We start from the raw sequence: 55,656 nt of genomic DNA on the forward strand, positions 1-55,656 counted from the left end.
TACGGCGGCTTCGCGGGCGTACCCGGCCTGGAACACCTCGTCGTCCTCGGCCACTACGGCGCCGAACGCTGGGACGCGGCCACCGGCGAGCTCACCGCACCGCCCCCGCACCCCGGCATCGCCGCCGTCCGCGCCGAACTCCCCGCCCTCCTCGACCACGTCGGCGCCTCGCAGGGCACCTGGATCGAGGAGAAGGGCCGGGCGATCGCGGTCCACACCCGCCGCGCCCCCGACCCGCAGGCCACCTTCGAAACCCTCCGCGCTCCCCTGACCGACCTCGCCACCCGCCACGCCCTGATCGTCGAACCGGGTCGCCTGGTCCTGGAACTCCGCCCCCCGGGCATGGACAAGGGCGTGGCGCTGCGCGAGTACGCACGGCACATCAACGCCGGCGCGATCCTCTACGCCGGCGACGACCTGGGCGACATCCCCGCCTTCGCCACCGTGGAGAAACTCCGCGAGGAGGGCGTCCCGGGCCTGCTGGTATGCAGCGGCAGCGAGGAGGTCACGGAGTTGGCGGACCGGTCCGACCTGGTGGTGGAAGGTCCGGAAGGGGTGGTACGCCTGCTGAGAAGCCTGGCAGCTCTGAGCGCCCCGTAGGGGGCGCTGGGGGTCCCCCCCCGGCCGAAGGCTGGGGGAGGAACTGCGCGACCAGCCCCCACCGGCCCGCAGCCGAATCTCCACCGGGGCTACCCGCCCAGCGCCCCGAGCTGCTCGAGAAACCACCGCGCCGGCGGCAACGCCGTCGCCGCCTCGGCCAACCGTTTGCACCGCTCCGCCCGCTCCTCCACCGGCATGGCCAACGCCAGTGCCAACGCGTCGGCCGTCCCCCCGATGTCGTACGGGTTCACGACCACCGCGTCCTCGCCCAGCTCCTCGTACGCCCCCGCCTCCCGCGACAGCACGAGCACGCACCCTTCGTCGGACACCACCGGGATCTCCTTCGCCACCAGGTTCATGCCGTCCCGGATCGGGTTCACCAGCGCCACGTCGGCCAGCCGGTACGCCGCCAGCGACCGTGCGAAGTCGTCCTTGACGTGCAGCACCACCGGCGTCCAACCCGCCGTCCCGTAGGTCGAGTTGATCTCGTCCGCGACCCGTTGCACCTCCGCCGTGTAGTCGCGGTACACCGACAGGTCCTGCCGCGACGGATACGCGAACGCGACATGCACCACCCGCTCCCGCCACTCGGGGTGGTCGTCGAGCAGCTGCCGGTACGCCAGCAGCCCCCGCACGATGTTCTTCGACAGCTCCGTCCGGTCGACCCGGACGATCGTCCTGCGCCCCTCGCCGCCGATCTCCTCCCGCAGCGCCCGCATCCGCTCGTCCACGTCCGGCTCGTGCGACCGCTTCCGCAGGAAGTCCGCGTCGGCGCCCAGCCCGTGCACCCCGATCCTGGTGTCCGAGGAGGGGATCCCCGGCCCCAGCACCGCATGACAGCAGTCCACGAACGCGTCCGCCCACCGCCGGGTCAGGAACGCCGCGTGATCGGCGCCGAGGATCCCGCTCAGCAGCTCGGCCGCGATGTCGTCGGGGAGGAGCCGGAAGTAGTCCGGCGGCGCCCAGGGGGTGTGGGAGAAGTGGCCGATCCGCAGGTCCGGGCGGAGCTGCCGCAGCATCCGGGGCGCGAGCGCCAGGTGGTAGTCCTGGATGACCACCACCGCCCCCTGGCCCGCCTCCTGCGCCAGCGCCTGTGCGAAGGCGCGGTTGTAGGCCTGGTAGGACCCCCACTGCCGCCGGAACTCCGCGTCGAAGACCGGTTCCAGCGGGGTCTGGTAGAGCATGTGGTGGACGAACCAGAGGACCGAGTTCGCGATGCCGTTGTACGCGTCGGCGAACACGTCCGCGTCGATGTCGAGCATCCGGACCTGCTGCCCGCCGGTGTCCCCGGCCGGCAGCCGGCCGCCCGCGGCCCGCCGTACCGCCTCCCGGTCGCCGTCGCCGAGCGCGGCGCACACCCAGACCGCGTTCGCGTCCGGCCCGATCGCCGACAGACCCGAGACCAGCCCGCCCCCGCCCCGTTTGGCGTGCAGCGCGCCGCTCGCGTCGTCGGGGCGTACCTCGTACGAAACCGGGCCGCGATTGGACGCGACCAGCACCTCAGCACCGCCGGTGGAAGCCATGGGGGAAGCCATACGCCTCAACCTAGCCCGGCCCGTAAACGCTCAAACGTACGGCCGCACCCGACGCGCCGCCGTATACGGCCGTACGGCGAACTCACGCCACCTTGCGTTCGGCGTACTCCGTGATCTCCACCATCGGCGGGCGTTCCTCGGTGTCCACGGAGTACGTGCGCGGTTCGAAGCCGTCCTCGCCCCGCTCGAACTGGGTGAGGGAGGGCCGGATCAGGTGGCCGCGGGCCAGCCGGAGCTGGGCCGTGCGGTAGATCGCGGCGGACATCCGGCCGAGGGCCTGGCCGTCCTGGTGGCGGTGCTTGCGGACGCCGACGTCGACCTGGGCGAGGGCGTCCAGGCCGGCCAGGTGCAGGGCGTCGACCAGCATGCCCAGTTCCACGCCGTAGCCGACCGGGAAGGGGAGCTGTTCGAGGAGCGAGCGGCGGGCCGCGTACTCGCCGCCGAGCGGCTGGACGAAGCCGGCCAGCTGCGGCCAGTGCATGTTCAGCAGCGGGCGGGCCATCAGCTCGGTGACCCGGCCGCCCTGCCCGGCGGCGCCGCCGAGCGGACGGTCGTACATCGCCTTGACGAGGTCCACGCCGGGGTCGGTGAGGAGCGGGCCGACGATGCCGGTGACGAAGTCGGAGGAGAACTCCCGCAGGTCGGCGTCGACGAAGCAGACGATGTCCCCGGTGGTGACCAGGAGGGAGCGCCACAGGACCTCGCCCTTGCCGGGGACGGCGGGGATGCGGGGCAGGATCGCGTCGCGGTGCACGACGCGGGCGCCGGCCGCGGCGGCCACGGCCGCCGTGCGGTCGGTGGAGCCGGAGTCGACGACCACGATCTCGTCGACGAGCGGCACCTGCTGCATCAGGTCGTGGCGGATGATCGCGACGATGTCGCCGACGGTCTCCTCCTCGTTGAGCGCGGGCAGCACGACGCTGACCGTCTGCCCGGAGGACCGTTTGGCGGCCATGACGCGGTGCAGGGGGCGATCGGTTACGGACCAGGAGCGGGTGGCCAGCCAGCGCTCGACTTCTTCCAGCACGGTCAGCGGCTCCTCACTGTCACGGCCACACGACGACGTGTGATCCATCTCGCGGTACGGACGACTCTCTCAACTGTCCTGGCCTTCGGTTACAGTCTTGAACAACGCCGATGACCATCGCATGTCCTGGGGTCACCCGGCGTTGACAACCGCATACCGCTCATCCAGAGGGGCAGAGGGAAACGGCCCGTTGAAGCCCCGGCAACCCTCCAGTCGGTACTCGTAGATCACTGTCGATCAGCGCGAGGCTCCCGGCTAGGGAAGGTGCCAAATCCGTCTCACGACGAGATGCGTCGTGAGGAAGATGAGGAGAAAGGGCCTCGCCTCACATGGCTGTGCAGACTGTTGCAAGCACCACGGATTCCACCGTCGACCTCGGTCCCGCCGCCGCCCTGAGCTGCCGCGAGTGCGGTCACCGGGTACCGCTCGGCCCGGTGTTCGCCTGCGAGGAGTGTTTCGGCCCGCTGGAGATCGCGTACGACTTCTCGGCCTACGACGCCGAGGAACTCCGCAAGACGATCGAAGCGGGTCCCGCGAACATCTGGCGCTACGCGCCGCTGCTGCCCGTCCCCGCGGACGTGGCGACGAAGCCGAACATCAACCCCGGCTGGACCAAGCTCGTCCAGGCCGACAACCTGGCCAGGGAGCTGGGCGTCACCGGCGGCCTGTACGTGAAGGACGACTCCGGCAACCCGACGCACTCCTTCAAGGACCGCGTCGTCGCCCAGGCCGTCGAGGCCGCCCGCGCCTTCGGCTACACCACCCTCTCCTGCTCCTCCACCGGCAACCTGGCCGGCGCGGTCGGTGCCGCCGCCGCCCGGGCCGGCTTCCGCTCCTGCGTGTTCATCCCGCACGACCTGGAGCAGGGCAAGGTCGTCATGGCCGCGATCTACGGCGGCGAACTCGTCGGCATCGAGGGCAACTACGACGACGTGAACCGTTTCTGCTCCGAGCTGATCGGCGACCCGGCCGGCGAGGGCTGGGGCTTCGTCAACGTCAACCTGCGGCCGTACTACGCGGAGGGCTCCAAGACCCTGGCGTACGAGATCTGCGAGCAGCTCGGCTGGCGGATCCCGGACCAGCTCGTCATCCCGATCGCCTCCGGCTCGCAGCTGACGAAGATCGACAAGGGTCTGCAGGAGCTGATCAGGCTCGGGCTCGTCGAGGACAGGCCGTACAAGATCTTCGGTGCCCAGGCCGAGGGCTGCTCGCCGGTGTCGGTGGCGTACAAGGAGGGCCACGACGTGGTCCGGCCGCAGAAGCCGAACACCATCGCCAAGTCGCTCGCCATCGGCAACCCGGCCGACGGGCCGTACGTCCTCGACATCGCACGGCGCACCGGCGGTGCCGTCGAGGACGTCACCGACGAGCAGGTCGTCGACGCCATCAAGCTGCTCGCGCGGACCGAGGGAATCTTCGCGGAAACCGCCGGCGGAGTGACGGTTGGAGTCACCAAAAAGCTCATTGAGAATGGGTTGATTGATCCGGCGAAGTCGGTCGTTGTACTGAACACCGGTGACGGACTGAAGACGCTGGACGCGGTGGCGGGGACCGGACTCACCGCGACCATCCGCCCGAATCTGGAGTCTTTCCGCGAGGCCGGGCTCGCCTGAGTCCCCCGAGAAATAGGGCGGCGCCCGGAGGTGCCGCCCGGACCGGAGGTAAAAACGTGAGCGTCACCGTTCGCATCCCCACCATCCTGCGCACCTACACCGGTGGTCAGGCCGAAGTCGCCGCCGAAGGGGCCACTCTCGGCGAGGTCATCTCGGACCTCGAGAAGAACCACACCGGGATCTCCGCGCGGGTTCTGGACGACCAGGGCAAGCTGCGCCGGTTCGTCAACGTGTACGTCAACGACGACGACGTCCGCTTCGAGCAGGGCCTGGAGACCGCCACCCCGGACGGCGCAGGCGTCTCCATCATCCCGGCCGTCGCCGGCGGCTGACCTGCGGCCCCGCTTGACAGGCTGATCGAATGACCGAACATTACCTTCGGTAACGCCGGTCACCGACTGTTCATCCGATTGCCCCCTCCGTGAGAGAAGCGGAGGGGGCAATTCTGTGTGGTTGAGCGCGGTACAGTTGGGGAACACGGTCCCGATCTCCAGGTCGGGGGCCCCGTATTCGATACCGCGAGCCCGACAAGAAGTAGCCAAAGTGCGCGGGTTATATGCGGCTTTTGTGGCCTTTATGGGGCCCGACTTGCCCTGAATTCGGCCGAATTCTTGCTACATTCCGGACCCCTTCCGTCCAGAATTCTCGTCCGATTGACCTGTTGCAGACGGCAGTTGGACAGATACATTCAGCCGCGGTCGACGCGTTCCGGCGCACGCCCCCAACCAATGGGGGGTGAGGTCTGACCCGGATCCGCGAAGTGTGGATCTGTGCAAGGGCCAGTAATAGGGGAGTTAGGCATGGCTCAGGGCACCGTCAAGTGGTTCAACGCGGAGAAGGGGTACGGCTTCATCGCGGTCGACGGTGGTGCGGATGTATTCGTCCACTACAGCGCGATTCAGATGGACGGCTACCGCACCCTGGAGGAAGGTCAGCGGGTCGATTTCGAGATCTCGCAGGGCCAGAAGGGGCCGCAGGCGGACATGGTCCGGCTGGCGACCAGCTGAAGCACGCGCCGACTGACAGCGACGTTCTTCTGTACTTCTTCGAAGGGCTCGTGCCTCCCGGGGCACGAGCCCTTCGGCATGCCCGGGCGCGAGCCCTTCGGCATGCCCGGGGAGGGCCGGCCTCCGGGGCCGATCCCCGGGAGGCGCTTGCTCCCGCCCGCCACCCGACCGCCACCCCTCAACGAGCACTCGCTTCGCGAGCGCGCCTTGCACTCTCGATGGGCGAGTGCTAATCATTGGCGTTAGCACTCTGAAGGTGAGAGTGACAAAGAAGGACCGGGTCGGTGAGGCCCGCAGACCGGGTGGGGCAAGGAACCCACGGGTCGGCGAGCCGTCCGTCGCGGGCGCGGGCGCGGTCCGAAGACTCACCCCCAGTCCTGGAGGGACCACTTCACATGGCCAAGATCATCGCGTTCGACGAGGAGGCGCGGCGCGGCCTTGAGCGCGGTATGAACCAGCTCGCCGACGCCGTCAAGGTCACCCTCGGCCCCAAGGGCCGCAACGTCGTCCTTGAGAAGAAGTGGGGCGCCCCCACGATCACCAACGATGGTGTGTCCATCGCCAAGGAGATCGAGCTGGAGGACCCGTACGAGAAGATCGGCGCCGAGCTGGTCAAGGAAGTCGCCAAGAAGACGGACGACGTCGCCGGTGACGGTACGACCACCGCGACCGTGCTCGCCCAGGCCCTGGTCCGCGAGGGCCTGCGCAACGTGGCCGCCGGTGCCAACCCGATGGCCCTGAAGCGCGGTATCGAGAAGGCCGTCGAGGCCGTCTCCGGTGCCCTGCTCGAGCAGGCGAAGGACGTCGAGACCAAGGAGCAGATCGCCTCCACGGCCTCCATCTCCGCCGCCGACACCCAGATCGGCGAGCTCATCGCCGAGGCCATGGACAAGGTCGGCAAGGAAGGCGTCATCACCGTCGAGGAGTCCCAGACTTTCGGTCTGGAGCTGGAGCTCACCGAGGGTATGCGCTTCGACAAGGGCTACATCTCGGCGTACTTCGCCACCGACATGGAGCGTATGGAGGCGTCCCTCGACGACCCGTACATCCTGATCGCCAACTCGAAGATCGGCTCCGTCAAGGACCTGCTCCCGCTCCTGGAGAAGGTCATGCAGTCGGGCAAGCCGCTGCTGATCATCGCCGAGGACGTCGAGGGCGAGGCCCTGTCGACCCTGGTCGTCAACAAGATCCGCGGCACCTTCAAGTCCGTCGCCGTCAAGGCCCCGGGCTTCGGCGACCGCCGCAAGGCGATGCTGAACGACATCGCCATCCTCACCGGTGGCGAGGTCATCTCCGAGGAGGTCGGTCTCAAGCTGGAGAACACGACCCTCGACCTGCTGGGCCGCGCCCGCAAGGTGGTCATCACCAAGGACGAGACCACCATCGTCGACGGTGCCGGCTCCACCGAGCAGGTCCAGGGCCGGGTCAACCAGATCCGCGCCGAGATCGAGCAGTCCGACTCGGACTACGACCGCGAGAAGCTCCAGGAGCGCCTGGCCAAGCTCGCCGGTGGCGTCGCCGTCATCAAGGCCGGTGCCGCGACCGAGGTCGAGCTCAAGGAGCGCAAGCACCGCATCGAGGACGCCGTTCGCAACGCGAAGGCGGCCGTCGAGGAGGGCATCGTCGCCGGTGGCGGCGTGGCCCTGCTCCAGGCCTCCCAGGTGTTCGAGAAGCTGGAGCTCGAAGGTGACGAGGCGACCGGCGCCCAGGCCGTGAAGCTCGCCCTGGAGGCCCCGCTGAAGCAGATCGCCGTCAACGCCGGCCTCGAAGGCGGCGTCGTGGTGGAGAAGGTCCGCAACCTCACCCCGGGTCACGGCCTCAACGCCGCGACCGGTGAGTACGTCGACCTGGTCGCCGAGGGCATCATCGACCCGGCGAAGGTGACCCGCTCTGCCCTGCAGAACGCCGCCTCCATCGCCGCGCTGTTCCTCACCACCGAGGCCGTCATCGCCGACAAGCCGGAGAAGGCCGCCGCGGCCGCTCCGGGCGGCATGCCGGGCGGTGACATGGACTTCTGAGCCTGACGGCTCGGCAGCTCCTACGCAGCACCGAGGGCGGCACCCCCTGTTCGACGGGGGGTGCCGCCCTTCGGCGTCTCCGCGGCTGAACCCGGGTTTCGCCGGCACGGAAGTGGGTTGGCTCAAGCGGGAGTTGTCGGCCGGCCGGGATGCCGGGGCTCGTGTCCTGGGTCACCCGGCCGCCCGCGCGGGAGCGGGAATGGGTGCGACCGGGCAGGCCGTTGTGCACACACGTACACTCGATGCGCGTGCACATACCGGCCGGTAAGACCAATTCATGAGGAGCCCTCACATGACCGTCACCACGCCCCCCGCCTCCCGCGCGGCAGAGATCCTCGCCCGTCCCATCGCCCTGAACGGGCTCACGGTCCCCAACCGGATCGTGATGGCGCCGATGACCCGCCAGTTCAGCCCCGGCGGCGTCCCCGGCGAGGACGTGGTCTCGTACTACGCGCGCCGGGCCGCCGCCGGTGTCGGCCTGATCGTCACCGAGGGGACGTACGTCGGTCACGACTCGGCCGGGCAGAGCACCCGTGTCCCGCGGTTCCACGGCGAGGAGCAGCTGGCGGGCTGGGCGAAGGTCGCCGAGGGCGTGCACGCGGCCGGCGGCACGATCGTCCCGCAGCTGTGGCACGTCGGCATGGTCCGCAAGCAGGGCCAGCCGCCGGTCGCGGACGCCCCCGCCGTCGGCCCCTCCGGCATCCGCCTGGACGGCACCGAGGGCGAGGGCAGGGCGATGACCCGGCAGGACCTGGACGACGTCATCCGCGCGTTCGCCGAGGCCGCGGCCGCCGCCGAGCGCATCGGCTTCGACGGCGTCGAGCTGCACGGCGCCCACGGCTACCTGCTCGACCAGTTCCTGTGGGCGGGCACCAACCGCCGCACCGACGCCTACGGCGGCGACCCGGTCGCCCGGACGAAGTTCGCCGCGGAGATCGTGGCCGCGGTACGCGACTCGGTCTCCCCGGAGTTCCCGGTCGTCTTCCGCTACTCCCAGTGGAAGTCCGACAACTACGACGCCCGCCTCGCCCAAACCCCGGAGGAGCTGGAGGCGATCCTCACGCCACTGGCCGCCGCCGGTGTCGACGTCTTCCACGCCTCCACCCGCCGCTACTGGGTGCCCGAGTTCGATGGCTCCGACCTCAACCTGGCCGGCTGGACCAAGAAGCTCACCGGCAGGCCCACCATCACCGTCGGCTCCGTCGGCCTCGACGGCGACTTCATCAAGGCCTTCGCGGGCGAGGGCTCCCGGACCAGGGGCATCGACGACCTCCTCGACAGCCTGGAGCGCGACGAGTACGACATGGTCGCCGTCGGCCGCGCCCTCCTCCAGGACCCCGAGTGGGCGGCGAAGGTCCTGGCCGGCCGCACGGACGAGCTCACGTCCTATGAAGCGGCGGCGCTCAAGACGCTCAGCTGACTCCGTCCCTTCGCGCTCCGGCCCTGGCCGTGATACCCGGAGGAGACGAGCAGACGGCTGTGGAAGGGGTACGAGTTCGGCCCGTCCTCGCTGCCCGGCTGACGGCCCGGGGCCGAGGAGGGCCGGCGGGGAGACACCCCCGGATCACCGGTGCCGCGCGCTCCTGTTCCCCGCGTGACAGGAGGCGAGGGCATATCCACGGCAAGGCCGGACGGACGGGTCGAACGGGGGAACCGGACACGGCGCCTGGTGCTGGACCGGACCGTCGCGATCGCGTCCGTCGAGGGGCTGGACGCGTCGTCCGGACCGCTGGAGGAGACGCTGCGGCTGCCGGGGAGGGAGCCGGAGCGCCGGCCGGTGCGCCGGTGAGGGCCCCGGCCACGGGGTCCGGCCCGGTCGTCACCCCGGTGACGGTGCGGTGATCGGCTTCTCGAACCAGTGGTGGGCGTACGGCTCGTCGTTGAAGGCCGGGACCTCCTGGAAGCCGTAGGAGTGGTAGAGGTTGATCGCGGAACCGAGCGTCTTGTTGGTGTCCAGGCGCAGGGTGTCGTAGCCGTGCCGGGCGGCCTGTGCCTCCAGTTCGGTCAGGAACCGGCGGGCCAGGCCGAGTCTGCGGGCCTGTGGGGCGACCCACATGCGTTTGATCTCGGCCGGTGCCCCGGTCGGCATCTTCACCCCCGCACAGCCGATGGGCTCGCCGTGCAGCCGGGCGACCAGGAACAGGCCGCGCGGGGGGCGGAGTTCACCCGCGTCGGGCAGCAGGCTGCGCGCGGGGTCGAAGCCGGTGTCGAAGCGCTCCTGCAGCTCGGCGAAGTAGGCCAGCAGGCAGTGCCGGGCGTCGGGGTGGTCCGGGTCGACGACGTCGAGGGTGACCGTTCCGGCGGTCAGCAGCCGGTCGACCTCGGCCATGGCGGCGACCAGCCGGGCGCGCTGTTCGGCGTTGAGCGGCTGGAGCATCGAACCCGCCAGGTCGTCGCTGCGGTCGTCGAGCAGGGCGCGCTCCGCCCGCCCCTTCGCGGTCAGCCGCACGGTACGCACCCGCCTGTCCTGGGGCTGCGGCTCCACCGCCACCAGGCCGTCCGCCTCCAGGGAGCGCAGCAGCCGGCTGACGTACCCGGAGTCGAGCCCGAGCCGCTCCCGCAGCCGCCGCACGTCATCGCCCCGGTCGCCGATCTCCCAGAGCAGCCGGGCCTCGCCGATCGGCCGGTCCCGGCCCAGATAGCGGTCGTGGAGCACGCCCACGCGTTCGGTGACGGTGCGGTTGAACCGCCGTACCTGGTCGATCTGTGCAGCATCCATTCTCTGACCTTAGTCAGAGAATCCCGGAGGGGTCAGAGGCGTCCGCCTGCCGGGACGGGTCACGGCAGGATCGAGTCGACGTAGCCGCCGTCCACCCGGAGGGCGCCGCCGGTGGTGGCCGAGGCCTGTTCGGAACTGAGGTACACGACCATGTTCGCGATCTCCTCCGGTTCGATCAGGCGCTGCAGCAGCGACTGCGGGCGGTGCTCGCGCATGAAGACGCGCTGGGCCTCGTCCCAGGGCAGGTCGCGGTCGACGAGCTGGTGGACGAAGTCCTCGACGCCTGCGGTGTGGGTGGGGCCGGCGATCACGGAGTTCACCGTGACGCCCGTGCCGGCGGCCTGTTTGGCGAAGCCGCGGCCCACCGCGAGCAGCGCGGTCTTCGACATGCCGTAGTGGATCATCTCCGCCGGGATGACGACCGCCGAGTCGCTGGCGATGTACTGGACGCGCCCCCAGCCGCGTTCGGTCATGCCGGGCAGGAAGAGGCGGGTCAGCCGCACCGCGGCCAGGACGTTCACCTCGAAGTAGCGCCGCCACTCGGCGTCGGTGATCCGCAGCGGGTCCTCGGCGCCGAAGATCCCCAGGTTGTTGACGAGGATGTCCACCTGGGGCAGCGCCTCCGCCGCCCGCCGGGCCCCCTCCTCTCTGGTCACGTCCGCGGCGACCGGCACGAGATCGGCCCCGGGCGCCTGCTCCGCCAGCCGGGCCACGCTCTCCTCGACGCGTTTCGCGTCCCGGCCGTTGACCCCCACCCGGGCCCCGGCCCGGGCCAGGCCGACGGCGATGGCCGCGCCGATGCCCTGCGTGGAGCCGGTGACCAGTGCCGTGCGCCCCGTCAGATCGATCCTCATCCCGCCGAACCCCTTCCGCGTGTGTGTCTTCGCTCAGGTACCCGGGCGGGCGCTCCGGCACCGGGGGTTCGCGCGTTCAGCGCCTGGATGGCGGCACCGGCCGCTACAGATTGCCCAGCGGCTCGATGTCCACGTGCACGGGAGTGCCCCAGACCCGGAGCACCTCGTAGTCGGTGAACTCGTGCACCAGTCGGTAGGCCATCGCGGGACGGGACCCGCGCCGCTGGGCGGCGAGATACAGCTCCGCCTCGCGCCGGTCGCGCCGGGGGGTGCCGCACAGCTCCCACTCCCGGCCGTTCCACGCCTCCGGCAGCCAGCGCTGCTGCGGCTGCGGCCGGTCGGCGCGCACGCCGTACCGGGACATGGCGGGCCCGGTGGCCTCCTCCGGCACGGGCCGGGGTCCGCCCGCGAACTCCGACCGCCGCGCGGCCCGCCGCCGCGTCTCGCACAGCAGGCACAGATCGGGGGCGCTCTCGTCCACGGGCCCCTGTGGATGCTCGGCGCACCGGGTGGTCGGCGCGGCACGGCTGACGCTCTCCTCCAGCAGGTCGAGCGCCCGCCGCAGGTCGTCCTTCACCTCGTGCAACCTGGCATCGGTCGTCTCGCCCGTCAGGGCCTCCCCGTGCTCACCGAGCAGACGAAGAGCCCGGCCCAGGGCGGTGAGCTGGGAGTGGTTCATGGGGACCAGCGTGGCACACGGCGCTGACAATCCGTCGGCGAGATCAGTCGGCGTGGTCCTTGAGTTCCTCGGTGTCCAGGGTGAGGCCGAGGGGGTCGGGGTCGAGGCCCTTCACCCGTTCCCTGGGAAGAGGGCTCGGGGCTGGTGGTTCGAGTCTCGGGGCACTGCGCAGGGCCGCGAATTTCTCGGTGTCGTCGGTTTCGGGGGCGGGCGCGTAGACGACGATGCGGAGGTCGGAGCCGGGGACCGTGAGGACGTCGAGGTCGAGGGTGAGGTCGCCGACCAGGGGGTGTTCGACGGTCTTGCGGTCGCCGGTGTGGACGCCCGCGGTGCCGTTGGACCACAGCCGGGCGAAACGGGGGCTGGTGTGCAGGAGACGGTCGACGAGTAAGGCGAGGCGGGCGTCGTCGGGGTGGGCCACCGCCGTGACCCGCAGGTCGGCCACCAGGGACTCCTCCTCGGCCTCGTCGCCCGCCCAGGACCGTACCGGCCAGGCGGCGATGGAATCGATGCGGTGGCCGCCGTCGGAGCGGAACATCCCGGCGACGAGATTGCCCTGGTCCCAGCCGTACGTACGGGGGTCCCCGATGGCGGCGGCCCACATCCGGTTCCAGCTCAGCAGCGTCCAGTCGGCGGCGTAGACCGCGACCGGCGTGTCGCCCAGTTGCCGGACGAGTCGGTGGACCCTCGGCGGAACCTGCCGTGGCACGTCACCGGCGGCGGGCGGGGTGAGCCGGGCGCAGCGGAACAGGTGGTCGCGCTCCGTGGCATCCAGGCGCAGGGCCCTGGACAGGGCGCCGACGACCTGGGCCGAGGGGTTGCGGGCGCGGCCCTGTTCGAGCCGCACCACATAGTCGACGGACAGCCCGGCCAGGCGGGCCAGTTCCTCGCGGCGCAGACCGGGGATGCGCCGGTCCGCGGCGGATGCCGGCTCGCCCGGCAGGGGTGAACGGCGCTCCCGCCAGCCGCGCAGGGCGATGCCGAAGTTGTTCGTCGTTGCCATGCGGGCATCATCGTTCGCGATTGTTCGGATGGGCCGCGCACAGTGGAACGCTTGTGCCACATCTGGGTAAAGGCCTGCTTGTGGCAGCGGTCAGCGGCTGAGCGCGGCCTCGGCGGAGGTCCGGGCGGCCGCCCAGTGGGCCCGGGTGAAGGCGGCGGCGGAGTTCAGCGCCTCGTCGGCCTCTTCGAGCATGACGGCGAACGACTGGAAGACGTGCGGGACGTGGGGCCAGACCTGGAGGTCGACGCGGACGTCGTCGGCGGCGGCGCGGGCGGCCAGCCGGACGGCGTCGTCCAGCAGGATCTCGTGCGAGCCCACCTGGACGAGCAGCGGCGGCAGCCCCGTCAGGTCGGCGAAGACCGGGCTGGCCAGCGGCTCGGTGCCGGGCGTCGTCGGACCGAGGTAGTCGCGGGCCCGGGTGCGCAAGGCCTGCGGGGTGAGTGCCGGGTCCAGGTCGGCCTTGGCGGTCGCGCCGGCTCCGGACACCGTGAGGTCGGCCCAGGGTGAGAACACCGCGGCCGAGGACGGCTGGGGCAGCCCCGCCGCCTTGAGGGCGACCAGCGTCGCGACGGTCAGGCCGCCCCCGGCGGACTCGCCGACGAAGGCGATCCGGGCGGCGGGGACGCCCTGGTCGAGCAGCGCGCGGTACGCGGCCACCGCGTCGTCGACGGCCGCGGGGAACGGGTTCTCCGGCGCCAGCCGGTAGTCGACGCAGACGGCACGGGCGCCGACCCGCCGGGACACGTCGGCGGCCAGGCCCGCCGCGTCGGCGGCGGAGCCGATGGCGTACGCGCCGCCGTGGAAGTACAGCACCACGTCGGACGGATCGCCGCCCGGCGTCTCGACCGTGACGACAGGGACGCCGCCGAGCAGACCGGGGGTGGTCGTGACATCGGGGGGCAGCGGTATCGAGGTCATCATCTCGTGGAAGACCGCACGTGCTTCGGCTATGTCGCCGCCGACGTCGAGCGGGGAGTGCCGGAGCATCTCGTCGTGGTCGCGGCGTTGCTGCCCGGACATGGCTGTGCCTTTCGTAAGGGGGGCGGACGCGGAGGTGCCGACGGTGGCGCCGACGTTCAGCGCGGCGGGCCGAGGATGATCTGGCCGTACAGGTCGGCGGCCTCGGCCATCAGGTCCTTGGATATCTCGAACCCCTCCGGCCGTGCGGTCGACAGGTCGCGTCCGGCGTGCCGGAACATGCCCTCGATGCCCGCCGGAGTGCAGATCATCAACAGGTCGGCGGTGTCGGAGGTGATCCGGTAGCCGTGCGGGACGTTCTTGGGCAGATAGACGATCCCGCCCTCCGTCAGCTCCAGCTCCTGGTCGTCCGACCACACCAGCGCGGTGCCCTTGATCAGCATGAAGACCTCGTCCTCGCGGGTGTGCATGTGATACGGCGGCGCCTCCCCCCTGGCGACGCCGAACCGTCCCACGGTCAGCTGCCCGTCGGTGGCCGCACTGTCCAGGAGGACGGCGAACTGGCCGCCGTCGAGCCATTCGAGCTTCTGCTGCTGGTCGGGCTGGGCGAGGTACATCATGCTCACGGCGGTGTCCGTTCGGTGTGGGTGACCGGTGTGGGGTGACCATCCCGCGCCGATGATCCTCTTCCGGAACCGGCCGTCGCCAGAGCCCGGGGTAGGACCAGCGGTACCACCGGCCGCGCCGCACAGAGCGCGGAGCACGGAACCCCGGATCGCGGCGTGTGAGGGGCCGTACCGCCACTACCGGCTCTGGCCGGGCGCTCTGGAGGACGTACTCGCCGGCCTCTCCGTCGCCTCCCCGGCCGAGGTCACCGCCCGCGCCCAGGCCCTGGCGCGGCGCCCTCGGGGCCACGACCACGGCTCTTGACGCCCTCGACGAAGGCCGACCAGGTCTCCGGCAGGAAGGTGAGTGCCGGGCCGTGGGGGGCGGTCTTGGAGTCGCGGACGGGGATCAGGGTGGGGTGGGCGGCGGTGACTTCGAGGCAGTTGTCGCCGCCGCCGCCGCTGTAGCTCGACTTGATCCATACGGCCGTGCTCAGGACGTGGTCAGGGATGTTCCGCATGGCCGTAATCCTCCGCCAACGCCTCGATCAAGACCAGGGACTTCTCTTGCGAGAGCGCGGATGCCACGAGGAGATCGAACACGAACCTCAGTTGGGTGACGGTTGCCGGGTCGTCCTCCAACCGTCCGCTGCGGACCCCCTCCAGGTAGACCAGCGGAGGAGCGTCCTCGAAGTCCATCAGCTTCAGGGCACCCTGCATCGCCGTGTGTGCACCCGCGCTGAGCGGCAGAACCTGCACGATGACCCGGCTTCGTCGGACCAGAGCGGCGAGGTGACGCAAGGCTTCCGACATCACCGCCCGGCCGCCGGTCTCCCGGCGCAGCGCTGCCTCGTCAAGCACCGCCCACAACAAGGGCTTTGTCGGGTGTGCGAGCAGACTTGCCCGCGCCATCCGGCCTTCTACCCACTCCTCGATCGTCTCCTCCGGCGTGGTGGGGTCGTACCCACGGTTCACGGCCCGTGCGTACGCGGCTGTCTGCAACAACCCCGGGATGAGGAGTGGCGCGTACTCCCTGATCGCCGTGGCCTGTGCCTCCGACTCCGCCACTTCCGCAAAGTGCTGCGGATACTTCGACTTGGCCGCCGCCCCGCAGTTCCGAATGAAGAAGCCCCCCGTCTTCAGGACTTCGTCCAGCATCCGCGCGTACTCCGGCTGCATCCGCCGCGTTCCCGCCTCCAACTGCCCGATGAACGAGCCGCTCACGAACAGCCGTTGGCCCAACTCCGCCTGGCTCAGCTCCGCCTTCTCCCGTGCGTGCCGCAACTCCGCCCCCAGCATGGCTCGCGGTGATGACGACGGGTCCAGGTCTTTCGGTCCTGTCATGGGCAACTCCCGCTCCGAACAGCCGAGGTTGTTGGGATGTCCTGTCTGGCCAGGTTAGAGGCGCGCCCGACACGCTGTGTGGCGAACCGAGAACTCAGCGTGGAGGTACGGAATGGTGCTGCGATCCACCGAAGAAGTCGTGGAGACGTTGCGGGCGGCCTTGCGGGGCGTCGGTGTCGTCCTGCCGTCGCTCTGCGTCGACCCGGTGACCGGCGCGAGCGACGAGCCCTTCGCCCTGGTCGAGTTGGGGCGGTGCAATGTGCGGGTCGCGGAGCGGCTGGCCTCGGTGGTCCGAGGGGAACGGCCGCCGCTCGGGACGTACGTGACGGACCTACGGGACAGGCGGATCGGCGAGGTCAGGGGGCATGTCGGCGGGAAGGTGCAGCTGCGGCCCGTGGCGGGTGGGCGGGAGTGGGACTGCCCGCCCGAGTCGCTGGAGCCGGCGCCGCCGGACGAGGTGCTGCGGGCGCAGGTGCGGCGGGTCAACGGGACGCGGCGGCTGCCCTGTTGACGTTTGGAGAGGAAGTCCGCTCTGTAGTGTCGCCATCATGAGCGTCGAGGCAGCGGTCGTCCGGGAAGCGGACGACGAGTCGGTTGAGGCATGGGCGCGCTTGCTGCCGCAGCTTTCGAGTACGGCCAGTCCGCTGGATCGCGGGGCCGTGCGGGCGCTGCTCGGCAGCGATGCGAACACAGTGCTCCTGGCCCGGGCAGAGGGCCAAGTGGTCGGGATGCTGACGTTGGTCATGTTTCCCTTGCCTTCCGGTCTGCGGGCCCGCATCGAGGACGTGGTGGTGGACGAGGCCGCGCGGGGGCAAGGCGTCGGGGGCGCTCTGACCGAGGAGGCTCTGCGGCTGGCGGAGGCGGCGGGCGCTCGCACTGTGGATCTCACCTCGCGTCCGTCCAGGCAGGCGGCGAACCGGCTGTACGAGCGCCTCGGTTTCGAGGCGAGGGATTCCCGGGTCTACCGCTTCGTCCTGCAGCGGTGAGCGGAGCCGTGCCGACGGACATCACTGAACGCGAGCTGACCATCCCTGGGCAGGCGTTCTGATCGCTCCGGCGCACGGGAGCGAGGTCGGCGTTCTGGTCCTGGCGGGATCCAGTGGGCGCGTCGAGCGGGAGCGGGCGCGCATCCTCGCTCGGCAGGGCTTCGCGGCCTTGGCGATCCGCTGGTTCGGTGGGCCCGGGCAGCCGCCGGGTATCTGCGAAGTCCCCCTGGAGACCTTCACCGCCGCCGTCGACTTCCTCCGGCAGGGCGGAGCGCACCGCATCGGAATTCTCGGTGTCTCCAAGGGGGCCGAAGCGGCTCTGCTCACGGCTGTGCACGACCGGCGTGTGGACGTGGCGATCGCGCTGTCGCCCACCTCGCGAGTCTGGTGCAATGTCGGCCCGGGGCGCGACGGAGCGCACCACCCGTATCGCTCGTCCTGGACCTGGCGGGAACGGTCGCTGCCGTTCGTCCCGATGGACGATTCCTGGGCTCCCGCGGAGCCGGACAGCGGGCCCGTCGCCATCCGGGGATGGTACGAACGGAGCGAGCGGACGTTCGCTCGCTCACTTGCGTCGGCGGAGATCCCCGTGGACACGGCCAGAGCGGATCTCCTGTTGGTGGCGGGCGGCGATGACGCGATGTGGCCGTCGCTTCCCTTCGCCGAGCAGCTGGCGCAACGCCGGCGGTCGGTGGGGGCAACCGTGCGTCTGATCGCCCGCGACGACGCCGGCCACCGGCCGCGCCTTCCTGGCGAGAGCCCCGTGCCGGCGTCTCCGCGCTTCAGGTACGGGGGCACTCCCGAAGCGGACGCGCTCCTTGGCAGGGCGGCGTGGCCGCACATCCTCGACGTGCTCGGCGGCGGAAGGGCCGGTGCCGAGGACCGCTGAAACTGGCCAACTTCTGTTGGGACGCCGGGCACGGCGCCGACAACGACCCCGGTGACTTCGTCACCTGGATCGCCGAGGTGACGGGCCACCCGGGATACCTGGGCCCCTGAAGCAGGCGTACGTCGCCAGGAAGCCCACGGCGTACCCGGTCAGCAGGCCGCCCGCGTAGATCGTCGCCGCCAGGGCCGGGCCCCTGTTGCCCGTGAGGAGGGGGAACAGGGCCCAGCCCGAGGGGCCGATGGCGGTGGCGCCCACCCGGTCGCCGAGCACCGCGAAGAAGCCGACGAAGGCACCGCCCGCCGCCCCGCCCGCGCAGGCGGTGAGGAAGGGGCGGCCGAGGGGGAGCGAGACGCCGTAGATGAGGGGTTCGCCCACGCCCAGCAGGCCCGCAGGGAGCGCCGACCTGATCGTCGTACGGAGCCGCGTGTCGTGGCGGAGGCGGGCGTAGACGGCGATCGCCGCGCCGACCTGGCCGGCGCCCGCCATGGCGAGGAGGGGGAGCAGGACGGTGTAGCCCTGCTGCTGGATGAGGGTGGTGTGGATGGGGATCAGGGCCTGGTGCAGGCCCAGCATGACGAGGGGGAGGAAGAGGCCGCCGAGGACGAGGCCGGCGAGCGGGCCGGTGGTGGCGAGCAGCCAGTTGGCCGCGGTGCCGATGGCGGAGGAGACGAGACCGGCCGCGTACATGAGGCCGTAGAGCGTGGCGAGGCCCGCGACGAGGACGGTGACCGTGGGGGTGAGGAGCACGTCGAGGGCGTCCGGGACGCGCCCCCGGCACCACCTCTCGACGCCGACAGCGAGCAGCGCCGCCGCCAGGGCCCCGAGGACCCCGCCCTGGCCGGGCGCCAGCGCCACCCCGAAGGCCGTCACCTTGGTGACGCCCGGATAGACGACGACCGCCGCGACCGCGCCGCCGAGCACGGGCGTCCCGCCGAACACCTTCGCCGTGTTGTATCCGACGAAGACGCTGATCAGCGCCATGAAGCCGGAGGCGATGGCGGCGAGGGCCGGGGTCAGTCCGGGCAGCCAACCCGCGTTCACGAGCAGCCCGTTGAGGCCGGCCAGCACCCCGCAGCCGATCAGGGCGGGGATGAGCGGCACGAACACGTCCGCGACGCGGCGCAGGGCGGTCTTGACGGGGGTCGCGTTGCGCCGGGCGCGGGCGGCTCTTAGTTCGGCGCCACGGGCGGCGAGATCCATGCCGTCGGCGGACCGGAGGCCGCCCGGGACGGCGCCGCCCCGGGCGGGGCCGGTTGCCGCGGGGCCGGTTGCCGCGGGGCCGGTCGGCGCGAAGTCGCCCGGCCGGTCGTCGCCCGGCGCACGCGGGGCCGTCGCGGTGGCGTCGAGCAGCCTTTCGAACTCGGCGGTCACCGCCACCACCGCACCCGGGCCGATCACCACCTGGAGGGTGTCCCCGTCGGCCACCACCCCCAGCACCCCGGGCACCGCCCGCACCGCCTCCGCGTCGACCCGCTCCCGGTCGGCGACGCCCAGCCGCAGCCGGGTCATGCAGTGGGCGACGGAGGTGACGTTCCCGGGGCCGCCGACCAGGGGCAGCAGCGCGGCGGCGGTGTCGTACGACGATCTCTGCACCCCCCGAGGGTGCGCGTCAGCCGCCCGTCGCGGTGAGCGCCGCGCGCAGATGGCCGCCGGACTCCTCCAGAAGGCGGGCGGCGGTGGGCCCGTCGACACCGGCCAGGACCACCAGGACGGCGGGCTTGACCTCGCCGTCGGTGGCGGTGAGGGCCGCCTCGATCTCGTCGTCCGACGCGCCCGTGGCGAGCGCCACGATCCGCCGCGACCGGGCCCGCAGCTTCTCGTTCGAGGCGCGCACGTCGACCATCAGGTTCCCGTAGGTCTTGCCGAGCCGGATCATCGCGATCGTCGACAGCATGTTGAGGACGAGCTTCTGTGCGGTGCCGGCCTTGAGCCGGGTGGACCCGGTGAGCAGTTCGGGGCCGACGACGACCTCGATCCCGTGCTCGGCGGCGGCCGCGAGCGCGCTGCCCGCGTTGCAGGAGAGGCCGACGGTCAGGGCGCCGAGGGCGCGGGCGTGCTCGACGGCGCCGACGGCGTAGGGGGTCCGGCCGGAGGCGGAGACGCCGACGACGGAGTCGGCGGGCCCGATGCCGAGCGCGCCGAGGTCCGTGCGGGCCAGCTCGGCCGAGTCCTCGGCCCCTTCCACGGACGTCACCATGGCCGCCGGCCCGCCCGCGATGATCCCGACGACCTGACCGGGCCGGGTGTTGAAGGTCGGCGGACACTCCGAGGCGTCCAGGATCCCCAGCCGTCCGGCCGTCCCGGCCCCGGCGTAGACCAGCCGCCCGCCCTGGGCCATCCGGGCGGCGATGCCGTCGATCGCGGCGGAGATCTGCGGCAGCCGCAGAGCCACGGCGGCGGCCACCCCGGCGTCCTCGGCGTTCATCAGGCGTGCGATGTCGAGGGTGGGCAACGTGTCGATCTCGGCGAGCTCGGGCCGGAAGGCTTCGGTAGTGAGCGCTTCCAGCTCGCTGCGGAGGGAGCGGTGTTCGGTGGTCATTCGGATACGGCTCTTTTCGACGCGGACCGGTGCATCAACTCAGGGTGGCTGGGGGTACCCCCGGCCGAAGGCTGGGGGAGGAACGGCGCGACACACCACGGCGAACCGGCACGCTCCCGCAATGATCAAGTCCTACGGTCTATCGGGGCACGCTCCGGTGCCGGTGCGCCAACGCCTCGTACGACGCCGCCAGCGCCGGCGCCGCCGCGTCGTACGTCCGCTGCGCCACCCCCACGAACAGGCAGTCCACCACCAGCAACTGCCCGGTCCGCGACGACATCGCCGCCGGCCGCAGCTCGCTCTCCCGCGCCGTCGACGTCGTCAGCACATGGTCGGCGTACTGCGTCACCGACGACCCCGGCCGCCCGGTGATCGCGACGGTCGTCGCGCCCCGTTCGAAGGCCACCCGCAGCGGCTCTATGACGTCTCCGGTCGACCCGGAGTGCGTGATCGCTATCGCCACGTCCCCGGCCCGCAACTGCACCGCGTTGGTGACCGCGAGATGCGGATCGCTGTGGGCGTGCGCTATCAGCCCTATCCGCAGCAGCTTCTGCGTGAGGTCCTGGGCGACCAGCCCCGACGCCCCGATGCCGTACACGTCGGTCCGCCGCGCCCCGGTGAGAGCGCTGACGGCGGCCCCCAGCTGCAGCGTGTCGAGACCGGCCGCCGTGTCCGCGAGCGTCTGCTGCTCGTCGTAGGCGAGTTTCGCGACGACGTCGGCGATCGGGTCGTCGACGGCGATGTCGGTGGTGATCGCGGGCGCCCGCCCCGACTGCTGGTGGGCTGCGAGCCCGGCGAGGGCGAGCCGCAGGTCGCGGTAGCCCGGGTAACCGAGCAGCCGGGCGGTGCGGACGACGGTCGCCTCGCTGGTCCCGGTCAGTTCCGCGAGGCCGGTGACCGTGAGGGCCGCGCAGCCGGCGGGGTCGCCGGCGACGGCCTCGGCGACGCGCTGCATGGAGCGGGTCATGGAGGGGGCGAGGGTCCGCACCTTGGCCGCGAGCGCGGCGGGAGCCGGCGGCGCACCACCGCTGCCCCGGCCGCCGCCGTCTCCGTGACTGCCGAAAATTTCCTTCACGCGCTCGGTCACCCCTGAAAGATATTTTCGTTTCGGGTGCCCGGTCAAGACCGCGCACAATAGGACCATGGACCCCGTAAGCCCCTTGGAACAGGCGCTGCACGCAGCCCGCGCCCTCGTGCTCGCCGACCTGGTCGCGGGCGAGGTAGCCGAGGCGGACGTGGTCTCGCTGGTCGAGGACTCCGTCGTACAGCGCCGCTGGTGGGTGGAGCAGTGGCCGGAGGGCGTGGCGTACGTGGCGGGGCTGGTGGCGCAGGACGTGCAGGACGCGCTCCTGGAGCGGTACGGCCGCTGGCCGCTGTGCCCGGTGTGCGGCTCCGGCGACCCGCACGCCCTGGACGTCGAACCCGAACTCGGCCCGGATCCGCACTGGGTGTGCCACAAGGCGGGCGTGAAGGTCGCCTCGGTCGGCTCGCTCGGCGGTTCCCCGGGTGACGGGACGCCCTCCTCGTGACGGAGTTCTCATGACGGTGTACATCGATCCGCCGAACTGGCCCGGCCACGGCCGGATGTGGTCCCACCTGGTCAGTGACGTCTCGTACGCCGAACTGCACGCCTTCGCCGAGGGCATGGGCGTACTGCGCCGTGCCTTCGAGCGTGACCACTACGACATCCCCTCGCACCGCTACCCGGACGCGGTCCGGGCCGGTGCCGTGGAGGTCAGCAGCCGCGAGGTGGTACGGCTGCTGCACGGTGCGGGGCTGCGCCGGCGCAAGAGCGACGTGCCCCGCCGGTGACGGCGCCCGAAGCCCCCTACTCCGCCGCCCGCAACGCGAAGGCCAGTTCCGCGTCGCCCTCGCTCACCTTGCCGAACCCGGCACGGGTGACGACCGCCTGGGAGGCGGTGTTGGCGGTTTCGACGGTGGCGAACAGGGTGTGTACGTCGTCGCGGGCCAGGGCCCAGTCGGCCAGGGCGCGGAGCGCTTCGGTCGCGTAGCCGTGGCCGCGGGCGGCCTCGGCCAGGTCGTAGCCGATCTCCACCCGGCCCTCCTCGTCCGGGGCGGAGTGGAAGCCGATGCCGCCGACCGCACGGCCGTCCGTGTGGCGGACCAGGGCGAAGACGCCGAACTCCGGCCGGTGGACGCCCCCTTCGTACGCCTTCAGGAGGAAGCCGGCGGCGTCCCGGGTGCCCTCGTAGGGGCCGCCGTCGACCCACTCGAAACCGCCGTCGCCGCCGAGGCGCAGGTCACGGGCCTCGGCGGGGCGGATGCCGACCAGGTCGAGGCGCTCGGCGGGGATGACCAGGTTGTTGTACCAGCGCCAGTCGGTGACCGGGGCGCGGCCGGGCAGCTCACCGCGGCCGGTGGCCCACAGGAGGGTCGGCCAGGCGGCGGGGCCTGGCTGGACGTGCGGGAACAGCCAGGCCAGGACGGACTCGGCGAGTTCCTCGGAGGGCCGGTAGGGGAGCCCGAGGCCCAGCGCCATGTCGTGGGTGTGCAGCAGGACTTCGGCGACGCCCATCGCCGCGAAGCCCGCGCGGTCCGCGCTGCGGAAGGGGTACGGATGGAAGGCGCGGACCTGGCGGGAGGTGGTGCGGACGGTGGCGGCGAGCAGGGCGCCGGTCGTCTCGATCACGTGCAGCAGACCGGAGTTGTCGGTCCCGTCGTCGACCCTGAGCTCGAAGGGCACGTAGGCGTCCTGGGCGCGCCCGGCCAGGTTCGCGGCGTACGCGACGAGGTCGTCGGCGACATGGACCGCCGTCTCGTGGCAGTTCCAGTCCAGCCTGCCGGCCGTCACCTCCGTCCAGTCGCCCGTCACCGCCGGCCGCAGCGCGGTCACACAGCCCGCGACGGCCTCTTCCACCTGGTCCCCACCCATGGCACGCATGGGTCGCACCCTAGGGCGCCGGATCCTCGGCGGTCGACAGCATTTCCAGCTCGGCGGCGAGGTTGTAGCGGGCGGTCGGCTCCCACTCGGTACGGCCGTACGGAGTTCTGAACAGCCCCGGCAGGTCGAGGAGTTGGCGAAGGATCGCGGAACGGCCCGCGCGGAAGGCGTCGTTCGGGACGAAGTGGTACTCCTCGCGCACCTCGGCCGTGTAGGCGGCGTACGCGGCCGGCCGGGCGGCGAGGACCGCGAGGTCGGCGTCGCACAGGACCTCGCCGTTGCGGTCCCCGGGGGCCGGGTCGTGGGTGACGGTGAGCCGGACCAGGCGGGCCACCTCGGCGGTCTGCCTCGCCGGGAGACCGGCCTCGGGGAGCGCCCGTTCGGCGAGGCGGGCCGAACGCTCCTCGTTCGTCGACCGGTCCGGCAGGTACACCGCGTCGTGGAACCAGGCGGCGAGCCGGACCAGGTCCGGGTCGTCCGCGTACTCCTCCAGCACGTCGATGCGGTCGAGGACCGCGACGAGGTGGGCGACCGTGTGGTACCGGCGCTGGGGCTCCCGCCAGCGGCGGAGCAGTTCGTCGGCGTACGGGTCGGGGTCGGGGTGGCGGGGGTCGTCGTCCCGCGCCATGAGGAGGGCGCCCCGCCAGCGGGAGCGCAGATCCCTTTCCTGGAGATCGTCCATGCGCCCATTCTCCCGCCCGCCACCGGCATCCCCCTAGCGTGGGGCACATGACTGCTGCCGACGACACACGCGACCCCTTCCTCCCCGGCCGTCTCCTCGCCGTCGAGCGCGACGCGCTGATCCCACTCCTGCGCTCCCGCCCGGACGCGGACTTCGCGCGGCCGGCCGCCGCCTGTCCCGGGTGGACGGTGCGGGACGTGCTGGCCCACTGTTCGTCCGCGCTGATCCGGGTGGTCGAAGGCCGCTTCGGGCCCGGTGTGTTCTCGCCCGAGTCGAACGACCGGGACATCGCCGAGCGCGCCGACTGGGCGAACGCCCGGGTCCTCGACGAGCTGGAGCGCGGGATGACCGAGGCGGGCGACGTGATCGCCGGCCGGGCGGACGGGCGCCTGGACCCGGTCGCCTTCGGCGAGTGGGTGCACGCGGGTGACGTCCGCGACACCCTCGGCGAACCCGGCGCCTACACGGGCCCTGGCCTGCCCCACGCGCTCTCGCTGCTGGCCCGGGTGACCCGGACGCGGGGGCACCTGCGGCTCCAGGCCGACCTGGACGACGTGGACGACCCGCTGCACCTGGGCGAGACCAGCGGGACCAGGACCCCGGCCCGCTTCATGGGGGACGCGGCGACGCTCGTCCGGCTGTACACCGGGCGGTCGCCGGACGGGGCGGCGTACGAGCTGATGGGGGCGGAGGCCGCCGAGCTGAACATCTACGGCTGAATACGGACCCTGTGTGACGGGGGCGGTCTCGCGGCCGTCGGTGTTCCCCGCGTACCCTGGATTGGACTAGACCTCCGGACTAGACCTCTTGTGGGAGGTGCCCGGGGTGCACGGGGAACACCACGGAAGGGGCCCTATGAGCACGCGTGCAGTCCTGGAGGTGATCGCCCTCGACGCCGAGGACGCGGTCGCCGCCCAGGCCGGAGGCGCGGACCGCCTCGAACTGGTCACCGACATGGCGGCCGACGGGCTGACCCCGTCGCCCCGGACCTTCACCGCGATCCGGGCCGCCGTCGACATCGACCTGCGCGTGATGCTGCGGCTGGCGGACGGGTTCGCCGTGGGCGACGCCGACCGTCTCGCGGGAGTGGCCGGGGAGCTGCGGGCGGCCGGGGCCGACCAGTTCGTGCTCGGGTTCCTGGACGCGGTGGGCGGGGTGGACCTGGACGCGGTGGAGCGGGTGGTGGCCGCGCTGGACGGCTGCCACTGGACCTTCCACCGGGCCATCGACCGGGCCGCGGACCGGGACGCCCTGCGCAAGCAGCTCGCCGACCTGCCGGGCCTGGACACCTACCTCACCGCGGGGGCCGCGGAGGGCGTGGACGAGGGGCTGCCCAGACTCCGCGCCGAGGCGGGACGGCGCGGAGAGCCGGGGTACGGGCAGACGCTCCTGGTCGGCGGCGGCCTGCGCCTCGACCACGTGCCCGACCTGCTGGCGGCGGACATCGACGCCTTCCACATCGGCGGCGCGGCCCGCCCGGCGGGCTGGGACGGGGCGGTGTCGGAGGCGGCGGTGCGGTCCTGGCGCCGGGTGCTGGACGGGGCGGGGTACTCCGACTAGGACCGGGGCCGGCTCACTCGGCGGCGAGCAGGTGGGCGGGGGCGATCCGGGACAGCCCGCGGATCGGCACCGTCAGCGCCGCCCCCACCAGGGCGGTCGCCGCGAGCGTGGCCAGCAGCGCGGCGCCGGCGACCGTGAACAGGTGCCCGTGCAGCACGCCCCGGCCCAGTGCCAGCACCCCGGCCAGACCGGCCACGGCGCCCGACAGGCCGCCCAGCAGAGCCAGTCCGATCCCCTCGTACAGGGTCAGCCTCGCCAGCTCGCGGTTGGTCCAGCCGGTCGCCCGCAGCACCGCGAGGTCGGCGGCGCGCTCGCGCTGTGAGATGACCAGGACGTCGACGGCACCGGCGGCGCCCAGCAGCAGGGACAGGGCGACGCTCAGGTAGTCGGCCTCGCGCGCCTGTGCCACCACGGCGTTGCCGAGCAGCGACCCGGCCACCTCGCCCCGGAAGGCCAGCGTCAGGGCCAGCAGCACCGTGAAGGCGGCCACGCCGAGCGCCAGCCCCGCCGCACCCAGCAGCGTGCGGCCCCGCACCCGCAGCAGATTGAGTACGGCCAGTCCGGCCACCGAACGCACCGGGCGGCCGCGACGGGCCGCGGTCACCGGGGGCCGGACGGCTTCCATCGGCCCCAGCCGGGTGGCCAGCCAGGCGGGGATCAGGCCCGCCGCCGTGGCCAGCAGCAGTGCCACCGGGAGCACGAGGAGCGACTTGGCACCGGCTTCGTGCCGGCCCAGCGCCCGGCCCAGCGCGTACGCGAGCATCGCGCCCGCGGCGCCGGCGGCCAGGCCGATCACCGCCAGTTCACCGAGGACCAGGCGGAGCACCTCGCCGCCGCTCCAGCCCAGGCAGCGCAGCGTGCCGATCTCGGTGCGGCGGGAGCGCACCGAGGCCAGCGCCGCCTGGCCGAGGAAGAGCGCGCACACGACGAGCACCAGCACGAAGAGCACCGCGCTCTTGGTGTCCACCGCCCGGAGGATGCGCAGGGCCACGCCCTTGGCGACCCAGCGCTCCGTCACCCGTGCCGAGCCGCTCAGCGCCACCGTCCGCGGGGCGGGCGAGCTGCCGACGGTGACGTCGACCTGGAGCCGGGGGTAGGCCGCCCGGATCGCCCCGGCCACGGCGTTCACCCGTGCCCGGGAGGCGGTGTCGACGCCGGTCACCCCGGCCACCCGGATCCTGATCGCGCTCACCGGGGCCTTGTCCTGCAGGCCCGGGACCCGGCGGCTCCCGGTGAGCGCGGTGATGGAGTCCATCGTCGTCAGCATGGTGGGCGGCGGGCTGACGTAGCCGCCCAGGTTGCGGTCGGGCTGCAGCGGCCTGCCGTCGAGCTTCGCCCGGGTCGCGCTGTCCGCGCCGGTGACCTGCGGCGTCTGGTAGGTCTCCAGCGGGGTGTCGGACAGTGCCGAGAAGCCGCGCAGCCGGCCGGTGTCGTATCGGCCGACCAGGCGGACGAAGGGGTTGGGCAGGCGCCCGGAGTCGACGCCGTCGCAGACCCCCAGGCCGATGCACTCCGTGGCGGCGTGGCTGGTCACCTTCCGGTACTGGACGCCCTGGTGGTTCTCCTCGGGGACGTTGCCGAACGGCTGTTCGTTCGAGTTGGAGATCCACAGGCCGCGCTTCTGGGGCGGCCGCGGCTGCGCGGCGAGGTCTCCGGCGGCGGTCCGGCGGTAGGTGACCGGGCCGACCGTCCAGTAGTTCCCGGTGTCGAACGAATCCTCGGTCAGCGCCTTGCGGTAGCCCTTGCTCAGGTCGACCCGGGTCGTGCCCACCGGGGTGCCGTGCAGGCCTCGGACGAAGCTGTCGGCCGTCGGGTTGCCCAGTTTCGAGGGCAGCACGGCCGGGTCGCCGACGTCGAGCCGCTCGACGGTGGCGTCGAGTGTGCCGGTGGTCAGCGGGCTGTCGCTGAGCAGCGCCGGGATGTAGGAGTCGTGCTGTCCGTGGACGCTCTTGGCGGACGACACCGTCCACGGCCTGTCCCGCTCGGTGAGCATCCGGCCCGAGGTGACGGTGGAGCCGAGGCCCACCAGCTTGTCCTCGGCCGCCGGGTCGATGGCGGACAGCAGCACGGGGTAGCTGACCGGAACGTCGATGGTGGCCTTGTCCCGACCGGAGTGGCAGTTCATCCGCGAACTCAGGTCCGGGTCGAACGGTGACCTGTCCCTGAGGTCCTCGGCGATGAGGTTCGGCTTCATCGGCAGGTTCAGGTTGAACTCGGTCTGCTCGCTCTTGTCCCAGTTGAAGTAGTAGCAGACGTCGTACTTCCCCTGCAGCAGATACCGCCGGGTGCTCTTGTCGACCGCGCCCTTCTCCAGGGTGTCGGACTGGAACAGGTCCTCCGCCGTCCCCGCCGAGGTCAGGGGGGACCGGGTGAGGTAGACGTACTCGTCGGAGGTGCGGTAGGTGCCCAGTCCGGAGGTGAGGGTGGGGCTGATGCGCAGGATCTGCCGGGACGCCTTGCCGTCCAGGAAGCGGGACACGTCGACGGTGACGGTGCTCGACACCATGAGGTAGCCGATGTTGGCGACCGGCGCGGCCACGTCGACCCCGGCCGTCCCGCGGATGCGCCGGTACTGGTCCATGGTGATGCCGCCGAACGTGCCGGACAGGAAGTTCGGCGTCACCAGAGCGCTCTGCCGCTCCACGGCCGTCTGCGAGTCGGGCGGGCGCACCAGCACGTCGTACGCGGACCGGGCGTTCTTCCGTACCGTGCCCACGGTGGTCGCCTGGCTCGTGCTCACCGTCGAGGTCAGCAGGGTGAAGCTGGTCGCCGCCACCAGGATCCCGGCGGCCAGGGCCAGCGCGCGCCCGCGCCGCCGCCGGAGCTGGTCGAGGATCATCGTGATCACGGGCGCAGGCCTCCCAGCCGGTGCAGCACGTCGCCGGCCGGCGTGACCCGCTGGTCCGAGGTGATCCTGCCGTCCTGCAGCCGCACCACCCGGTCGCCGTTGGCGGCGACCTCCGCGTCGTGGGTGGCGATCAGCATCGTCATCCCGTACCGCTCGCGCAGCGACATCAGCAGGTCGATGATCTCCCGCCCGATGACGCTGTCCAGGTTGCCGGTGGGCTCGTCGGCCAGCAGCAGTCCCGGCCGGTTGACCAGCGCGCGGGCGACGGCGACGCGTTGCTGCTGGCCGCCCGACAACTGCGCGGGCAGGGCGTCGGCGCGGTGGTCCAGGCCGACCGCTTCGAGCAGTTCCATGCCGCGCGCCCGCCGGTCGAAGTCCACTCGCCGCGGCAGGACGGGGGCGAGCACGTTGTCCAGCGCGGTCAGCGCGGGCAGCAGGTGGAAGCGCTGGAAGACGAAGCCGATCCGCCGGCGGTGCCGGTCCAGGTCCCGGCGCACCAGTTCCGTGCCGTCGATCTCGACGTGCCCCTCGTCGGGCTGGTCCATGCCACCCGTCACGTGCAGCACGGTGGACTTGCCGGCACCGGAAGGGCCGGTCAGCATCACCACCTCGCCGGCCGCGACCTCCAGGTCCACCCCGTCCAGAGCGGTCAGCCCGGGATACCGGCGGCTCACCCCGCGCAACGCCACGCTCACAGCCATAGATGCAGCCTCGCCCTCGCACATCGCGGCACGTCCCGCCGCACATACATTGCGGCAATTCAAGGGTATGTTGTCACAATGTAGAAGGGACGTATATGCCGCTCCATCACGCCGTGCTCGCGCTGCTGACCCGGCGGCCGAATCACGGATACGAACTCAAGGCCCGCTTCGAGGAGGCCATCGGCCCGCAGTGGGGTGGCCTGAACATCGGTCACCTCTACCAGATCCTCGAACGGCTGGTCCGGGACGGCTATGTCTCGCGCTCGCAGGTCGCGCAGGCCGACCGGCCCGACAAGAACCTCTACACGCTCACCGAGGCCGGCGAGGCCGAACTGCGCTCCTGGGCGACCACCGCCTGGGTGCGCGTCGGCGGTTTCCGCGACGAACTGTTCCTGAAGCTCCTCGGCGCCTCCGCCCTGGGCCCGCAGGCCCTGACCACGCTGATCGAGGCGCAACGGCGGACGTACCTGTCCGAACTGGCGGGCCTGGCCCGCCAGCGCCGGGCCCACGCCGACGAGCCGCTGGTCGTCGTCCTGATCGACGCCGCCATCGCGCACACCAAGGCCGACCTCGGACTCCTGGACAGCGCCGCACAGCACATGGGACCACTCGCGGCGGCACAGGGCGAGGCCGAGGAGACCGGCGGTCACGGCGGGACGGGCGCGTCCCGCGCGGAGCCCGCCTGAGCGGGGGCCGGCAAAACACCCTGCGCCCCCGAAGGGGCCGCTGGGGGTACCCCCGGCCGGAGGCAGGGGGCGGAACTGCGCGACCGGCCACGACGGCGCCGCCGACGGCGGACGGTCTGTCGTGGCAGCTCCGGCGGAGCGGCTCTACCGGCTCAGGCCAGCTGCGGCGGCAGCGCGGCCGCGTGGGTCACGATCAGGCCGGAGACGGCTCGGGTCAGGGCCACGTACAGGCGGCGCAGGCCGGTGCGTTCGTCCGGTTCGCCGTCGACCACGGCCCCGGGCTCGTCGAGGACCACGTAGTCGTACTCCAGACCCTTGGCCAGCGACGCCGGGACCAGGGTGAGGCGGGTCCCGGCGGTGGTCTCCTCGCCGGGGTTCAGGTAGGTGATCCCGGCTGCGGTGAGCGCCTCGGCCAGTGCGGGCATCCGCGCGTCCGCCGCGATCAGGCCCGTCGAACCCTCGTTGCGCAGCAGCTCCTCGCAGGCGGCGACCACTTCGGTGGTGTCCTCCGCGGCGCGGACCTGGAAGAAGCCGGGGTTCTCACGGACCGATGCCACCGGGGTGAGACCCGGCGCGATGTGCGGGAGGAGCCGGGAGGCGTAGGTGATGACGTCGGTCGGGACGCGGAAACCCGCCGTCAGCTCCTCGACGACGCCGTCGGCCTTGCCGAGATGCGCCAGCGCCTCGGCCCAGCTCCGCGTCGCCCAGGGCGTGGTGCCCTGTGCCAGGTCGCCGAGGACGGTCGCCGAACCGGTGGTGCAGCGGCGGCCGACCGCGCGGTACTGCATGGGGGACAGGTCCTGCGCCTCGTCCAGGACGACGTGGCCGAGCGAGTGCGTGCGCTGCACGAGGTCGGTCGCCTCGTCGATCAGCACCGCGTCCGCGGCCGACCACTTCGCCGCCCTGACGCTGCGCACCGGCTTTGCCCACAGGATCGTCTTCTGCTCCTCGCCGGTGAGGATTCCCTCCGCGTGCACGGCGAGGAAGTCCGCGTCCGTGAGCAGCCGCAGCACGAGCTTCGCCGGGTCGACCGGCGGCCACACCTGCTTGACGGCCGCTTTCACCGCCGCGTTGCGCGCCACCGAGTCCTGCACGCGGTCGTCGGGCGCCTCTCCCGAGCGCTCCATCTGGACCAGCACGGCGTGCGCGATGCGCTGTGGCAGGGCCTCCCGCGCGGCGCCGTACCGGATGTCCCGGTCCAGCAGCTCCCGGACGATGTCCGCCAGCTCGTACGCCGGGACCCGCCAGCGCCGGGAGCCGCGCACCACCACGACCGGTTCGGTGGGCGGCGTGACGTGCGCGTAGACGGCCCGGCGCAGGACCTGCGCCATCCGGGCGTCGCCCTTGACGACCGCGGCGGGGGCGTCGTCGGTGGAGCGGATGCCGATGTCACGGGCCACCAGGTCGTCCACCGTCGCCTGCTGCACGGTCAGCTCGCCCAGCGCGGGCAGCACCTGCTCGATGTAGTGCAGGAAGGAACGGTTCGGGCCGATGACCAGGGTGCCGGTGCGGGCCAGCCGCTCCCGGTGGGCGTAGAGGAGGTACGCGACCCGGTGCAGGCCGACGGCCGTCTTCCCGGTCCCCGGGCCACCCTGCACGCACACCGTTCCGCCGAGCCCGCTGCGCACGATCTCGTCCTGCTCGGGCTGGATGGTCGCCACGATGTCGCGCATCGGGCCCACGCGCGGGCGCTCGATCTCCTGCTGGAGCAGCTTGCTGGTGCGGGCCGCCTCGCCCGGGTCGGAGAGGTGCTCGTCCTCGTACGCCGTGATGTCACCGCGGGTGTACCCGAAGCGGCGGCGCAGCGCGACGTCCATCGGGTCCTTCTTGGAGGCCCGGTAGAACGGCTGCGAGACCGGCGCCCGCCAGTCGATCACCATCGGGTCGCCGTCGTGGTCGTGCACGTGCCGGCGCCCGATGTAGAAGCGCTCGCCGTAGGCGCCCTCGGCCTGGTCGGCGCCGGGGGCGTGCAGGTAGTCGAGGCGGCCGAAGAAGAGCGGCGTGTCGCTGAGGTCGGCCAGCGCCTTGATGCGCTCCTCCATCTGGCGGGCCAGGACCTCGGCGTTGACCCAGTTCGCGGTGACGTCGCTGATGTCCAGCGACTCGACGTCCTCCCGCATGGCACGCAGGGCGGCGCGGGACTCGGCGAGGTGGGACCGTTCGCGGGAGAGGGGGCCGGGGTGGGGGTCGGAGCGGTCGTCCGCTAGCGGGTCGTGGGCGGGCGTGGACAAGGGGGTGCCTCCGAAGGCCTGCGAGTCGATGGCGCTCAGGTGTGGGTGGCGCACGGGTGGCGATCAGCCGGCCGGTTTCCGTCCGGGCGGCGGCACTCCGGGGGACGGAGGCGGGCAAGAGCGGAGATTGTAGTGAGGTGGGGGGCGGGGAGGCCAATGGATTTCCTGGGGGCGGTCGTGCTGTTCCCCGCGTCCCCTAGGGGGAACGTCACCCGGAGGGTGGGGCCGAGGCCGGGGGTGGGGTCCATCGGGGGGTGGACCGGAGGGTGCCGGAAATTGGACCCGTGGACCGATGCCGTACCGGGGTGCGAAGTTCCACCATGGAGACATGAGCGCAGCAACCATCCACCCAGCCCCCAGCCGTCCGCCGGGCGCCACGGCCCTCGACGGAGTCCCGCAACCCCACCACCGCCTGGGCGACGCCCTGCGCGCCGTCAAGGTGTTCGTCAGCGCGGCGTTCAGCGTCGCGATACTCGGTGAATACGGCGAGGAAGCGGGCATACGCCGCAGGTGACGGCATAGGGTCGCCCCCGTGCCGAACCGGACGGTGACGTCACCCCCTGCCCCACCCGCCTCCTTCCCCCTCCTGCTGTCCCTCTCGTTGGCGACGGTCTCCCTCTGCTCCTTCGCCGCCCTCTGCATCCTGCTCCGCGCCCCGATGGCCGACCTGCTGGTCTACCGGGCCGAGGGCGAGGCCGTGGTCCACGGCGGTGATCTGTACGGCTTCGCGGTCACCGAGTGGCGGCTGCCGGCGACGTATCCGCCCTTCGCGGCGGTCCTGTTCGTCCCGGCGACCTGGATCCCCGTGCCGGCTTTGAAGGCTCTGTTCCTCGCGGGCAACGCGCTCCTGCTCGCCTGGCTCATCGCCCTCTCCGCCCGCCTGGCCGGCCGCACCCCACCCCTCCCGCTGGTGTGCGCGGCGACCGCAGTCGCGCTCTGGCTGGAGCCGGTCTTCCAGACACTCCTCTTCGGCCAGGTCAACCTGGCGATCACCGGTCTGGTCCTCTGGGACCTCACCCGCCCGTCCGGCGCCCGCGCCAAGGGCCTGGCCCTGGGTGTCGCGGCGGGCGTCAAACTCACCCCGGCGATCTTCATCGCCTACCTGTTCCTCACCGCGCGCGGAAAGGAGGCGGCCACCGCGACGGCGTCCTTCGCGGGTACGGCCCTGCTCGGCGCCCTTCTGCTGCCCGCGGCCACCGTGGACTTCTGGACGCGACGCCTGTTCGAGACCGGCCGGGTCGGCAAGGCCTGGATCGTCGACAACCAGTCGCTCCAGGGCCTGGTCGCCAGGGCGACGGGCGTGGCGGCACCGGGCCCGGCCTGGATGCTTCCGGCGGCCGTGGTGGCGGCGGCGGGCCTGTTCCTGGCGGCCCGCGCCCACCGCGTCCAGGGCTCCGACCGCTGGGGCGTCCTGCTCACCGCGTTCACGGCCCTGCTGGTCTGCCCGATCAGCTGGTCCCACCACTGGGTGTGGTGCGTCCCGCTGCTGGCGGTCCTGCTGGCCGGGGGCCGCACGCTCCTCGCGGCCGCGACGGCACTGGTCTTCACGGCCCGCACGCTGTGGCTGGTGCCCCACCAGGGCGACCTGGACCTGCACCTGCCGTGGTGGCAGCAGGCGTGCGCGGCGCCGTACCCCCTCCTGGGACTGACGCTGCTGGCGGCCGCCGTACCCGCGCTACGGCGGCGGAGCGGCGGCCTGCCGGGCGGGCGGCCCGGCGGCGCCCCGCCGGACGGCTCTCAGCTCTCCGCCAGCAGCTCGTCCGCGTCCATGATCCGGTAGGCGTAGCCCTGCTCCGCCAGGAACCGCTGCCGGTGGGCGGCGAAGTCCTGGTCGATCGTGTCGCGGGCGACGACGGAGTAGAAGTGGGCCTGGTGGCCGTCGGCCTTGGGGCGCAGCACGCGTCCCAGCCGCTGGGCCTCCTCCTGCCTCGACCCGAAGGTGCCCGACACCTGGATGGCGACCGTCGCCTCCGGCAGGTCGATGGAGAAGTTGGCGACCTTGGAGACCACCAGCACGCTGATCTCGCCCTCGCGGAAGGCGTCGAAGAGCTTCTCGCGCTGGGCGTTGGAGGTCTCGCCCTTGATGACCGGGGCGTTCAGGTGCTCGCCGAGTTCGTCGAGCTGGTCGATGTACTGGCCGATGACGAGGATCTGCTGCCCGGCGAACCGCTTCACGATCGCCTCCGTGACCTTCCGCTTGGTCGCGGTGGTCGCACAGAAGCGGTACTTCTCCTCGGTCTCGGCGGTGGCGTAGGCCAGCCGCTCCGAGTCCGTCAGGTTCACCCGCACCTCCACGCAGTCGGCGGGTGCGATGTAGCCCTGGGCCTCGATCTCCTTCCACGGCGCGTCGAACCGCTTGGGCCCGATGAGGGAGAACACGTCCGATTCCCGGCCGTCCTCGCGCACGAGGGTGGCCGTCAGCCCCAGCCGCCGGCGTGCCTGGAGGTCGGCGGTGAACTTGAAGACAGGAGCCGGCAGCAGATGGACCTCGTCGTAGACGATCAGACCCCAGTCACGGGAGTCGAAGAGCTCCAGGTGCGGGTAGACGCCCTTCCGCCTGGTGGTGAGGACCTGGTACGTGGCGATCGTGACCGGCCGGATCTCCTTCCGCGTCCCGCTGTACTCGCCGATCTCGTCCTCGGTGAGACTCGTCCGCTTCACGAGCTCGTGCTTCCACTGCCGGGCGGAGACGGTGTTCGTCACCAGGATCAGCGTGGTCGACTTCGCCTGCGCCATGGAACCGGCTCCGACCAGGGTCTTCCCGGCCCCGCAGGGAAGGACGACGACACCGCTCCCGCCGTGCCAGAAGTTCTCCACGGCCTGCTTCTGGTAGGGCCGCAGCGCCCAGCCGTCCTCGGCCAGCTCGATCGGGTGGGCCTCCCCGTCCACGTACCCGGCGAGGTCCTCCGCGGGCCAGCCCAGCTTCAGCAGGGTCTGCTTGATCTGCCCGCGCTCGGAGGGGTGCACGGCGACGGTGTCGGGGTCGATGCGGGCCCCGACCAGCGGGATGATCCGCTTGGAGCGCAGGATCTCCTCCAGGACCGGCCGGTCGGTGGTGGTGAGCACGAGGCCGTGCGCCGGGTGCTTGCTGAGCGTCAGCCGCCCGTACCGGTCCATCGTCTCGGCGATGTCGACCAGCAGCGCGTGCGGCACCGGATAGCGGCTGTACTCGACCAGTGCGTCGACGACCTGTTCGGCGTCGTGCCCGGCCGCCCGCGCGTTCCACAGGCCCAGCGGGGTCACCCGGTAGGTGTGGATGTGCTCCGGTGCCCGCTCCAGCTCGGCGAAGGGCGCGATCGCCCGGCGGCAGTCGTCGGCCCGCTCGTGGTCGACTTCCAGGAGCAGGGTCTTGTCGGACTGGACGATCAACGGACCGTTCACGAGCTGCACCCTTTCGTCATGGACCAAAGTTCCAGTGTGCCTCATGGACGAGCGATCACCTTCGCCGTTCGACGGAACGTGCACCGCTCGTGATCGCCTTCGGCAGGTGCCTGATCGTCCGGTGCAACCCTGGGTCCGTTTCGGGTGTCATGTCCGAGGGAGCCACGGATGGGCGTGGCTCGGTGGGGAGGCTGGGGTGACGTCCGTACGCATCTGGGGTACCGGCGCGGGGGCCGTGGTGGTGCTGGTGGTGGCCGGGGTGTGGGCGCGCGGGTCGAGCGCGGTCGACGCCGGACTGTGGGCCGAGGTACGTCCCGTGATCGAGGCGCGGCTCGTGACGCAGGCGACCGGATCCGGGTACGCGGAGACCGACGAGCCCGCGCTCAGGTCGCGGTGGTTCTGCCGGGCGGAGGCCCTGGAACTGGAGGCGAGCGGGGGCCGGGTGCGGGCCGGCGTGGACACGCTGTGCGAGGAGTACGGGGAGCGCGCGGGTGCCCTGGTGCTGTGCAGCGGTGCGGAGATACCGGAGGTGGTGCGGCTGGAGCGGGACCAGACCGACGGTGGCTATCGGGTCGTCTCCGAGGAACAGGCGCCGGAGGACGACAGCGCCGAGTGGGAGGAACACCACTTCAGCCACCACGCGGCCGCTCGGCTCGACCGGGGGATGACGTCCACCGGCCTGCGGGCCGCGGCCCGCGCCCACTTCGGCCTGCCGGCCGGGGCACCGGTACGGGACTGCTAGCCGCGCCGCCGAACTGTGAAGCGCCCCGCGAGGGGTGCTGGGGGTACCCCCGGCCGAAGGCTGGGGAGGAACCGCGCGACCAGCCACGACGGCGCCGCAGCCGGACGACGGCCCACCGCGGCCTCGCCACCGGGACGCCTCAGTCCTCCGCGAGTTCCGCCACCCCTGTCACCCGGTGCAGGGGATAGGTGCGTACCTCGTCGGCGGTGTGGTCGTAGGCGGTGACGAAGCCGCCCTCGACCCGGATGGGGGCGATGACGCGCTGACTGGCGGTGCCCTCGGCGTTGACGTAACCGATCCAGAGGGTGTCGCCGGTGAGGACGGCGGCCTGCATGGTGGCGAGGGTCTCGGCGGCGGTGGTGCGCGGGAGTTCGCCGCCCTTGACGGCGGCACCCGCGGACTTGCGCGGGGTGGTGGCGGCCAGGTCGCCCGCGCGGATCGCGCGGATCGCCGCCGTGAGAAGGGTGGGGTCCGGTGGCGGCGGGCCGTCCGGGACCGGCGCGGGTGCGGTGCGCGGCGGGGTGCGGTGCGCGTGGGCGCGGGTGATCAGGACGTCGCCCTCGGCGGACTCGGCGGCGGGCGCGTAGCCCATCGCGCGCAGGCCTTCCAGGAGGGCGGCCGGGTCGGCCTGGGTGGCCAGGACCGTCGGGGCCAGGCGGCGCAGGCGCAGGCCCGAGGCCCGCTTGTCGGCCATGATCTCGTTGAGGACGCTGTCGTCGTCGCAGCGGACGTACGCCGAGGCCGCGCCCACCCGCAGGTGTCCGTGTCTGCGGGCCACGTCGTCGATCAGGTAGGCGAGCGGCTGCGGGACCGGTGTGCGGGAGTGCGTGGTGAGGAAGGCGTGCAGGTCCGCGGCGGTCTGGCCGGCGTCCAGGGCGCGGCGGACGGAGGCGGGCGTGAAGCGGTAGACCGTGGCGCCGCCCTTCGACTCGACGTCGGCGAGGACGCCCAGCGCGTCGGCGAGCGGGCGGCGCAGCGGGCCCGGGGCGACCGCGGTCAGGTCGGCCTGGAGCAGGACGTGGTCGAGGGGCTCGGGGAGCAGCGGGGCCAACAGCCGGCCGGCGGTGGCGGTGGCGGCGGCCTGCTCGGGCGGGGAGAGGGGTTCGAGGGCAGGGGAGAGGTGGTGGTGGCGTACCGGGAGCTTGTCGCCCGGTCCGGACGGCTCCGCGGCCTGCTCGGGCGTCTTCGCCACGGCCGGTGCGCCGAGGAGCGCGCGGCCCTGCGCCGACAGCGCCCCGCGCCCGGTCACGCCCAGCAGCTCGGCCTCGGACAGCGTCCAGCGGGCCAGCCGGGTGCGCAGGTCGTCGCCTTGCTGCTGCGGGCCGCGCAGCGGGCGTTCCCAGCGCAGCCGGGCCAGCACCGAGTCGGGGGCCGGGGCGGCGGCCTCCGGGAGCCCGGCGAGGAGGGACAGCACCCGGTGCCGCACCTCGGGCGCGGCGGAGCGGTCGAGGCCGGGGCCGAGCGCGGACAGGGCGCGGTCCTTGGCGTCCCGGCCGCCGACCAGGCCCGAGGCGCGGGTGCCGGTCAGCCAGGCCTCGGCGAGCTGGGCCCAGCGTTCGGCGGGCGGGCGGTCCAGCCACTCGTCGTAGGCGGGGGTGGCCGCGTAGCGTTCGTCGGCCTCGCCGTCGGAGGCGAGCAGCCCGGCCGCGTAGGCCAGCTCGACCCAGAACGCGGCGACCGGCTCGGGCACGTCCAGGGCGACGGCGGTCCGCTTGAGGTCCCGGACACTCAGGCCGCCCGCCCGCAGCACGGCCGGCCCGCCCTCGTCCCAGTCCTTCAGCAGCTCCTCGACGGTCGCGAGCGCGGTGTACGCCTGCCCGGCCGCGGTCGCGTCCACAACCTGTGGACGGTGGGTGGCGGCCGGCTCGACGGCGGGCGGCACGGGCTCCGGTTCGCGGTGGGCGCGGCCCTCGCGCAGGTGCAGGGCGACCTCGCGGGGCAGCACCACGGTGCCCGGCACGGTCGGCAGCAGCAGGCCGCGGTCGAGGAGCCAGCGCAGATGGGCGGCCGGTTCGGGCGTGATCTGCCCGTACGGCGGCCCCCACACCAGCCGGGAGAGGACCTCCCGGGACTCGGGGGGCGCGGCGGCGAGCAGCTTCGCCATCTTCTTCCGGTGGCCGAACAGCTTGGTGAGCCCGTCCACCGCGGAGACCGAATCGTGTGTGGAGGGCAGCCCGGCGGCGGCCACGATCTCCTGGATCCGGCCCGGTGACATTCCCGAGGTGGCCTCCCGCACGCTCGGGCCCAGACCGGTCGGCGACGGGTGCTGCGCGGACGGGGCGAGCACCTCGCGGGCGGTCCGCACCAGCCGCAGCCGGTCGTCGCCGCCCCACACCAGCGCCTGGTCGCGGAGCGCGGCGACGGCCCGCGGCAGCTCGCCCGCGACGGCCGGGTCCCCGGCGGCCCCGCCGTCCCCGGCCATCAGGCCCAGCAGCTCCTGGTACGAGGCCGGGTCACCGGCCACCGCCAGCGCCTCCGCGGTCTGCAGGGCGAAGCGGTCCAGCCGTTCCAGGGCGCGCAGCACCGAGGCGCGGGTGCCGGCCCGGGTGGCCAGCTGGGTCAGGTCGGTGGGGACGGGGGTGATGAGGTCGGGGCGTGCACGCAGCAGTACGGCCAGGGAGGCGTCGTCCCTGGCCCGAAGCGCCTCCGCGAGGGAACGCGGCGGGGTGGCCGGGTTGCTCATCCGACCCACGGTAGCGGGTGCGGGGCGGGCACCGGGATCACCCGTCGCACGGCCGTCCCCGAGCAAGGGGCGGCCACCGGGCGAACGGGACATTGCGTTCACGTCCGGCGAATGCGGTTCAACGTAGGCGTCGCGGCACCTCCGGCAGCACTCGGCATCCGGTCGCCGTCGGCCGCCGACGGCAGCGCAGGTACCCGTACCGGCAGAGCGGGTACACCTGCGTCTCCCGCGCCGGTACGGCAACCGTCCCCGCCCCGGGACCCGTTGCCCGCTGGTGTGCCGGCCGACATGAGCCGTGGCCTGCGCTACCGTCGTTCCGACGGGGTAATCCAAGTTGTCCAGGGCAACGCACCGGCCCCGGAGGGGACTTCGTGGGTATCGAGAGCGATCAGGTCGTCTACGAGTATCTGAGCCGCGTCGGGGACATCGCGCACCAGCGCCAGTTGTCGTCGGCCGAGCGGATGCGGCTGGTCTCCGGGCTGCGCAACGACATCGACCGGCAGCGTGCGAAGGCGACCGTCGACAGCCCGGCCGCGGTCCGGCGCATCCTGGACCGGCTGGGCACGCCCGACGAGGTCGTCGAGGCGGCGGGCGGTACGACGGCGGCCGGCGCACCGCAGCCGCCGCCGGGCGCGGTCCCCGTCCAACGGGACGCGGAGCGTTCGGCACCGGCCGAGGACCTGCGGCGCGTCGTACCGCGCCCGCGGCCCGCCGAGCCGGACGGCGGCGCGACGGCGCCGCCGGACTGGTGGCGGGTGGACAGCAGCCCGTTCGGGGACGGCGACGGGGTGCCGGGGTTCGTCGGCGGGGTGGAGATCCCCGAACTGCTCAGCAGGCCGCGGCTGCGTAAGCCGGAACCGGTGGAGGCCGAGCCGGCGGCGGCCCCCGTGGTGGAGGAGGCCGTGCCGCCGTCCGGGCGGCGACGCCTTCGTCCCACGGTCGGCTGGAGCAACCCCCTCCTCCTGCTCGCCGCCGCCGCGCTCGTGGTCGGCGCGGTCCTCGGCAACTGGTTCGCGCTCGTCCTCGGCTGGGCCATCGCCTACGGCTCCCGGCGGCTCAGCCCCGCGGAGACGAAGCTCGCGGTGATGTGGGTACCGGGGCTGTCCGTCGCGGCCGGTCTGGTCTGGCTCTGGGGCCGCAGCGCGGGGCGCTGGGGCGCGCCGATCGCCCAGGGGCAGATGAGCGGTGCCGTGGGGGAGACCTGGCCGTGGGTGGTACGCGGCGCCGCGCTGGCCTCGGCCGTGTACGTGGTGTGGCGGTCGCAGCGGGCGCGGTAGCGGGGCGCCGGGTTCGGCTGTCGGCCGCCCGGCCGGTGGGGGCCGTTCGCGCAGCCCCCCGCGCCCCTTCGGGTGGGACCGGCCTGCCCACCTTCTCGGGGGCGCGGGGAACCGCGTGACAAGCCCGCACCGGCCCGCGGCCGGACCATGACCCGACCCGGTGCCTTCCGGGCGCCCCGGCACAATGGTGCATATGACTTCTCGCCCCCTCACCGTCGGCTTCGATCTCGATATGACGCTCATCGACTCCCGGCCCGGCATCCACGCCACCTATGTGGCGCTCGCCGAGCGGACCGGGACGTTCATCGATGCAGACCTGGCGGTGACCAGGCTGGGGCCGCCGCTCGCGGAGGAACTGGTGCACTGGTTCCCGGCCGAGCGGATACCGGAGGTGAGCGATCTGTACCGGGCGATGTACCCGGAGATCGCCATCGCGGCCACCCCGGCCATGCCGGGTGCGCGGGAGGCGATCGCGGCGGTGCGGGAGGCCGGCGGCAAGAGCGTGGTGGTCACCGCGAAGTACGAGCCCAACGCGAAGCTGCACCTCGGCCACCTCGGCATGGTCCCGGACGCGGTCGTCGGCGATCTGTGGGCCGAGCAGAAGGCGGTGGCGCTGCGTGAGCACGCCGCGGGCGCCTACGTCGGCGACCACGTCGGAGACGTACGCGGGGCACGCAAGGCGGGAGCCCTGTCGGTGGCCGTGGCCACCGGGCCCTGTGACGCCGAGGAACTGCGCGCGGCCGGTGCCGACGTGGTGCTCGCCGACCTCACCGAGCTTCCGGCGTGGCTGGCCCGCTACCGGGAGGACGCCTCCCGCGCCTGACGGCGGCCGGCCGCGACCGACTGGAGCACTCCGGCGGCCGCGACCAGGAAGCCGACGCCCATGAGCATGCTCAGCAGGTACATGTACGTCGGAAAAGGCTTCGCGCCGAGGAACAGCGGTATCACGGTGACGAGTGTGGCCACCGTACCGATGAAGAAGACCACGGCTCCGGCACGGACCAGTCGGTCACCGGGCCCGGCGGAATTCGCTTGGGTTTTGTCACGCACTCGACCAGGGTAGTTCCCTGCCCGAAGGAACAACCGGGCGACGTCTTGTCACGCGCCCGCAGACCATTAGCCTTGGTACCGGCGGGTCGTGGTCGACCCGCCCGAGTGCTATCAAGGCCCGTTCCAGAGCTGTTGCATTCAGAAGTTTTCCGAGCAGTTTCCGACGAGATACGAGGACGAGGACAGACGTGCCTACCGGCAAGGTCAAGTGGTTCAACAGCGAGAAGGGCTTCGGCTTTCTCTCCCGCGACGACGGCGGTGACGTCTTCGTCCATTCCTCGGTTCTCCCCGACGGGGTCGACGCTCTCAAGCCGGGCCAGCGAGTGGAGTTCGGTGTCGTCGCCGGTCAGCGCGGTGACCAGGCGTTGTCCGTGGTCCTGCTCGATCCCACCCCGTCGGTCGCCGCCGCCCAGCGCAAGAAGCCGGACGAGCTGGCCTCGATCGTGCAGGACCTGACGACCCTGCTCGAAAACATCACGCCGATGCTGGAGCGCGGCCGTTACCCGGACAAGGCCGCCGGCGCGAAGATCGCCGGGCTGCTGCGCGCGGTCGCGGACCAGCTGGACGTGTAGCCGGGTAGCCGTGTGAGAGGCATATGCCTCTCGGCAGTGGGTAAGTCCCGTGCGTTTTCTCAGGGGAAATCGAGTGCGTGCGGGCCGAGGGGCGGGACGAGTCCCTCGGCCGCCGCGCGGGTGAGCAGTCCGCGCACCGCCGCGTAACCGTCCTCGCCGAGTTCCGAGGTGAACTCGTTGACGTAGAGCCCGATGTGCTGGTCGGCGACGGCCGGGTCCATCTCCTGGGCGTGCGCCATGACATACGGCCGGGAGGCCTCGGGATCGTCCCAGGCCGCGTGGACGGACGTACGGATCGAGTCGGCGAGGCGGGTGAGCGCCTCGGTGCCCAGCGAACGCTTCGCGATGATCGCGCCCAGCGGGATCGGCAGGCCCGTCGTGTCCTCCCAGTGCTCGCCCATGTCCGCGAGCTTGTGCAGGCCGTAGTTCTGGTACGTGAAGCGCGCCTCGTGGATCACGAGCCCCGCGTCGACCTTCCCGTCGCGTACGGCCGGCATGATCTCGTGGAAGGGCATGACCACGATCTCGCCGACGCCGCCGGGGAGCGTGTCCGCGGCCCAGAGGCGGAACAGCAGGTACGCCGTCGACCTCTCGCTCGGCACCGCGACCGTACGGCCGGTGAGGTCCGCCCCGGCCTCCCTCGTCAGCACCAGCGGCCCGCAGCCCCGCCCCAGCGCGCCCCCGCAGGGCAGCAGCGCGTACTCGTCGAGGACGTACGGCAGCACGGCGTACGACACCTTCAGCGCGTCCGACTCGCCGCGCTCGGCCATGCCGTTGGTGATGTCGATGTCCGCGAAGGTCACGTCGAGCGCGGGCGCGCCCGGGATCCGGCCATGGGCGAGGGCGTCGAAGACGAAGGTGTCGTTCGGGCAGGGCGAGTACGCGATCCGCAGGGTCTCACTGGTCATGCTGGTTCCAACTCTCCAGGGCGGGCACGAGCTTCCCGAAGGCCTCGGTCAGGGCGGCCAGGGCGGCGCCGATGCGCCAGGCGGCGCGGTCGCGGGGGCCGACGGGGTTGGACACGGCGCGCAGCTCCAGCACGGGCACGCCGTGCGCGGCGGCCGCCTCGGCGACGCCGAAGCCCTCCATGGCCTCGGCGAGGGCGCCCGGGTGCCGGGTCCGCAGCGCGGCCGCGCGGACGGCGGTCCCGGTCGTCGTGGAGACGGTGAGTACTGCTCCCTGACGGGCTCCGGTGACCTGAGTCGTCACTCGTACGAGTGAATTTGGCGGGCGGTGGCTGACGGTTCCGAAGCCCAGTTCGGTGACCGGGAGGAATCCGTCTGCCGTCTCGGCGCCCAGATCGGCCGCGGTGATCTCGTCGGCGACGACCAGCGAGCCGACGGGGGCCTCCGGCTGGAAGCCGCCGGCGATCCCGGCGGACACGGCCAGCGTGTAGGGGTGGCCGTCGAGGGCGGCGGCGGTGAGGGCGGTCGCGGTGCCGGCGGCGGCGAGGGCCGGACCGACCCCGGCGGCGAGCAGGTCGTACCCGGCGGCGGTGCGCAGCAGCGTCGTACCCGGCAGCCGTACCTCCGTCGTGCCGTCCGGGAACGCCAGTGCCACCGCGTCCCGTTCGGCCGGGACCGCGGTGGCTACGAGGATCCGCCCGGCGGACGTGGTCAGGCGTCCTTCTTGAGCTTGAAGGACCACAGGCCCAGCACCGACTTGTCGCCCTCCTTGATGGAGACCAGGGTCGAGTTGCCGGAGGCGCCGTACTGGGCGTTGAAGAACACGCTGCCCGGGATGGTGCGGTAGGTCTTGCTGCTGGAGTCGGTGAGCGCCTGACCGTTCATCAGGATCGTCCAGCCGTTGTCCGCGATCTTCGGGTCGACGCCGAAGCGGACCGTGTCGTCCGGGTCCACCTTGATGGACTTGATCCCGGTGTCCTTCAGGCACTTCGTGAGCGAGGCCGTGTCCAGGGCCTTGCCGTCGTTGTAGCAGGTGGCCTCGGAGTTGACCGAGGACGTACCGACGGTGATCGTGGCGATCGGGGTCGGCTTGTCGCAGGCAGACAGGACGAGCAGTCCGGCGGAAACGGCGCCGGCGGCGGCGACGACGCGGCGGCGTCGCGAGCGGGAGTGCAGCGTGGTCATGGCCGAAGGCTATCGGGCGGTCCGGGCCGTCTCCCCATGTGGGGTACGGCGTGCCCGGTTCGTTACGCCACTCGCGGGCGGGTACGGGTGCCGTGCCGGGCGGAGCCGATCAGGCCGCGCAGGGTGGCCAGCCAGCCGGTCGCCACGATCGCGGCGGCCACCACCAGCCCCAGGGTGCCGTTCAGCGGCATCACGATGCCCACCGCGCCGCCGAACACCCAGGCCACCTGGAGCAGTGTCTCCGAGCGGGCGAACGCGGACGTGCGCACCAGTTCCGGCACGTCCCGCTGGATGAGCGCGTCCAGGGACAGCTTGGCCAGGGCCTGCCCGAAACCGGCCGTCGCCGCCAGCACCGCCACCAGGAAGGCGCCGAAGAACAGCGCCGCGACGATCGCGGTACCCAGCACCAGGGCCACCGCCGCCACGATGATGATCTCCGGCGCCCGGGAGCGCAGCCACGACCCCACCGCCGTACCGAGCGCGTTGCCGACGCCCGCCGCGACCCCCACGATCCCGAGCGACACGGCGGCGCTCTCCCCGGTCAGCGGGTGCTCGCGGAGCAGGAACGCCAGGAAGAAGATCAGGAAGCCGGAGAGGCAGCGCAGGGCCGCGTTGGCGCCGAGGGCGTGGGTGACGGCGGGCCCGACCGTCCGCAGCCCCGGCCGCCGCGTCTCCTTGCGGAGCGGGCCGTGCAGATGCTCCTCGTCGGCGGCGAGCAGCGCCACGTCCTCGCCCTTGGCGGAGTCGACCTTGGGCGGCAGGGAGAAGGAGAGGAAGGTTCCCGCCACGAAGATCACGAAGGCGCCGTAGAGCGGCCACGGATCGCCGATCGCGTGCAGCCCGGCCCCGACCGGGGCGGCGACCCCGGTGGCGAGCAACCCGGCCAGGGTGACCCGCGAGTTGGCCTTCACCAGCGAGAAGCGGGGCGGCAGGAGTCGGGGCACGACGGCACTGCGCACCACGCCGTACGCCTTCGACGCGACCAGCACCCCGAGGGCCGCCGGATACAGCTCCAGGCCGCCGCCGGCCACCGCGCCCGCGATGATCAGCGCGAGCAGCGCCCGGGCGAGCATCGCACCGGCCATCGCGGCGCGCCGCCCGTGCGGCAGCCGGTCGAGCAGGGGGCCGATGACCGGGGCGAGGACGGTGAAGGGCGCCATGGTGATGGCGAGGTAGAGCGCGACGCGGCCGCGGGCCTCGTCGGTGGGCACCGAGAAGAACACGGTGGAGGCGAGCGCGACGGTGATCATGACGTCGCCGGCGCCGTTGACCGCGTGCAGCTCGATCAGTTTGCCCAGCCCGGACTCGCCGGCGCCGTGCGCGTGGGTGGCCTTGCGGATGGAGCGGGCGGTACCGGTCACCGGAAGGTGCAGGGCACGCCCGACGGAGCGGACGGCACCGCGCATCCGGCCCGCACCGCTACCGACCCCTACAGCCCGTTGGGGTGACCTCGCGGTTGCCACGTGCTTCATAGTGCCCTGAGAGTGCTGTTCCTAGTGCACTTTGTGGCCAAGCGAGTCGGAAGGGGCCGGGGCGGGGGGTTTCGCTCACCGGCGCTTGCCGGGTGGGCGCAGCTGTGCAGCCGACGCGGCTGCAGCGCCCCGTAGGGGGCGCTGGGGGTCCCCCCGGCCGAAGGCTGGGGGAGGAACTGCGCGACCGGCCCCCACGCACCCGCACACACCACACGACCCCACCGCCCCGGAAAAGACCCCGCCCCGCCTGAAATCCCGCCCCCGCCCCACCCCCCGTCGGCTCTCCCCCTCCCTGCTCGCACGCCGGACTGTCCCCATCCACCGGCGACGGGGTAGCGTGCGTATCTCAGCCATAAAGCAGAATGGATGGCATAGGTGCGCCCGAGCGCGATCGGACGCGGACGTCGATGCGGCCCACAGGTCCGCTCCGTCCGCCCCACCGCCGGAGGCAACCGCACTCGTGAGACGGCGTAGGAGAGAAGCGATACCTGTGAGCGCAGCGACAACGCGAAGCCGCACCCCCGACCGTCTGTGCGCCGAGGCCGTCGACCTCGCCCGTGGAGCCGCCGAGGAGGCCGCCGCACCGGGGGTGGTCGGCGAGCACGCCGGAGCGGTGGCCGAGGGCGATCGCGTGGTCACGCACTTCTTCGAGTGCAAGGAACTGGGGTACCGCGGCTGGCGCTGGGCGGTGACGGTGGCCCGCGCCTCCCGAGCCAAGGTCGTCACCCTGGACGAGGTGGTCCTCCTCCCCGGCCCCGACGCCCTCCTCGCCCCCGAGTGGGTGCCGTGGAGCGAGCGGCTGCGCCCCGGCGACATGGGGCCCGGCGACCTGCTGCCCACCGAGGCCGAGGACCTGCGCCTGGAGCCCGGCTACACCGGCGAGGACGAGCCGGAGCCGAACTCCCCGATCTCCGAGGAGATGGAGGAGCTGGCGGAGGCGGAGGACGCAGAGGTCACCGCGGGCACGCCCGCGCACCTGCCGACGGTCCCCTCCCGCGGCACGATCGCCTCGGTCGCCGAGGAACTCGGCATGCGCCGCGCCCGGGTCCTGTCCCGCTACGGCCTGCATGTCGCGGCCGACCGCTGGGAGGAGGCGTACGGCGCCAAGACCCCCATGGCCCAGGCCGCCCCGGCGACCTGCGTGAGCTGCGGCTTCCTCAGCCCCATCGGCGGCTCCCTCGGCCAGGCCTTCGGTGTCTGCGCCAACGAGTTCTCCCCGGCCGACGGCCGGGTCGTCTCCCTCTCCTACGGCTGCGGCGGCCACTCGGAGGCCGCGGTCATGCCGAAGACCCCCCAGCCGGCCCCGCCGGTCATCGACGAGACCAGGGTCGACCCGTTCCCCCTCCGCCCCGCTTCCGACTCCGGTTCGGTACCCGCGACGGAGGACGAGACGTCGGCGGAGCTGGGCCACTCGTAGGACGGGCCGGCGAGCCCGGGCCGGGCGGGCCCCGTCCGTGTGAGCGGACCCGTCTGCGCGGCGTGGCCGTTTCGGCGCGGCCCGGTGCGCTTCGAGAGTGGGGCTGCCGCATATGCCAGTGGCCCTCTCGCGAAGGAGAACCCATGCCCGGCCTGCCCCCCATCGGTGCGGAGATCCCGTGCAGCATGCTCGGGATCAACACCCCGCTCCGGCTCAAGGACTCCCTGGTCAGCGTCGACTTCCGAGGCGGCATCAAGCACCGGGTCGACGTGAACCCGGAGGACCCGATCAACAGCGTCCTGATGCGGACCATCGGCTTCCGGATCACCGCGGAACTGCCGCCGGCCGACGGAGGCGACGATGGTGACGGCGGAACCGTCACCATCGAGCAGAACGACGTCGACGTCGACGTGAAGAGCCTGCTCAGGCTGACCCAGCAGTTCCCGCCCAGGTACGAGAACGTCTGGGTGCTCCCCTTCACGATGACCATCGACCGGCCGGGCAACGGCGGGGTCCAGATCCTGACCACCAAGGATCCGGCCAGGCTCGTCGGCCAGCTCACCCAGTACCCGCCGCGCGGCGACCTGTACCAGCTGCAGCACCCGGTGGAGCTGGTGGACCCGGAGCGGCCCGACGCACCGGTCGCCACGCTCCAGAAGCTCCCGGTCAAGGTCGGCGGCCTGTAGCCGACGCTTCCCCGGTGAGGCGGTACCTTCGTGCTCACGTCGACGAGGAGAGACAACGTGAGCAAGTTCGTGCGGCCCGCAGCCGAGGGTGCCGACCCGTTCGGGACCGCTCGGCTTCGGCGAGGTGTCCTCGACGCCTGGGCCACCAGCCCCGCCCGGTTCCGGGAGGACGCCAACGCCGAGGAGGACCTGGTCCTCGGCGGGTACCGGGACCGGCTCGTCGTGGAGCTCGCGCAGAACGCGGCCGACGCGGCGGCTCGGGCCGGGGTGCCCGGACGGCTCCGGCTCACCCTCCGCGACGGCGTGCTGTTCGCCGCCAACACCGGTGCTCCGCTGGACGCGGTCGGTGCCGAGTCCCTCTCCACCCTGCGCGCCTCCGCGAAGCGGGAGGACAGCGAGGGTGCGGTGGGGCGGTTCGGCGTCGGGTTCGCCGCCGTGCTGGCCGTGACCGACGAACCCGCGGTCGTGGGCCGGCACGGCGGGGTCCGCTGGTCGCTCGCCGAGGCCCGGGAGCTGGCCGAGGAGACCACCCACACCAGCCCCGGCCTGGGCGACGAGATCCGCCGGCGGGACGGCCATGTCCCGCTCCTCCGGCTCCCGTTCGCCGCCGAGGGCACCGCCCCCGACCCGTACGACACGGTCGTGATCCTGCCGCTGCGGGACACCGCCGCCGCCGATCTCGCCGAGCGCCTCCTCGACGCCGTGGACGACGCCCTGCTCCTCGCCCTCCCCGGTCTCGAGGAGGTCGTGGTCGAGAACGCCGACACCACCCGCACCCTGCGCCGCAGCACCGACGGCGAGCTCACCGTCGTGGCGGACTCGCGGGAGGGCACCACCCGCTGGCGTACCGTCTCCGCGCACGGCCCGCTCACCCCCGACCTGCTCGCCGGCCGGCCGGTCGAGGAGCGGCTGCGCCCGCACTGGTCGCTGACCTGGGCCGTGCCCACGGACGGCCAGGGCGCCCCCGACCGGCCGCGCACCGCGGCCGTCGTGCACGCCCCGACCCCCAGCGACGAACCGCTCGGCGTGCCCGCCCTGCTCATCGCCTCCTTCCCCCTCGACACCACCCGCCGGCACGCCGCCCCCGGCCCGCTCACCGACTTCCTGGTGCAGCGCGCGGCCGACGCGTACGCCGAACTCCTCGCCGACTGGCGGCCGGTGACGGAGGGGATCATCCACCTGGTGCCCGGCCCGCTCGGCAAGGGCGAGCTGGACGGCGCGCTGCGCCAGGCGATCCTGGAGCGGCTGCCGCGCACCGCGTTCCTGCCGCCCGCCGTGGTGAGCGACGACTCCGACCTCCCTGAGGCGCTGCGGCCGCGTGACGCCGAGATCGTGGAGGGGGCCGGAGCGGACACCGTCCGGGTGCTCGCCGAGGTGCTGCCGACGCTCCTGCCCGCCGGTCTCGAACGCCGCGTCGAGCTGCGCACCCTCTCCGTCGCCCGGCTGCCGCTCGCCGACGCCGTCGACCGCCTGGCCGGTCTGGAGAAGGAGCCGGACTGGTGGTGGCGGCTCTACGACAGCCTCGCCGGCGTCGACCCGGACCGGCTCTCCGGGCTGCCGGTGCCCCTCGCTGGGGGTACCTCCCAGGCTTTCGGCTCTGGGGGAGGCAGGACCACCATCGGTCCCCGGCAGGTCCTGCTCCCCACCCCGGACGCGGCCGCGATCGACCCCGAGATGCTGGCCCGGCTCGGCCTCAAGGTCGCCCACCAGGACGCCGCCCACCCGCTCCTGGAGAAACTGGGTGCCCTGCCCGCGAGCCCCCGCGCCGTCCTCACCACCCCGCAGGTGCGGGCCGCGGTCGCCGCCTCGATCGACGACGAGGGGGGCGCGCTCTGGGAGGAGGACGCCCCGGACGCCGAGGAGCTGGCGGACACCGTGCTCGCGCTGGTCCGGGACGCCGGCCTGGAGCCAGGCGACGAGCCCTGGCTGGGTGCGCTCGCCCTCCCCGACGAGGACGGCGAGCTGGCCCCGGCCGGTGAACTGGTCTTCCCCGGAAGCCCGTTCGCCCGGGTGATCAGAGAGGGTGAACTCGCTGCGGTGGACGCCGAGCTGGCCGAGAAGTGGGGCGAGGGCCCGCTGGCCGCCTGCGGGGTGCTGGCGAACTTCGCGCTCGTCCGCGCCACCGACGTCGTCCTGGACCCCGACGAACTGGAGCCCCGCGAGGGTGACTTCGCGGAACCCGACGACGCGGGTCTGCTCGACGCCGTCGACGTCTGGTGCGAGGACATCCTCGACCGCTTCCCGGACACGCCCGTCCCGCCGGTCGCCACCGAGCTGATCGCCGTCCGTGACCTCGATCTCGTCGACGAGGACCACTGGCCCGAGGCCCTCGCCCTGCTCGCCCACCCGCCGTTGCGCGACGCCCTCACCCAGCCGGTCCGCATCCTGCTGCCCGACGGCACGCACGAGGTCGTACGGCCGTACACCGCGTGGTGGCTGCGCGGGCACCCGGTGCTCGACGGCCGCCGCCCGGCCGGCCTGCTCGCGGCCGGTGGCGACCCGCTGCTGCGCGGGCTGTACGAGGAGGCCGACGCGACCGGCTTCGAGGACGAGCAGGTGCTGCGGGCGCTGGGCGTACGGACCTCGGTGGCCGCCCTCCTGGACGAGCCGGGCGGTGCCGCCGAACTCCTGGACCGCCTCGCCGACCCGGACCGCCCCGTCTCGGGCGCCCAACTGCACGCGCTGTACGGTGCGCTGGCCGACCTGGACCCGGAGCAGGTGACGCTTCCCGACGAGGTGCGGGCGGTCACCGACGGCCGGGTGGAGGTCGTGGACGCGGCGGACGCCGTGGTCGTCGACTCGCCCGACCTCCTGCCGTTCACGGCCGGTGTCCCGCTGCTGCCCGTACGCCCGTCCCGCGCCGCCGAGCTGGCCGAACTGTTCCAGGTGCGGCGGCTGAGCGAGTCGGTGACGGGGTCGGTCGACTCGGAGGGCGCCGAGCACGACGTCCCCGAGCCGGTGCACGTCCTGCTCGGCCCGCGCACCCCGCGGACCTACGTCGAGCACGAGGAACTGGTCGTCGACGGCGTCGAGATCGACTGGCGGCTCACCGGCGACGGCGTCCTGCACGCGGCGACGCTGGAGGGCGTGGCGGCCGGTCTGGCCTGGGCGGCGGGCCAGTGGCCGCGCCGCTTCGAGGTGGCGGCCCTCCTGGAGGACCCGTCCCGGACGGAGGAACTGGCGCGGGACCGCTGGTTCGACTGATCTTCACGGACCGAACACAACTTTCCGATCCTGTACAACTGTTCGCCCACCTCCGGAGTCTGATCAGCGAGTCAGCAAGACTCGTTGATCAACTCAACGTGGGGACCTCATGCGTATACGCGTCACCGTGGCCGCCGTCTCCGGCGCCCTGGCCCTCTCCGCCCTCGCCGTGCCGGCCGCGCAGGCCACCGGCGGTTCCTCGTACAGCCCCTCCGGCCTGGCGAAGCTCGCCCAGCAGCACCAGGGCACCGTCGGCCGGTCGGCGTACACCGCGTCGACCGCGGACGACGCCGGCGACCCCTACCCGCTGAACCTGACCTTCTCCGCCGTGACGGTCAACAAGGGCAAGCCGCTCGTCGCGGGCACCACCACCCACGGCACGTTCCCGGTCACCTACACGGTGACGCACGGCGCGGACGTCGACATCCACGCCGACGACTTCCTGATGGACGTCGAGCTCTACCGCGGCAACCCCCTCGACCCGACGAACGAGCTCTTCGGCGTCGACTGGCCGACCTGCACGGACACCTCGGCCACCACCGCCAACTGCAAGGGCACCATCGACGTCTACGCGGACGAGGAGCTCTCCAACGCCGACGCCACCACCTGGAAGGCGCTCGGCTTCGCGATCGCCCTCAACGGCCAGGACCCGACCGGCGACGACTGGAGCAAGATCGGCTACGCCGAGCAGGACAACCTGGCCACCACCAGGCTCCAGCGCCTGTCGAAGCTGACGGTGAACGCCGCCCCGGAGCCGGTGAAGAAGGGCAAGACCGTCACGGTCACCGGCAAGCTGTCCCGGGCCAACTGGGACGACGGCGAGTACCACGGCTACACCGGCCAGTCGGTGAAGCTGCAGTTCCGCAAGAAGGGCTCCAGCACCTACACCACGCTGAAGACCGTCAAGACGTCCTCGACCGGCACCCTGAAGACCACGACCAAGGCGACGGTGGACGGCTACTACCGCTACTCCTTCGCCGGCACCGCCAGCACCCCGGCGGTCAGCGCGACGGGCGACTACGTCGACGTGAGGTAGCAACACCGCGAGTGACCCCAAGGAGACGTAATCCGGCCGTAAAAGAACGGGAAATCGGCCGGATCACGTCTCACTCGTACAACCTTGCGCACCCCTCGTGGATCTGATCACCCGAGTCAACAGACTCCCTAGATCACTTGGGCCTCGCGCCCACCTGTTCCCACTGGGGAATTCATGCGCATTCGTGCCACCGTGGCCGCCGTCTCCGGCGCCCTGGCCCTCTCCGCGTTCATCGCCCCGGCCGCGCACGCCGCCGGCAGCGCGCCGAACGTCACCTTCTCCAACGTGAAGGTCAACAAGGGCAGCAGCATGGTCGTCGGCACGGCCAAGGCGTCTTTCGCGGTCACGTACACCGTGACGCACCCGTCGAGCCTGAAGGCGAGCGACTTCGTCACCGGGCCCGCCATCTACCGCGGCACCTCGGTGACGAAGCCGAGCGACCTCTTCGTCTCCGACGACCCGGGCACCTGCACCGCCGCCTCCACCACCGTCCTCAACTGCAAGGCCACCCTGGTCTTCACGGTCAACGGGGACTCGGACCTGACCAACTCCGAGGCGGGCTCCTGGAACGTCGCCGCGATCGCCGTCGGCCAAAGCGGCTCGAAGTGGGTCGGCGGCCTCGGCACCACCAAGATCCTGCGCGCCACCAAGCTGACGGTCAACGCCACCCCCGAGCCGGTCAAGAAGGGCAAGACCGTCACGGTCACCGGCTCCCTGACCCGCGCCAACTGGGACACCCACAAGTACGGCGCCTTCGGCAGCCAGTCGGTCAAGCTCCAGTTCCGCAAGAAGAGCTCCACCACCTACACCACCCTGAAGACCATCAAGACGTCCTCCACGGGCGCCCTGAAGACCACGACCACGGCGACGGTCGACGGCTACTACCGCTACTCCTTCGCCGGCACCTCGACCACCCCGGCGGTCAGCGCCACGGGCGACTACGTCGACGTGCAGTAGAAGGCCCCGTAAGGGAAAGCGCCCCGTAAGGGGCGCTGGGGGTACCCCGGCCGAAGGCTGGGGGAGGAACTGCGCGACCAGCCCCCACCGGCCCGCGCGGTTCCCCACAACCGGCATCACACGGGGTACTTCCGCTCCACCCACTTCCAGAGAAACTCCAGCACCGCCGACGCCACCACGGCGATGCCGACGGCCGTCCACGGCATCGCCACCCCCACCAGCCTCAACGCGAAGAAACCCTGCAGCGCCGGCACGGCGAGCACGAACACGAAGGCCACGCCCATCGCGGCCACCAGGGCGATCCGCCACCACGTGTACGGGCGGGCGATGATCGCCAGCACCCACAGCGAGATCAGGAACAGCGTCAGGGTCGCGGCACTGGTCTCGGCGTCCAGGGACCCGGTTCCCGTGTAGTGGTGCCGGGCGATCAGATACGTCACGAAGGTCGCGACGCCCGCCACCACGCCCCCCGGGATCGAGTAGCGCATCACCCGGCGCACGAAGTGCGGCCGGGCCCGCTCCTTGTTCGGTGCCAGGGCGAGGAAGAAGGCCGGGATGCCGATGGTCAGCGTGGAGAGCAGGGTCAGGTGCCGCGGCAGGAACGGGTACTCGACCCGCCAGCAGACCACCAGCACCGCGAGCAGCACCGAGTACACCGTCTTGACCAGGAACAGCGTGGCGACCCGGGTGATGTTGCCGATCACCCGCCGCCCCTCGGCCACCACCGAGGGCAGCGTGGCGAAGCTGTTGTTGAGCAGGACGATCTGGGCGACCGCCCGGGTCGCCTCCGACCCCGAGCCCATCGAGACCCCGATGTCGGCGTCCTTCAGGGCGAGCACGTCGTTCACGCCGTCGCCGGTCATCGCGACCGTGTGGCCGCGCGACTGCAGCGCCCCCACCATGTCCCGCTTCTGCTGTGGGGTGACCCGCCCGAAGACGGTGCCCGCTTCGAGCGCCTCGGCCATCCCGTCCCGCTCCGCCGGCAGCCGGCGCGCGTCCACGGTCGTGCCGCTGAGGCCGAGTTTGGCCGCCACGGCGCCCACCGACACCGCGTTGTCACCGGAGATGACCTTGGCGCGGACGTCCTGGTCGGCGAAGTAGCGGAGGGTGTCGGCGGCGTCCGGGCGGAGCCGCTGCTCCAGGACCACCAGCGCGGTGGCGCCGGCCCCCTGCGCCACCTTCGGGTCGTCGAGGTCCCGGCCGGCGCGGGCGAGCAGCAGGACCCGCAGTCCCTGCTCGTTGAGGCGCACGGTTTCGGCCAGGGCCGGGTCGTCGGCGCCGAGGAGCACGTCCGGCGCCCCCAGCAGCCAGGTGCTCAGCTCCCCGTCACCCTCGCTGAAGGTCGCCCCGCTGTACTTGCGGGCGGAGGAGAAGGGCAGCGACTCCACGCACCGCCAGTCCTCGCTGTCGGGGTAGGCGTCGATGATCGCCTGGAGGGAGGCGTTGGGACGCGGGTCGGACTCGCCGAGCGAGCCCAGGACCTTGCGCACGTACGTCTCGTCGACGCCGTCCAGCGCCCGCAGCTCGGTGACGTCCATGCCGCCCTCGGTGAGGGTGCCGGTCTTGTCGAGGCAGACGGTGTCGATGCGGGCCAGGCCCTCGATCGCGGGGAGCTCCTGCACCAGGCACTGCTGGCGGCCCAGCCGGATCACACCGATCGCGAAGGCGACGGAGGTGAGCAGCACCAGGCCCTCGGGGACCATCGGGACGATGCCGCCGACGGTACGGGCGACGGCGTCCTTGAGCCCGTTGTTCTTGACCACGAGCTGGGTGGCGACCAGGCCGATCGCGGCCGGGACCATCATCCAGGTCACGTACTTGAGGATGGTCGAGATACCGGTGCGCAGCTCCGAGTGGACCAGCGTGAACCTGGACGCCTCCTCGGCGAGCTGGGCGGCGTACGCCTCCCGGCCGACCTTCGTCGCCGCGAACGCGCCGCCGCCGGCCACCACGAAGGAGCCCGACATCACGTGGTCGCCGGGGCGTTTGACGACCGGGTCGGCCTCACCGGTGAGCAGCGACTCGTCGATCTCCAGGCCGTCGGCCTCGGCGCACGCCCCGTCCACGACGATCTTGTCGCCGGGGCCGATCTCTATGAGATCACCGAGCACGATCTCACTCGTGCCCACCTCCACGGCGACCCCGTCCCGGCGCACGGTCGGCCGCGACTCGCCGATCACCGCGAGCGAGTCCAGGGTCTTCTTCGCCCGCCACTCCTGCACGATGCCGATGCCCGTGTTGGCGAGGATCACATAGCCGAACAGGCTGTCCTGGATCGGCGCCACGACCAGCATGACCAGCCACAGCACGCCGATGATCGCGTTGAACCGGGTGAAGACGTTCGCGCGCACGATCTCGCCGAACGAGCGGCTGCTGCGGACCGGTACGTCGTTCACCTGGCCGCGCGCGATCCGCTCCGCGACCTCGGCGCTGGTCAGTCCGGCCGCCCTGACCGGCGGCAGCGGTACGGGGTGCACGGGGTCGAGCTCGGCGCCCGCGTCGATGTGCTGCATGCATTCGACGGTACGTGCGGATTTGCGCGTTCACCTGCCGAGTGCCCGGAAGATCCGACCAGGGGAGGACCGATCTCGTGCGCAGGTTGTAGACGCCGACACTTCTTGCGCGCACGCCAAGTCGGCCGCGGTCAGCGCCCCGTAAGGGGCGCGCGGAACTGCGCGACCAGCCACGCGCGACCAGTCACGACGGCGGCGCGGTCGGCAGTCGGCAGATCGCGGCACTTCCGGCGGAGCGCCCGGCCCGTCCGTCCTGCCTCGCGGGGACGCCTACTCGGCCGTCGCCCGGTGCGCCTTGATCGCGGCGTCCCGGCGCTTCACGTAGTACACGCCGATCAGGCCGAGGCCGCCGCCGGCCAGGCAGGTCCAGATCCACCAGGTGCGGCCGTGGTCGGAGTACCAGCCGTAGAAGGGGAGCTGGGCCAGGAAGAGGACGAACCAGATGATCGTGCCGCCGATGATCGTCGGGACGACAGGCCCTTCAAGGGGCTCCGGTGCCTCGTGCTGGGGGGTCCACTTCGCCATGGCGCTTAGCTTACGCACCCGCATGGTCTACGCGCGGAGATAGCGATCTGGACGTCATATGTTCATACTGAAACCGTTTGTGTTTGACCACTTCTGATCGTAGGA

52 protein-coding genes, 1 pseudogene and 1 riboswitch (1 of these 54 cut by a window edge) are annotated in these 55,656 nt (G+C 72.3%); of the genes and pseudogenes, 26 read left to right on the forward strand and 27 right to left on the reverse strand.

The window, feature by feature from the left end; genetic code table 11:
- On the forward strand, nucleotides 1-600 hold the 3' portion of the coding sequence (otsB, locus tag AB0472_RS12790; protein ID WP_366355925.1) for a trehalose-phosphatase. The gene continues 252 nt to the left of window position 1, outside the view; 600 of the gene's 852 nt are visible here — the last part of the coding sequence; its start codon lies beyond the left edge, outside the window; its stop codon occupies nucleotides 598-600.
- An 89-nt stretch (nucleotides 601-689) separates the two neighbouring features.
- Here the strand turns inward: otsB and AB0472_RS12795 are convergent, their stop codons facing one another.
- Complete coding sequence (locus tag AB0472_RS12795) at nucleotides 690-2,123, reverse strand: trehalose-6-phosphate synthase (protein ID WP_366355927.1); 1,434 nt, start codon at nucleotides 2,121-2,123, stop codon at nucleotides 690-692.
- 94 nt (nucleotides 2,124-2,217) lie between these two features.
- Nucleotides 2,218-3,162 (reverse strand): glucosyl-3-phosphoglycerate synthase, encoded by a 945-nt coding sequence (locus tag AB0472_RS12800; protein WP_366355929.1) that lies wholly within the window; start codon nucleotides 3,160-3,162, stop codon nucleotides 2,218-2,220.
- Nucleotides 3,163-3,319: 157 nt separating this feature from the next.
- Nucleotides 3,320-3,473, forward strand: a riboswitch (SAM riboswitch).
- 18 nt (nucleotides 3,474-3,491) lie between these two features.
- On the opposite strand from AB0472_RS12800, the gene thrC reads away from it, so the two are divergent.
- The 6 genes and pseudogenes from thrC to AB0472_RS12830 all read left to right on the forward strand — a co-directional run.
- On the forward strand, nucleotides 3,492-4,775 hold the full coding sequence (gene thrC, locus AB0472_RS12805; RefSeq protein WP_366355931.1) for a threonine synthase: 1,284 nt from the start codon (nucleotides 3,492-3,494) through the stop codon (nucleotides 4,773-4,775).
- 56 nt (nucleotides 4,776-4,831) lie between these two features.
- Nucleotides 4,832-5,107: a ubiquitin-like small modifier protein 1 gene (locus AB0472_RS12810; protein WP_294001193.1), complete on the forward strand. Its 276-nt coding sequence runs from the start codon at nucleotides 4,832-4,834 to the stop codon at nucleotides 5,105-5,107.
- Nucleotides 5,108-5,575: 468 nt separating this feature from the next.
- Nucleotides 5,576-5,782, forward strand: a complete 207-nt coding sequence (locus AB0472_RS12815; RefSeq protein WP_019057200.1) for a cold-shock protein — start codon at nucleotides 5,576-5,578, stop codon at nucleotides 5,780-5,782.
- A 395-nt stretch (nucleotides 5,783-6,177) separates the two neighbouring features.
- A complete protein-coding gene (groL, locus tag AB0472_RS12820; protein ID WP_294001208.1) occupies nucleotides 6,178-7,800 on the forward strand; it encodes a chaperonin GroEL in 1,623 nt (540 codons plus the stop codon).
- Between the two features lie 292 nt (nucleotides 7,801-8,092).
- A complete protein-coding gene (locus tag AB0472_RS12825; RefSeq protein ID WP_366355934.1) occupies nucleotides 8,093-9,220 on the forward strand; it encodes an NADH:flavin oxidoreductase in 1,128 nt (375 codons plus the stop codon).
- A 192-nt stretch (nucleotides 9,221-9,412) separates the two neighbouring features.
- Nucleotides 9,413-9,514: pseudogene (locus AB0472_RS12830) on the forward strand (TetR/AcrR family transcriptional regulator); the annotation flags it as partial.
- A 105-nt stretch (nucleotides 9,515-9,619) separates the two neighbouring features.
- Here the strand turns inward: AB0472_RS12830 and AB0472_RS12835 are convergent.
- From AB0472_RS12835 to AB0472_RS12870, 8 genes are all read right to left on the reverse strand, one after another.
- Nucleotides 9,620-10,519 (reverse strand): helix-turn-helix domain-containing GNAT family N-acetyltransferase, encoded by a 900-nt coding sequence (locus AB0472_RS12835; protein ID WP_366355936.1) that lies wholly within the window; start codon nucleotides 10,517-10,519, stop codon nucleotides 9,620-9,622.
- A gap of 59 nt (nucleotides 10,520-10,578) precedes the next feature.
- Complete coding sequence (locus AB0472_RS12840; RefSeq protein ID WP_366355937.1) at nucleotides 10,579-11,373, reverse strand: SDR family oxidoreductase; 795 nt, start codon at nucleotides 11,371-11,373, stop codon at nucleotides 10,579-10,581.
- Nucleotides 11,374-11,476: 103 nt separating this feature from the next.
- Nucleotides 11,477-12,052 carry a hypothetical protein gene (locus tag AB0472_RS12845; RefSeq protein WP_366355938.1) on the reverse strand — a complete coding sequence of 192 codons (576 nt, stop codon included), beginning with the start codon at nucleotides 12,050-12,052 and terminating at the stop codon, nucleotides 11,477-11,479.
- Nucleotides 12,053-12,095: 43 nt separating this feature from the next.
- Nucleotides 12,096-13,055, reverse strand: coding sequence for a helix-turn-helix transcriptional regulator (locus AB0472_RS12850; RefSeq protein WP_366355940.1), 960 nt, complete (start codon nucleotides 13,053-13,055; stop codon nucleotides 12,096-12,098).
- A 90-nt stretch (nucleotides 13,056-13,145) separates the two neighbouring features.
- Nucleotides 13,146-14,075 carry an alpha/beta hydrolase fold domain-containing protein gene (locus tag AB0472_RS12855; protein WP_366355942.1) on the reverse strand — a complete coding sequence of 310 codons (930 nt, stop codon included), beginning with the start codon at nucleotides 14,073-14,075 and terminating at the stop codon, nucleotides 13,146-13,148.
- 56 nt (nucleotides 14,076-14,131) lie between these two features.
- Nucleotides 14,132-14,593 carry a cupin domain-containing protein gene (locus tag AB0472_RS12860; RefSeq protein WP_366356134.1) on the reverse strand — a complete coding sequence of 154 codons (462 nt, stop codon included), beginning with the start codon at nucleotides 14,591-14,593 and terminating at the stop codon, nucleotides 14,132-14,134.
- A gap of 251 nt (nucleotides 14,594-14,844) precedes the next feature.
- On the reverse strand, nucleotides 14,845-15,099 hold the full coding sequence (locus AB0472_RS12865) for a DUF397 domain-containing protein (protein ID WP_366355944.1): 255 nt from the start codon (nucleotides 15,097-15,099) through the stop codon (nucleotides 14,845-14,847).
- Nucleotides 15,083-15,922, reverse strand: coding sequence for a helix-turn-helix transcriptional regulator (locus AB0472_RS12870; protein ID WP_366355946.1), 840 nt, complete (start codon nucleotides 15,920-15,922; stop codon nucleotides 15,083-15,085). Before AB0472_RS12870 ends, AB0472_RS12865 begins: the two co-directional genes overlap by 17 nt.
- Nucleotides 15,923-16,040: 118 nt before the next feature.
- Between AB0472_RS12870 and AB0472_RS12875 the strand changes: the two genes are divergently transcribed.
- The 3 genes from AB0472_RS12875 (at nucleotide 16,041) to AB0472_RS12885 (ending at nucleotide 17,797) form a co-directional block, all read left to right on the forward strand.
- Nucleotides 16,041-16,433, forward strand: a complete 393-nt coding sequence (locus AB0472_RS12875) for a hypothetical protein (protein ID WP_366356136.1) — start codon at nucleotides 16,041-16,043, stop codon at nucleotides 16,431-16,433.
- A gap of 37 nt (nucleotides 16,434-16,470) precedes the next feature.
- The gene (locus AB0472_RS12880) at nucleotides 16,471-16,908 is read left to right on the forward strand and encodes a GNAT family N-acetyltransferase (RefSeq protein ID WP_366355947.1); all 438 of its coding nucleotides are present in this window, start codon (nucleotides 16,471-16,473) and stop codon (nucleotides 16,906-16,908) included.
- Between the two features lie 169 nt (nucleotides 16,909-17,077).
- Nucleotides 17,078-17,797 (forward strand): acyl-CoA thioester hydrolase/BAAT C-terminal domain-containing protein, encoded by a 720-nt coding sequence (locus tag AB0472_RS12885; RefSeq protein WP_366355949.1) that lies wholly within the window; start codon nucleotides 17,078-17,080, stop codon nucleotides 17,795-17,797.
- 60 nt (nucleotides 17,798-17,857) lie between these two features.
- On the opposite strand, the gene AB0472_RS12890 is transcribed toward AB0472_RS12885, so the two are convergent.
- The 3 genes from AB0472_RS12890 to AB0472_RS12900 form a co-directional block, all read right to left on the reverse strand.
- Complete coding sequence (locus AB0472_RS12890; protein ID WP_366355951.1) at nucleotides 17,858-19,390, reverse strand: PTS transporter subunit EIIC; 1,533 nt, start codon at nucleotides 19,388-19,390, stop codon at nucleotides 17,858-17,860.
- Between the two features lie 16 nt (nucleotides 19,391-19,406).
- The gene (gene murQ / locus AB0472_RS12895) at nucleotides 19,407-20,336 is read right to left on the reverse strand and encodes an N-acetylmuramic acid 6-phosphate etherase (protein ID WP_366355953.1); all 930 of its coding nucleotides are present in this window, start codon (nucleotides 20,334-20,336) and stop codon (nucleotides 19,407-19,409) included.
- Nucleotides 20,337-20,475: 139 nt separating this feature from the next.
- Nucleotides 20,476-21,423: a MurR/RpiR family transcriptional regulator gene (locus AB0472_RS12900; RefSeq protein WP_366355955.1), complete on the reverse strand. Its 948-nt coding sequence runs from the start codon at nucleotides 21,421-21,423 to the stop codon at nucleotides 20,476-20,478.
- A gap of 55 nt (nucleotides 21,424-21,478) precedes the next feature.
- Between AB0472_RS12900 and AB0472_RS12905 the strand changes: the two genes are divergently transcribed.
- The gene (locus AB0472_RS12905) at nucleotides 21,479-21,865 is read left to right on the forward strand and encodes a hypothetical protein (protein WP_366355957.1); all 387 of its coding nucleotides are present in this window, start codon (nucleotides 21,479-21,481) and stop codon (nucleotides 21,863-21,865) included.
- 10 nt (nucleotides 21,866-21,875) lie between these two features.
- Nucleotides 21,876-22,148, forward strand: a complete 273-nt coding sequence (locus AB0472_RS12910; RefSeq protein WP_366355959.1) for a DUF4031 domain-containing protein — start codon at nucleotides 21,876-21,878, stop codon at nucleotides 22,146-22,148.
- A 16-nt stretch (nucleotides 22,149-22,164) separates the two neighbouring features.
- Here AB0472_RS12910 and AB0472_RS12915 read toward each other — a convergent pair whose 3' ends face one another.
- Both AB0472_RS12915 and AB0472_RS12920 read right to left on the reverse strand, forming a co-directional pair.
- Nucleotides 22,165-23,238: a GNAT family N-acetyltransferase gene (locus AB0472_RS12915; protein ID WP_366355961.1), complete on the reverse strand. Its 1,074-nt coding sequence runs from the start codon at nucleotides 23,236-23,238 to the stop codon at nucleotides 22,165-22,167.
- Nucleotides 23,239-23,248: 10 nt separating this feature from the next.
- A complete protein-coding gene (locus AB0472_RS12920) occupies nucleotides 23,249-23,920 on the reverse strand; it encodes a hypothetical protein (RefSeq protein ID WP_366355963.1) in 672 nt (223 codons plus the stop codon).
- Between the two features lie 47 nt (nucleotides 23,921-23,967).
- Here AB0472_RS12920 and AB0472_RS12925 point away from each other — a divergent pair, with 47 nt between their 5' ends.
- Both AB0472_RS12925 and AB0472_RS12930 read left to right on the forward strand, forming a co-directional pair.
- The gene (locus AB0472_RS12925) at nucleotides 23,968-24,639 is read left to right on the forward strand and encodes a maleylpyruvate isomerase family mycothiol-dependent enzyme (protein WP_366355965.1); all 672 of its coding nucleotides are present in this window, start codon (nucleotides 23,968-23,970) and stop codon (nucleotides 24,637-24,639) included.
- A 136-nt stretch (nucleotides 24,640-24,775) separates the two neighbouring features.
- Complete coding sequence (locus AB0472_RS12930; RefSeq protein ID WP_366355967.1) at nucleotides 24,776-25,480, forward strand: copper homeostasis protein CutC; 705 nt, start codon at nucleotides 24,776-24,778, stop codon at nucleotides 25,478-25,480.
- A gap of 13 nt (nucleotides 25,481-25,493) precedes the next feature.
- Here AB0472_RS12930 and AB0472_RS12935 read toward each other — a convergent pair whose 3' ends face one another.
- Together AB0472_RS12935 and AB0472_RS12940 are read right to left on the reverse strand one after the other, a co-directional pair.
- Nucleotides 25,494-28,319, reverse strand: a complete 2,826-nt coding sequence (locus AB0472_RS12935) for an FtsX-like permease family protein (protein ID WP_366356138.1) — start codon at nucleotides 28,317-28,319, stop codon at nucleotides 25,494-25,496.
- A gap of 5 nt (nucleotides 28,320-28,324) precedes the next feature.
- The gene (locus AB0472_RS12940; protein WP_366355969.1) at nucleotides 28,325-29,029 is read right to left on the reverse strand and encodes an ABC transporter ATP-binding protein; all 705 of its coding nucleotides are present in this window, start codon (nucleotides 29,027-29,029) and stop codon (nucleotides 28,325-28,327) included.
- Nucleotides 29,030-29,124: 95 nt separating this feature from the next.
- On the opposite strand from AB0472_RS12940, the gene AB0472_RS12945 reads away from it, so the two are divergent.
- Nucleotides 29,125-29,715, forward strand: coding sequence for a helix-turn-helix transcriptional regulator (locus tag AB0472_RS12945; RefSeq protein ID WP_366355971.1), 591 nt, complete (start codon nucleotides 29,125-29,127; stop codon nucleotides 29,713-29,715).
- Between the two features lie 152 nt (nucleotides 29,716-29,867).
- Here the strand turns inward: AB0472_RS12945 and AB0472_RS12950 are convergent, their stop codons facing one another.
- Nucleotides 29,868-31,946: a UvrD-helicase domain-containing protein gene (locus AB0472_RS12950; RefSeq protein WP_366356140.1), complete on the reverse strand. Its 2,079-nt coding sequence runs from the start codon at nucleotides 31,944-31,946 to the stop codon at nucleotides 29,868-29,870.
- 328 nt (nucleotides 31,947-32,274) lie between these two features.
- Between AB0472_RS12950 and AB0472_RS12955 the strand changes: the two genes are divergently transcribed.
- Together AB0472_RS12955 and AB0472_RS12960 are read left to right on the forward strand one after the other, a co-directional pair.
- Nucleotides 32,275-32,460 (forward strand): hypothetical protein, encoded by a 186-nt coding sequence (locus AB0472_RS12955; protein WP_366355972.1) that lies wholly within the window; start codon nucleotides 32,275-32,277, stop codon nucleotides 32,458-32,460.
- Between the two features lie 144 nt (nucleotides 32,461-32,604).
- Nucleotides 32,605-33,726 carry a glycosyltransferase 87 family protein gene (locus tag AB0472_RS12960; RefSeq protein ID WP_366356142.1) on the forward strand — a complete coding sequence of 374 codons (1,122 nt, stop codon included), beginning with the start codon at nucleotides 32,605-32,607 and terminating at the stop codon, nucleotides 33,724-33,726.
- On the opposite strand, the gene AB0472_RS12965 is transcribed toward AB0472_RS12960, so the two are convergent.
- Nucleotides 33,684-35,327 (reverse strand): DNA repair helicase XPB, encoded by a 1,644-nt coding sequence (locus tag AB0472_RS12965; protein WP_366355974.1) that lies wholly within the window; start codon nucleotides 35,325-35,327, stop codon nucleotides 33,684-33,686. The genes AB0472_RS12960 and AB0472_RS12965 overlap by 43 nt on opposite strands.
- Nucleotides 35,328-35,523: 196 nt before the next feature.
- Between AB0472_RS12965 and AB0472_RS12970 the strand changes: the two genes are divergently transcribed.
- The gene (locus AB0472_RS12970) at nucleotides 35,524-36,069 is read left to right on the forward strand and encodes a hypothetical protein (protein ID WP_366355975.1); all 546 of its coding nucleotides are present in this window, start codon (nucleotides 35,524-35,526) and stop codon (nucleotides 36,067-36,069) included.
- A gap of 139 nt (nucleotides 36,070-36,208) precedes the next feature.
- On the opposite strand, the gene AB0472_RS12975 is transcribed toward AB0472_RS12970, so the two are convergent.
- Nucleotides 36,209-38,752, reverse strand: coding sequence for a helicase-associated domain-containing protein (locus AB0472_RS12975; RefSeq protein WP_366355976.1), 2,544 nt, complete (start codon nucleotides 38,750-38,752; stop codon nucleotides 36,209-36,211).
- A 371-nt stretch (nucleotides 38,753-39,123) separates the two neighbouring features.
- Between AB0472_RS12975 and AB0472_RS12980 the strand changes: the two genes are divergently transcribed.
- Both AB0472_RS12980 and AB0472_RS12985 read left to right on the forward strand, forming a co-directional pair.
- Nucleotides 39,124-40,029, forward strand: coding sequence for a hypothetical protein (locus AB0472_RS12980; RefSeq protein WP_366355977.1), 906 nt, complete (start codon nucleotides 39,124-39,126; stop codon nucleotides 40,027-40,029).
- 193 nt (nucleotides 40,030-40,222) lie between these two features.
- On the forward strand, nucleotides 40,223-40,852 hold the full coding sequence (locus AB0472_RS12985; protein WP_366355979.1) for an HAD family hydrolase: 630 nt from the start codon (nucleotides 40,223-40,225) through the stop codon (nucleotides 40,850-40,852).
- Here the strand turns inward: AB0472_RS12985 and AB0472_RS12990 are convergent.
- Entirely contained in the window at nucleotides 40,825-41,079 is a 255-nt protein-coding gene (locus tag AB0472_RS12990; RefSeq protein ID WP_093501502.1) for a hypothetical protein, read from the reverse strand. The two genes, AB0472_RS12985 and AB0472_RS12990, sit on opposite strands and share 28 nt — an antisense overlap.
- 188 nt (nucleotides 41,080-41,267) lie before the next feature.
- On the opposite strand from AB0472_RS12990, the gene AB0472_RS12995 reads away from it, so the two are divergent.
- A complete protein-coding gene (locus AB0472_RS12995) occupies nucleotides 41,268-41,651 on the forward strand; it encodes a cold-shock protein (protein WP_093501504.1) in 384 nt (127 codons plus the stop codon).
- Between the two features lie 59 nt (nucleotides 41,652-41,710).
- Here the strand turns inward: AB0472_RS12995 and AB0472_RS13000 are convergent, their stop codons facing one another.
- From AB0472_RS13000 to AB0472_RS13015, 4 genes are all read right to left on the reverse strand, one after another.
- Nucleotides 41,711-42,559 (reverse strand): 1,4-dihydroxy-6-naphthoate synthase, encoded by an 849-nt coding sequence (locus AB0472_RS13000; protein ID WP_366355981.1) that lies wholly within the window; start codon nucleotides 42,557-42,559, stop codon nucleotides 41,711-41,713.
- The gene (locus AB0472_RS13005; protein WP_366355983.1) at nucleotides 42,549-43,298 is read right to left on the reverse strand and encodes a futalosine hydrolase; all 750 of its coding nucleotides are present in this window, start codon (nucleotides 43,296-43,298) and stop codon (nucleotides 42,549-42,551) included. Before AB0472_RS13005 ends, AB0472_RS13000 begins: the two co-directional genes overlap by 11 nt.
- Nucleotides 43,268-43,741: a DUF2771 domain-containing protein gene (locus AB0472_RS13010; RefSeq protein WP_366355984.1), complete on the reverse strand. Its 474-nt coding sequence runs from the start codon at nucleotides 43,739-43,741 to the stop codon at nucleotides 43,268-43,270. The genes AB0472_RS13005 and AB0472_RS13010 overlap by 31 nt, the downstream gene beginning before the upstream one ends.
- Before the next feature lie 62 nt (nucleotides 43,742-43,803).
- Entirely contained in the window at nucleotides 43,804-45,147 is a 1,344-nt protein-coding gene (locus tag AB0472_RS13015; RefSeq protein WP_366355986.1) for an MFS transporter, read from the reverse strand.
- A 556-nt stretch (nucleotides 45,148-45,703) separates the two neighbouring features.
- On the opposite strand from AB0472_RS13015, the gene AB0472_RS13020 reads away from it, so the two are divergent.
- From AB0472_RS13020 to AB0472_RS13040, 5 genes are all read left to right on the forward strand, one after another.
- A complete protein-coding gene (locus AB0472_RS13020) occupies nucleotides 45,704-46,630 on the forward strand; it encodes a DUF3027 domain-containing protein (RefSeq protein ID WP_366355988.1) in 927 nt (308 codons plus the stop codon).
- 143 nt (nucleotides 46,631-46,773) lie between these two features.
- Nucleotides 46,774-47,316 carry a hypothetical protein gene (locus tag AB0472_RS13025; RefSeq protein ID WP_366355990.1) on the forward strand — a complete coding sequence of 181 codons (543 nt, stop codon included), beginning with the start codon at nucleotides 46,774-46,776 and terminating at the stop codon, nucleotides 47,314-47,316.
- A gap of 57 nt (nucleotides 47,317-47,373) precedes the next feature.
- Entirely contained in the window at nucleotides 47,374-50,520 is a 3,147-nt protein-coding gene (locus AB0472_RS13030; protein WP_366355992.1) for a molecular chaperone Hsp90, read from the forward strand.
- A 109-nt stretch (nucleotides 50,521-50,629) separates the two neighbouring features.
- Entirely contained in the window at nucleotides 50,630-51,556 is a 927-nt protein-coding gene (locus tag AB0472_RS13035) for a hypothetical protein (RefSeq protein WP_366355994.1), read from the forward strand.
- 174 nt (nucleotides 51,557-51,730) lie between these two features.
- Nucleotides 51,731-52,513, forward strand: a complete 783-nt coding sequence (locus tag AB0472_RS13040) for a hypothetical protein (protein WP_366355995.1) — start codon at nucleotides 51,731-51,733, stop codon at nucleotides 52,511-52,513.
- Nucleotides 52,514-52,629: 116 nt separating this feature from the next.
- Here the strand turns inward: AB0472_RS13040 and AB0472_RS13045 are convergent, their stop codons facing one another.
- Nucleotides 52,630-55,026 carry a cation-translocating P-type ATPase gene (locus AB0472_RS13045; protein WP_366355997.1) on the reverse strand — a complete coding sequence of 799 codons (2,397 nt, stop codon included), beginning with the start codon at nucleotides 55,024-55,026 and terminating at the stop codon, nucleotides 52,630-52,632.
- Between the two features lie 270 nt (nucleotides 55,027-55,296).
- A complete protein-coding gene (locus AB0472_RS13050; RefSeq protein WP_366355999.1) occupies nucleotides 55,297-55,551 on the reverse strand; it encodes a DUF2530 domain-containing protein in 255 nt (84 codons plus the stop codon).
- Nucleotides 55,552-55,656: the final 105 nt, after the last annotated feature.

Origin of the sequence: Streptomyces sp. NPDC086777 (assembly GCF_040702065.1) — a bacterium.
Classification (GTDB): Bacteria; Actinomycetota; Actinomycetes; order Streptomycetales; family Streptomycetaceae; genus Streptomyces.

Bases quoted from the DNA above. Each gene is read 5' to 3' on its own strand.
- AB0472_RS13000 (WP_366355981.1), bottom strand. From the start codon at position 42,559: ATGACCAGTGAGACCCTGCGGATCGCGTACTCGCCCTGCCCGAACGAC.
- AB0472_RS13050 (WP_366355999.1), bottom strand. From the start codon at position 55,551: ATGGCGAAGTGGACCCCCCAGCACGAGGCACCGGAGCCCCTTGAAGGG.
- AB0472_RS12920 (WP_366355963.1), bottom strand. From the start codon at position 23,920: ATGGACGATCTCCAGGAAAGGGATCTGCGCTCCCGCTGGCGGGGCGCC.
- AB0472_RS12815 (WP_019057200.1), top strand. From the start codon at position 5,576: ATGGCTCAGGGCACCGTCAAGTGGTTCAACGCGGAGAAGGGGTACGGC.
- AB0472_RS12930 (WP_366355967.1), top strand. From the start codon at position 24,776: ATGAGCACGCGTGCAGTCCTGGAGGTGATCGCCCTCGACGCCGAGGAC.
- AB0472_RS13025 (WP_366355990.1), top strand. From the start codon at position 46,774: ATGCCCGGCCTGCCCCCCATCGGTGCGGAGATCCCGTGCAGCATGCTC.
- AB0472_RS12940 (WP_366355969.1), bottom strand. From the start codon at position 29,029: ATGGCTGTGAGCGTGGCGTTGCGCGGGGTGAGCCGCCGGTATCCCGGG.
- AB0472_RS12960 (WP_366356142.1), top strand. From the start codon at position 32,605: ATGGCCGACCTGCTGGTCTACCGGGCCGAGGGCGAGGCCGTGGTCCAC.
- AB0472_RS13035 (WP_366355994.1), top strand. From the start codon at position 50,630: ATGCGTATACGCGTCACCGTGGCCGCCGTCTCCGGCGCCCTGGCCCTC.
- thrC (WP_366355931.1), top strand. From the start codon at position 3,492: ATGGCTGTGCAGACTGTTGCAAGCACCACGGATTCCACCGTCGACCTC.
- AB0472_RS12975 (WP_366355976.1), bottom strand. From the start codon at position 38,752: ATGAGCAACCCGGCCACCCCGCCGCGTTCCCTCGCGGAGGCGCTTCGG.
- AB0472_RS12935 (WP_366356138.1), bottom strand. From the start codon at position 28,319: ATGATCCTCGACCAGCTCCGGCGGCGGCGCGGGCGCGCGCTGGCCCTG.
- AB0472_RS12915 (WP_366355961.1), bottom strand. From the start codon at position 23,238: ATGCGTGCCATGGGTGGGGACCAGGTGGAAGAGGCCGTCGCGGGCTGT.
- AB0472_RS12860 (WP_366356134.1), bottom strand. From the start codon at position 14,593: ATGATGTACCTCGCCCAGCCCGACCAGCAGCAGAAGCTCGAATGGCTC.
- AB0472_RS12945 (WP_366355971.1), top strand. From the start codon at position 29,125: ATGCCGCTCCATCACGCCGTGCTCGCGCTGCTGACCCGGCGGCCGAAT.
- AB0472_RS12880 (WP_366355947.1), top strand. From the start codon at position 16,471: ATGAGCGTCGAGGCAGCGGTCGTCCGGGAAGCGGACGACGAGTCGGTT.
- AB0472_RS12835 (WP_366355936.1), bottom strand. From the start codon at position 10,519: ATGGATGCTGCACAGATCGACCAGGTACGGCGGTTCAACCGCACCGTC.
- AB0472_RS12985 (WP_366355979.1), top strand. From the start codon at position 40,223: ATGACTTCTCGCCCCCTCACCGTCGGCTTCGATCTCGATATGACGCTC.
- AB0472_RS13010 (WP_366355984.1), bottom strand. From the start codon at position 43,741: ATGACCACGCTGCACTCCCGCTCGCGACGCCGCCGCGTCGTCGCCGCC.
- AB0472_RS13015 (WP_366355986.1), bottom strand. From the start codon at position 45,147: ATGCGCGGTGCCGTCCGCTCCGTCGGGCGTGCCCTGCACCTTCCGGTG.
- AB0472_RS12870 (WP_366355946.1), bottom strand. From the start codon at position 15,922: ATGACAGGACCGAAAGACCTGGACCCGTCGTCATCACCGCGAGCCATG.
- AB0472_RS12865 (WP_366355944.1), bottom strand. From the start codon at position 15,099: ATGCGGAACATCCCTGACCACGTCCTGAGCACGGCCGTATGGATCAAG.
- AB0472_RS13045 (WP_366355997.1), bottom strand. From the start codon at position 55,026: ATGCAGCACATCGACGCGGGCGCCGAGCTCGACCCCGTGCACCCCGTA.
- AB0472_RS12910 (WP_366355959.1), top strand. From the start codon at position 21,876: ATGACGGTGTACATCGATCCGCCGAACTGGCCCGGCCACGGCCGGATG.
- murQ (WP_366355953.1), bottom strand. From the start codon at position 20,336: ATGACCACCGAACACCGCTCCCTCCGCAGCGAGCTGGAAGCGCTCACT.
- AB0472_RS12845 (WP_366355938.1), bottom strand. From the start codon at position 12,052: ATGAACCACTCCCAGCTCACCGCCCTGGGCCGGGCTCTTCGTCTGCTC.
- AB0472_RS12825 (WP_366355934.1), top strand. From the start codon at position 8,093: ATGACCGTCACCACGCCCCCCGCCTCCCGCGCGGCAGAGATCCTCGCC.
- AB0472_RS12795 (WP_366355927.1), bottom strand. From the start codon at position 2,123: ATGGCTTCCACCGGCGGTGCTGAGGTGCTGGTCGCGTCCAATCGCGGC.
- AB0472_RS13040 (WP_366355995.1), top strand. From the start codon at position 51,731: ATGCGCATTCGTGCCACCGTGGCCGCCGTCTCCGGCGCCCTGGCCCTC.
- AB0472_RS12855 (WP_366355942.1), bottom strand. From the start codon at position 14,075: ATGTCCGGGCAGCAACGCCGCGACCACGACGAGATGCTCCGGCACTCC.
- AB0472_RS12955 (WP_366355972.1), top strand. From the start codon at position 32,275: ATGAGCGCAGCAACCATCCACCCAGCCCCCAGCCGTCCGCCGGGCGCC.
- AB0472_RS12925 (WP_366355965.1), top strand. From the start codon at position 23,968: ATGACTGCTGCCGACGACACACGCGACCCCTTCCTCCCCGGCCGTCTC.
- AB0472_RS12840 (WP_366355937.1), bottom strand. From the start codon at position 11,373: ATGAGGATCGATCTGACGGGGCGCACGGCACTGGTCACCGGCTCCACG.
- groL (WP_294001208.1), top strand. From the start codon at position 6,178: ATGGCCAAGATCATCGCGTTCGACGAGGAGGCGCGGCGCGGCCTTGAG.
- AB0472_RS12905 (WP_366355957.1), top strand. From the start codon at position 21,479: ATGGACCCCGTAAGCCCCTTGGAACAGGCGCTGCACGCAGCCCGCGCC.
- AB0472_RS12850 (WP_366355940.1), bottom strand. From the start codon at position 13,055: ATGGCAACGACGAACAACTTCGGCATCGCCCTGCGCGGCTGGCGGGAG.